50 protein-coding genes and 1 pseudogene are annotated in these 56,529 nt (G+C 72.7%); 37 read left to right on the top strand and 14 right to left on the bottom strand.

Going from position 1 to position 56,529, the window contains the following annotated elements:
• Positions 1-179: 179 nt before the first annotated feature.
• Positions 180-1,763, top strand: coding sequence for a glycosyltransferase family 87 protein (locus tag ACFV1W_RS27200; protein WP_380419868.1), 1,584 nt, complete (start codon positions 180-182; stop codon positions 1,761-1,763).
• A 58-nt stretch (positions 1,764-1,821) separates the two neighbouring features.
• On the opposite strand, the gene ACFV1W_RS27205 is transcribed toward ACFV1W_RS27200, so the two are convergent.
• From ACFV1W_RS27205 to ACFV1W_RS27215, 3 genes are all read right to left on the bottom strand, one after another.
• Positions 1,822-2,856: an alanine racemase gene (locus ACFV1W_RS27205; protein ID WP_380419869.1), complete on the bottom strand. Its 1,035-nt coding sequence runs from the start codon at positions 2,854-2,856 to the stop codon at positions 1,822-1,824.
• Between the two features lie 13 nt (positions 2,857-2,869).
• Positions 2,870-3,988, bottom strand: coding sequence for a lipid II:glycine glycyltransferase FemX (locus tag ACFV1W_RS27210; protein ID WP_380419870.1), 1,119 nt, complete (start codon positions 3,986-3,988; stop codon positions 2,870-2,872).
• Between the two features lie 167 nt (positions 3,989-4,155).
• Positions 4,156-4,455, bottom strand: coding sequence for a hypothetical protein (locus ACFV1W_RS27215; protein ID WP_380419871.1), 300 nt, complete (start codon positions 4,453-4,455; stop codon positions 4,156-4,158).
• A 321-nt stretch (positions 4,456-4,776) separates the two neighbouring features.
• On the opposite strand from ACFV1W_RS27215, the gene rpsF reads away from it, so the two are divergent.
• The 4 genes from rpsF to rplI all read left to right on the top strand — a co-directional run bounded on the left by rpsF (position 4,777) and on the right by rplI (position 6,545).
• The gene (gene rpsF, locus ACFV1W_RS27220) at positions 4,777-5,067 is read left to right on the top strand and encodes a 30S ribosomal protein S6 (protein ID WP_030278276.1); all 291 of its coding nucleotides are present in this window, start codon (positions 4,777-4,779) and stop codon (positions 5,065-5,067) included.
• Positions 5,068-5,163: 96 nt separating this feature from the next.
• Complete coding sequence (locus ACFV1W_RS27225) at positions 5,164-5,766, top strand: single-stranded DNA-binding protein (protein WP_380419872.1); 603 nt, start codon at positions 5,164-5,166, stop codon at positions 5,764-5,766.
• Positions 5,767-5,844: 78 nt separating this feature from the next.
• Positions 5,845-6,081 (top strand): 30S ribosomal protein S18, encoded by a 237-nt coding sequence (gene rpsR / locus ACFV1W_RS27230; protein WP_030059640.1) that lies wholly within the window; start codon positions 5,845-5,847, stop codon positions 6,079-6,081.
• 17 nt (positions 6,082-6,098) lie between these two features.
• Positions 6,099-6,545 (top strand): 50S ribosomal protein L9, encoded by a 447-nt coding sequence (gene rplI, locus ACFV1W_RS27235; RefSeq protein ID WP_380419873.1) that lies wholly within the window; start codon positions 6,099-6,101, stop codon positions 6,543-6,545.
• An 81-nt stretch (positions 6,546-6,626) separates the two neighbouring features.
• On the opposite strand, the gene ACFV1W_RS27240 is transcribed toward rplI, so the two are convergent.
• Positions 6,627-7,961: an MATE family efflux transporter gene (locus ACFV1W_RS27240; protein ID WP_380419874.1), complete on the bottom strand. Its 1,335-nt coding sequence runs from the start codon at positions 7,959-7,961 to the stop codon at positions 6,627-6,629.
• A gap of 452 nt (positions 7,962-8,413) precedes the next feature.
• Here ACFV1W_RS27240 and dnaB point away from each other — a divergent pair, with 452 nt between their 5' ends.
• The 7 genes from dnaB (at position 8,414) to ACFV1W_RS27275 (ending at position 17,998) form a co-directional block, all read left to right on the top strand.
• Positions 8,414-10,012, top strand: a complete 1,599-nt coding sequence (gene dnaB, locus ACFV1W_RS27245) for a replicative DNA helicase (RefSeq protein WP_380419875.1) — start codon at positions 8,414-8,416, stop codon at positions 10,010-10,012.
• Positions 10,013-10,214: 202 nt separating this feature from the next.
• Positions 10,215-10,946 carry a TnsA-like heteromeric transposase endonuclease subunit gene (locus ACFV1W_RS27250; RefSeq protein WP_380419876.1) on the top strand — a complete coding sequence of 244 codons (732 nt, stop codon included), beginning with the start codon at positions 10,215-10,217 and terminating at the stop codon, positions 10,944-10,946.
• Complete coding sequence (locus tag ACFV1W_RS27255) at positions 10,943-13,063, top strand: helix-turn-helix domain-containing protein (RefSeq protein WP_380419877.1); 2,121 nt, start codon at positions 10,943-10,945, stop codon at positions 13,061-13,063. Before ACFV1W_RS27250 ends, ACFV1W_RS27255 begins: the two co-directional genes overlap by 4 nt.
• A complete protein-coding gene (locus ACFV1W_RS27260) occupies positions 13,060-14,181 on the top strand; it encodes an ATP-binding protein (RefSeq protein WP_380419878.1) in 1,122 nt (373 codons plus the stop codon). Before ACFV1W_RS27255 ends, ACFV1W_RS27260 begins: the two co-directional genes overlap by 4 nt.
• Complete coding sequence (locus ACFV1W_RS27265; protein ID WP_380419879.1) at positions 14,178-16,829, top strand: TniQ family protein; 2,652 nt, start codon at positions 14,178-14,180, stop codon at positions 16,827-16,829. Before ACFV1W_RS27260 ends, ACFV1W_RS27265 begins: the two co-directional genes overlap by 4 nt.
• A gap of 77 nt (positions 16,830-16,906) precedes the next feature.
• Complete coding sequence (locus ACFV1W_RS27270; RefSeq protein WP_380419880.1) at positions 16,907-17,338, top strand: DUF4259 domain-containing protein; 432 nt, start codon at positions 16,907-16,909, stop codon at positions 17,336-17,338.
• 51 nt (positions 17,339-17,389) lie between these two features.
• Positions 17,390-17,998, top strand: coding sequence for an SMI1/KNR4 family protein (locus tag ACFV1W_RS27275; protein ID WP_380419881.1), 609 nt, complete (start codon positions 17,390-17,392; stop codon positions 17,996-17,998).
• A gap of 127 nt (positions 17,999-18,125) precedes the next feature.
• Here the strand turns inward: ACFV1W_RS27275 and ACFV1W_RS27280 are convergent, their stop codons facing one another.
• Both ACFV1W_RS27280 and manA read right to left on the bottom strand, forming a co-directional pair.
• Positions 18,126-19,334 (bottom strand): GNAT family N-acetyltransferase, encoded by a 1,209-nt coding sequence (locus ACFV1W_RS27280; protein WP_380419882.1) that lies wholly within the window; start codon positions 19,332-19,334, stop codon positions 18,126-18,128.
• Between the two features lie 131 nt (positions 19,335-19,465).
• Positions 19,466-20,674 carry a mannose-6-phosphate isomerase, class I gene (manA, locus tag ACFV1W_RS27285; RefSeq protein WP_380419883.1) on the bottom strand — a complete coding sequence of 403 codons (1,209 nt, stop codon included), beginning with the start codon at positions 20,672-20,674 and terminating at the stop codon, positions 19,466-19,468.
• Positions 20,675-21,016: 342 nt separating this feature from the next.
• Between manA and ACFV1W_RS27290 the strand changes: the two genes are divergently transcribed.
• Complete coding sequence (locus ACFV1W_RS27290) at positions 21,017-21,784, top strand: polyprenol monophosphomannose synthase (RefSeq protein ID WP_380419884.1); 768 nt, start codon at positions 21,017-21,019, stop codon at positions 21,782-21,784.
• 152 nt (positions 21,785-21,936) lie between these two features.
• On the opposite strand, the gene ACFV1W_RS27295 is transcribed toward ACFV1W_RS27290, so the two are convergent.
• A complete protein-coding gene (locus ACFV1W_RS27295; RefSeq protein ID WP_380419885.1) occupies positions 21,937-22,347 on the bottom strand; it encodes a winged helix-turn-helix transcriptional regulator in 411 nt (136 codons plus the stop codon).
• Between the two features lie 107 nt (positions 22,348-22,454).
• Here ACFV1W_RS27295 and ACFV1W_RS27300 point away from each other — a divergent pair, with 107 nt between their 5' ends.
• The 11 genes and pseudogenes from ACFV1W_RS27300 (at position 22,455) to ACFV1W_RS27350 (ending at position 33,196) form a co-directional block, all read left to right on the top strand.
• Positions 22,455-23,102, top strand: a complete 648-nt coding sequence (locus ACFV1W_RS27300; RefSeq protein ID WP_380419886.1) for an FMN-dependent NADH-azoreductase — start codon at positions 22,455-22,457, stop codon at positions 23,100-23,102.
• Between the two features lie 158 nt (positions 23,103-23,260).
• Entirely contained in the window at positions 23,261-24,223 is a 963-nt protein-coding gene (locus tag ACFV1W_RS27305) for an MBL fold metallo-hydrolase (RefSeq protein WP_380419887.1), read from the top strand.
• A 17-nt stretch (positions 24,224-24,240) separates the two neighbouring features.
• Positions 24,241-24,825 carry a molybdenum cofactor guanylyltransferase gene (locus ACFV1W_RS27310; RefSeq protein WP_380419888.1) on the top strand — a complete coding sequence of 195 codons (585 nt, stop codon included), beginning with the start codon at positions 24,241-24,243 and terminating at the stop codon, positions 24,823-24,825.
• 215 nt (positions 24,826-25,040) lie between these two features.
• A pseudogene (locus ACFV1W_RS27315) lies at positions 25,041-25,322 on the top strand (DUF6457 domain-containing protein); the annotation flags it as partial.
• Positions 25,319-26,527 carry a molybdopterin molybdotransferase MoeA gene (locus ACFV1W_RS27320; protein WP_380419889.1) on the top strand — a complete coding sequence of 403 codons (1,209 nt, stop codon included), beginning with the start codon at positions 25,319-25,321 and terminating at the stop codon, positions 26,525-26,527. The pseudogene ACFV1W_RS27315 and the gene ACFV1W_RS27320, both read left to right, overlap by 4 nt.
• Positions 26,524-26,844 carry a hypothetical protein gene (locus ACFV1W_RS27325; RefSeq protein ID WP_380419890.1) on the top strand — a complete coding sequence of 107 codons (321 nt, stop codon included), beginning with the start codon at positions 26,524-26,526 and terminating at the stop codon, positions 26,842-26,844. The genes ACFV1W_RS27320 and ACFV1W_RS27325 overlap by 4 nt, the downstream gene beginning before the upstream one ends.
• A 47-nt stretch (positions 26,845-26,891) precedes the next feature.
• Entirely contained in the window at positions 26,892-27,869 is a 978-nt protein-coding gene (locus ACFV1W_RS27330; RefSeq protein WP_380419891.1) for an NAD(P)H-quinone oxidoreductase, read from the top strand.
• A gap of 118 nt (positions 27,870-27,987) precedes the next feature.
• Positions 27,988-28,758 carry a hypothetical protein gene (locus tag ACFV1W_RS27335; protein ID WP_380419892.1) on the top strand — a complete coding sequence of 257 codons (771 nt, stop codon included), beginning with the start codon at positions 27,988-27,990 and terminating at the stop codon, positions 28,756-28,758.
• A 266-nt stretch (positions 28,759-29,024) separates the two neighbouring features.
• Positions 29,025-29,639, top strand: a complete 615-nt coding sequence (locus ACFV1W_RS27340; protein ID WP_380419893.1) for a bacterial proteasome activator family protein — start codon at positions 29,025-29,027, stop codon at positions 29,637-29,639.
• Between the two features lie 268 nt (positions 29,640-29,907).
• Entirely contained in the window at positions 29,908-31,362 is a 1,455-nt protein-coding gene (locus ACFV1W_RS27345) for a protein kinase (RefSeq protein WP_380419894.1), read from the top strand.
• Between the two features lie 112 nt (positions 31,363-31,474).
• The gene (locus ACFV1W_RS27350; protein ID WP_380419895.1) at positions 31,475-33,196 is read left to right on the top strand and encodes a protein kinase; all 1,722 of its coding nucleotides are present in this window, start codon (positions 31,475-31,477) and stop codon (positions 33,194-33,196) included.
• 4 nt (positions 33,197-33,200) lie between these two features.
• Here ACFV1W_RS27350 and ACFV1W_RS27355 read toward each other — a convergent pair whose 3' ends face one another.
• Together ACFV1W_RS27355 and ACFV1W_RS27360 are read right to left on the bottom strand one after the other, a co-directional pair.
• A complete protein-coding gene (locus ACFV1W_RS27355) occupies positions 33,201-34,301 on the bottom strand; it encodes a phosphotransferase enzyme family protein (protein WP_380419896.1) in 1,101 nt (366 codons plus the stop codon).
• 66 nt (positions 34,302-34,367) lie between these two features.
• Positions 34,368-35,027 (bottom strand): response regulator, encoded by a 660-nt coding sequence (locus ACFV1W_RS27360; protein WP_380419897.1) that lies wholly within the window; start codon positions 35,025-35,027, stop codon positions 34,368-34,370.
• A 425-nt stretch (positions 35,028-35,452) separates the two neighbouring features.
• On the opposite strand from ACFV1W_RS27360, the gene pdhA reads away from it, so the two are divergent.
• From pdhA to ACFV1W_RS27375, 3 genes are read left to right on the top strand one after another with little or no spacing between them, the layout of a single operon-like run.
• Positions 35,453-36,607: a pyruvate dehydrogenase (acetyl-transferring) E1 component subunit alpha gene (gene pdhA / locus ACFV1W_RS27365; protein ID WP_380419898.1), complete on the top strand. Its 1,155-nt coding sequence runs from the start codon at positions 35,453-35,455 to the stop codon at positions 36,605-36,607.
• Positions 36,607-37,581 (top strand): alpha-ketoacid dehydrogenase subunit beta, encoded by a 975-nt coding sequence (locus tag ACFV1W_RS27370; RefSeq protein ID WP_380419899.1) that lies wholly within the window; start codon positions 36,607-36,609, stop codon positions 37,579-37,581. The genes pdhA and ACFV1W_RS27370 overlap by 1 nt, the downstream gene beginning before the upstream one ends.
• Positions 37,582-37,596: 15 nt before the next feature.
• A complete protein-coding gene (locus tag ACFV1W_RS27375; protein ID WP_380419900.1) occupies positions 37,597-39,033 on the top strand; it encodes a dihydrolipoamide acetyltransferase family protein in 1,437 nt (478 codons plus the stop codon).
• 116 nt (positions 39,034-39,149) lie between these two features.
• On the opposite strand, the gene ACFV1W_RS27380 is transcribed toward ACFV1W_RS27375, so the two are convergent.
• Positions 39,150-40,067, bottom strand: a complete 918-nt coding sequence (locus ACFV1W_RS27380; RefSeq protein WP_380419901.1) for a hypothetical protein — start codon at positions 40,065-40,067, stop codon at positions 39,150-39,152.
• A gap of 204 nt (positions 40,068-40,271) precedes the next feature.
• Here ACFV1W_RS27380 and ACFV1W_RS27385 point away from each other — a divergent pair, with 204 nt between their 5' ends.
• The 3 genes from ACFV1W_RS27385 to ACFV1W_RS27395 all read left to right on the top strand — a co-directional run bounded on the left by ACFV1W_RS27385 (position 40,272) and on the right by ACFV1W_RS27395 (position 44,319).
• Positions 40,272-41,504 (top strand): benzoate/H(+) symporter BenE family transporter, encoded by a 1,233-nt coding sequence (locus tag ACFV1W_RS27385; RefSeq protein ID WP_380419902.1) that lies wholly within the window; start codon positions 40,272-40,274, stop codon positions 41,502-41,504.
• Between the two features lie 211 nt (positions 41,505-41,715).
• A complete protein-coding gene (locus tag ACFV1W_RS27390) occupies positions 41,716-42,894 on the top strand; it encodes a M64 family metallopeptidase (protein WP_380419903.1) in 1,179 nt (392 codons plus the stop codon).
• A gap of 60 nt (positions 42,895-42,954) precedes the next feature.
• On the top strand, positions 42,955-44,319 hold the full coding sequence (locus tag ACFV1W_RS27395; protein ID WP_380419904.1) for a nitrate/nitrite transporter: 1,365 nt from the start codon (positions 42,955-42,957) through the stop codon (positions 44,317-44,319).
• 91 nt (positions 44,320-44,410) lie between these two features.
• Here the strand turns inward: ACFV1W_RS27395 and ACFV1W_RS27400 are convergent, their stop codons facing one another.
• The 3 genes from ACFV1W_RS27400 to ACFV1W_RS27410 form a co-directional block, all read right to left on the bottom strand.
• The gene (locus ACFV1W_RS27400) at positions 44,411-44,572 is read right to left on the bottom strand and encodes a hypothetical protein (RefSeq protein WP_380419905.1); all 162 of its coding nucleotides are present in this window, start codon (positions 44,570-44,572) and stop codon (positions 44,411-44,413) included.
• 55 nt (positions 44,573-44,627) lie between these two features.
• A complete protein-coding gene (locus ACFV1W_RS27405; protein ID WP_380419906.1) occupies positions 44,628-44,948 on the bottom strand; it encodes a Bro-N domain-containing protein in 321 nt (106 codons plus the stop codon).
• Between the two features lie 164 nt (positions 44,949-45,112).
• Positions 45,113-45,934 carry a maleylpyruvate isomerase family mycothiol-dependent enzyme gene (locus ACFV1W_RS27410; protein ID WP_380419907.1) on the bottom strand — a complete coding sequence of 274 codons (822 nt, stop codon included), beginning with the start codon at positions 45,932-45,934 and terminating at the stop codon, positions 45,113-45,115.
• Positions 45,935-46,107: 173 nt separating this feature from the next.
• Here ACFV1W_RS27410 and ACFV1W_RS27415 point away from each other — a divergent pair, with 173 nt between their 5' ends.
• The 3 genes from ACFV1W_RS27415 to ACFV1W_RS27425 all read left to right on the top strand — a co-directional run bounded on the left by ACFV1W_RS27415 (position 46,108) and on the right by ACFV1W_RS27425 (position 48,953).
• Positions 46,108-46,905: a carbon-nitrogen family hydrolase gene (locus ACFV1W_RS27415; protein ID WP_380419908.1), complete on the top strand. Its 798-nt coding sequence runs from the start codon at positions 46,108-46,110 to the stop codon at positions 46,903-46,905.
• Positions 46,906-47,102: 197 nt separating this feature from the next.
• Positions 47,103-48,191 (top strand): GntR family transcriptional regulator, encoded by a 1,089-nt coding sequence (locus ACFV1W_RS27420; protein ID WP_380419909.1) that lies wholly within the window; start codon positions 47,103-47,105, stop codon positions 48,189-48,191.
• Positions 48,192-48,305: 114 nt separating this feature from the next.
• Positions 48,306-48,953 carry a hypothetical protein gene (locus ACFV1W_RS27425; protein ID WP_380419910.1) on the top strand — a complete coding sequence of 216 codons (648 nt, stop codon included), beginning with the start codon at positions 48,306-48,308 and terminating at the stop codon, positions 48,951-48,953.
• Between the two features lie 15 nt (positions 48,954-48,968).
• Here the strand turns inward: ACFV1W_RS27425 and ACFV1W_RS27430 are convergent, their stop codons facing one another.
• Positions 48,969-49,754: an SLATT domain-containing protein gene (locus ACFV1W_RS27430; protein WP_380419911.1), complete on the bottom strand. Its 786-nt coding sequence runs from the start codon at positions 49,752-49,754 to the stop codon at positions 48,969-48,971.
• Between the two features lie 378 nt (positions 49,755-50,132).
• On the opposite strand from ACFV1W_RS27430, the gene purD reads away from it, so the two are divergent.
• The 4 genes from purD to ACFV1W_RS27450 all read left to right on the top strand — a co-directional run bounded on the left by purD (position 50,133) and on the right by ACFV1W_RS27450 (position 56,353).
• Entirely contained in the window at positions 50,133-51,380 is a 1,248-nt protein-coding gene (gene purD / locus ACFV1W_RS27435) for a phosphoribosylamine--glycine ligase (RefSeq protein ID WP_380419912.1), read from the top strand.
• A gap of 615 nt (positions 51,381-51,995) precedes the next feature.
• Complete coding sequence (locus tag ACFV1W_RS27440) at positions 51,996-53,576, top strand: hypothetical protein (protein ID WP_380419913.1); 1,581 nt, start codon at positions 51,996-51,998, stop codon at positions 53,574-53,576.
• Positions 53,577-53,810: 234 nt separating this feature from the next.
• Entirely contained in the window at positions 53,811-55,349 is a 1,539-nt protein-coding gene (locus ACFV1W_RS27445; protein ID WP_380419914.1) for a N,N-dimethylformamidase beta subunit family domain-containing protein, read from the top strand.
• A 104-nt stretch (positions 55,350-55,453) separates the two neighbouring features.
• Positions 55,454-56,353, top strand: coding sequence for a phosphoribosylaminoimidazolesuccinocarboxamide synthase (locus tag ACFV1W_RS27450; RefSeq protein ID WP_380419915.1), 900 nt, complete (start codon positions 55,454-55,456; stop codon positions 56,351-56,353).
• Positions 56,354-56,529: the final 176 nt, after the last annotated feature.

A 56,529-nucleotide genomic window follows, 5' to 3' on the forward strand; every position in this document is an offset into this window, starting at 1 on the left:
GCGGGTGGGGGGCGCGGGGGGGGCCGCCGCGCGCGGCTGGGTTGGGGGGGGGGCCGGGCACCCGGGGGGCCCCCCCCACCGCCGTTTCGTCACGATTCGCCGCTCGCGCCCCGCCCGTACCGCCGGACCACGCGGGGTCCTCCTCGTCCCGGTGCACCCGGTGCGGCAGGATGTCCGGCATGACGTCGAGCGATCGTGACGAAACCGCCGGCCCGCACGGGCCCGGCGCCGCCGCAGGGCCCACCCCGGCAGCCGTCGCCACGGCCGCGCCACCGGCCAACACCGTGGTCGTCCCGGCCGACGAGGACCGGGTGGCGGCGGCCGGCAGCGAGGTGTTCGGCGGACCGCCCGGCCGACGGGCGCTGCTCGGCGTCTCCTGGTGGATCCCGGTGCGGGTCCTGGCGCTGGTGGTGATCGCGGTCTCGGCGCTCGGGATGGTGCACGACCTGCCCTGCTACGACCAGGCCTGGTTCCAGCCTGGGTCCCCGCAGTACATCCACGCCTGCTACAGCGACATCCCGCACCTGTTCTCCGGCCGCGGCTTCTCCGCCGGGCTGCACCCGTACGTGGACCGCATCCCCGGCACCACGGGGGACCTGCAGTACCTGGAGTACCCGGTGCTGACCGGCCTGTTCATGCAGGTCGCGGCCTGGCTGACGCCCGGCGGCGGCACCGAGCAGGCCCAGGAGCAGTGGTTCTGGGCGATCAACGCCGGGCTGCTGATGGCCTGCGCGGTGGTCGCCGCGGTCGCGCTCTCGCGCACCCACCGCCGCCGCCCCTGGGACGCGATGCTGTTCGCGCTCTCGCCGGTCGTGCTGCTCAACGGCACCGTCAACTGGGACCTTCTCGCGGTCGCCCTGGCCGCCGTGGCGATGGCCTGGTGGGCCCACTCCCGGCCGGCCTGGGCCGGCGTCTTCATCGGCCTGGCCACCGCGGCCAAGCTCTACCCGCTGCTGCTGCTCGGCCCGCTGCTGGTGCTCTGCTGGCGGGCCGGGAAGTGGCGCGAGTTCCGGGCGGCGCTCGGCGGCGCCGTGGGCGCCTGGCTGCTGGTCAACCTGCCGATCATGCTGGCCAACTGGCGGGGCTGGTCGACGTTCTACGTCTTCAGCGAGCACCGCGGCGAGGACTACGGCTCGTTCTGGCTGATCCTGATGCAGAACCGCGGGGTGGGGCTGGCCGACCTCGACCTCTACATCGGCGTACTGATGGTGCTGGGCTGCTCGGCCATAGCGTGGCTCGGCCTCTCGGCGCCCCGCCGGCCGCGGTTCGCACAGCTGGCCTTCCTGGTGGTCGCGCTGTTCGTGCTGGTCAACAAGGTGTACTCGCCGCAGTACGCGCTCTGGCTGCTGCCGCTCGCGGCGCTGGCCCGGCCGCGCTGGCGCGACATCCTGATCTGGCAGGCCTGCGAGGTGCTGTACACCCTCGGCATCTGGTCCCACCTGGGCTTCGTGACCGGGCCCAAGCAGCACGGGATCGGCGAGCCCTGGTACCACTTCGCGATCGTGCTGCACCTGCTCGGCACGCTCTACCTGGTCGTGCTGGTGGTCCGCGACGCCCTCCACCCGGACCGCGACCCGGTCCGCTGGGACGGCAGCGACGACCCCTCCGGCGGAGTGCTCGACGGGGCCCCGGACGCGTTCACCCTCGGCACCGCCCGGCACCTCCACGAGGACGAGAGCTACGCCGGATACGCGCCGGCCGGCTCCTTCGAGCAGTGGCTGGAGGAGCCACGGCTGTCGGAGCCGGCCGAGGAGCAGGCCTAGCGCGACCGGCCCGGAGGCGAGCCGAGCGCCACGGGGGCGTCCCTGCGGGTCAGTACGCCTAGCGGTCCACCACGCGGTCGAAGTGGGTGGTGGTGTGCCGCACCTGGAGGCCGAGCTCCTCGCCGATCGCGGGGGGCGCGGTCTCCCCGTCCAGGAACAGCAGCGAGACCTGCATGTGCGGCGGCTCGGCGAACCAGAGCTGCTTGCCCGCCCAGTGGAACGGCGACTTCGTCTTGTTGACGGTCGCCAGGCCCGCCCGGGCGATGCCCTTGGCCCGGGCGCCCATGCTCGCCACGTACTTGGGCGCCTCCAGGCCGATGCCGTGCGCGGTGCCGCCGGCGACCACCAGGATGTGGCCGTCGGAGGGCGCCGGGTGCTGGCGGTAGCCGTAGCGGTCGCCCTTCTTCACCGGGGTGACGTCCAGCACCGTGGCGCGGACCTCCAGGGCGCCGTGGTCGCCCAGCCAGAGGCGGGTGCCGATCCGGGCCCGGAAGACGGTGTCCGGGTAGCGCTGGGCCAGCTGGTCCATGCCGGCCGCACCCAGGTGGCTGACGAAGACGGTGTGCACCGGGATGCCGGCCGCCTTCGCGGTGTCCACCCAGTACACGACCTCCTCGACCGGGCTGGAGCCGTCCGGTCGGTCCATCGGCAGGTGCAGCGCGAGGCCCTCGAAGGCGACGCCGTCCAGCTCGGCGGCGACGGTGCTCAGGTCGGCCGCGCTGACGCCGTGCCGGCGCATGGTGGTCATGCACTCCAGCACCACCCGGGCGCCGTGCAGCGCGCGCAGCGCGTCCACACTGGCCACGGTCCGGATCACCCGGGCGTGCGGCAGCGGGAGCACCTCCTCGCCGACCCGGTAGGGGGTGAGCACCAGCAGCTCGCCGCCGTACCACTCGGCGGCGTCGGCCGCCTCGTAGGCGGTGCCGACGGCCAGCACACCGGTGCCCAGCAGCGTCGCCTCCTCGGCCAGCCGGTGGTTGCCCAGGCCGTAGCCGTTCCCCTTGGCGACCGGCACCAGGCCGGGGAACTCGGCGAGGACGGAGCGCTGGTGGGTGCGCCAGCGTTCGGTGTCGAGGTAGAGCGACAGCGTCATCGGGTCAGCCTCCTCAGCGGCGGGACATGTAGAGGTCGAGGGCCTTGTGCAGCAGCTTGTTGAGCGGGAAGTCCCACTCGCCGAGGTACTCGGCCGCCTGGCCGCCGGTGCCGACCTTGAACTGGATCAGACCGAACAGGTGGTCGTTCTCGTCCAGGGTGTCGCTGATGCCGCGCAGGTCGTACACGCCGCCGCCGAGGGCGTAGGCGTCGCGCATCATCCGCCACTGGATCGCGTTGGAGGGCTTGACCTCGCGCTTGTGGTTGGCCGAGGCCCCGTAGGAGTACCAGACGTGCTCGCCGACCACCAGCATCGTGGTCGAGGCCAGCGGCTCGCCCTCGTGGTAGGCGATGTAGAGCCGCATCCGGTTCGGGTCCTCGGAGTTGAGGGCGGTCCACATGCGCTGGAAGTAGGACAGCGGGCGCGGGGTGAACCTGTCGCGCTCGGCGGTGACCAGGTAGAGCTGGTGGAAGATCGGCAGCTCGTCGTAGCCGCCCTGGACGACCTCGACACCGCTCTTCTCGGCCTTCTTGATGTTGCGGCGCCAGAGCTGGTTGAAGCCCTTCTGGATGTCGTCCAGCGAGCGGTTGGCCAGCGGCACCTGGTACACGTAGCGCGGCTGGACGTCGCCGAAGCCGGCCCCGCCGTCCTCGCCCTGCAGCCAGCCGGCCTTGCGCAGCCGGTCGGCCACCTCGAAGGCGCGCGCCTCGTACCAGTCGGCCTCGACGTCGCGCAGCCGCTTGGCCTGCTTGGCGGCGATGGCCTCCTTGATGGTGGCGGCGTTCCAGCGGCGGATGACCACCGGCGGGCCCATCTTCACCGAGAAGGCGCCCTGCGACTTCAGGTGCGCCAGCATCGGGGAGAGCCAGCGGTCGAGGTCGCGGTCGAACCAGTCGATCACCGGGCCCTCGGGCAGGTAGGCGAGGTAGCGCTTGACCTTCGGCAGCTGGCGGTAGAGCACCAGGCCGGCGCCGACCAGCTGGTTGTGCTCGTCGAACCAGCCGATCGACTCGGAGCGCCACTCGGCCTTCACGTCACCCCAGGCCGGCACCTGCATGTGGCTGGCCGAGGCGCGGCTCCTGATGAAGGCGAGGTGCTCCTCGCGGGTGATCGTCCTCAGGCGCAGGCTCATTGCTCGGTGCTCCTCGTCGGTCGGGCTGCGGTGGCCCCAGGTTCTCGGGCTGACCTTATCGTCCGGGGCCCGGGCGTCCGCCGCTGCGGGCACGACGGCGCCCCCGTCGGGTACCTGTCCTCTGCAGATACGCGACGGGGGCGCCGAGGGTTCCTGGAGCGGTGCGGTCAGCCCCAGAGGCCGCCGCGGGCGATGCCGAGGTAGAAGCCGATCGCGGCGGCGCCGAGCGTGATCATCAGGACGAAGCGCTCGGCGGTCGTCACCGAGATGAACATGCCCCACAGGCCCGTGACGATCCCGGCCAGGCCGGTCCACGAGGTCAGCAGGTGCAGGTTGTGGAAGAACGAGGTGGTGAAGGCGATCACGCCCAGCACGGCGGTCAGTGCCACCAGGGTGTTCTCGCGGGGGTGCGGGTGGCCGTCGGTGTTCAGCGTGAGCGCGGGCATGCGGTGGACGGACTGGGCCATGAGTCCCACCTCCTGGCATCGAGACGAACGGGCAGGAATCCCGTTCCGTCCAGATTGCGGCGGTTGGGTCCGTCTCACAACCCCTATGCGTTTTGTTCGGCCGTCCGGGTGCAGGTAGGCTGTGCCGTCTGCACTGGTGTAGTTGTGCCCCCTTGCGCCCTCTTCCGGGTGACACCCCCTTCCGGGTGTGGTCGGGGCCCGACTGTCCGACCCGGCCGCTACGGTGGCCCGGAGTCGTCACCGCACCGGTGCCGACGCTACGCACAACCCTCCTGCCACGGAGAGACCGTGGCCGCTGAGTCCAAAGGAGGTGGGTTACTCATGCGTCACTACGAGCTGATGGTCATCCTCGACCCCTCGGTCGAGGAGCGCGCTGTCTCCCCCCTGATCGAGTCCTTCCTCGCCGTCGTCCGCAACGGCGGTGGCAAGGTCGAGAAGGTCGACACCTGGGGTCGTCGCCGTCTGGCTTACGAGATCAACAAGCAGTCCGAGGGCATCTACTCGGTCATCGACCTCAAGGCCACGCCTGAGGTCGTCAAGGAGCTCGACCGCCAGCTGGGCCTGAGCGAGTCGGTTCTGCGGACCAAGGTCCTGCGCCCGGACACCCACTGAGCCACCTCTGAGGCCTTCGGGTCTCGGGTAGCTCGCGTCCGCTGTTTCACGTGAAACAGCGGTGAACGGACATCTTCCCGAGAGGTCATCACCACCATGGCAGGCGAGACCGTCATCACCCTCGTCGGCAATCTCGTCGACGACCCCGAGCTGCGCTTCACCCCGTCGGGTGCGGCGGTCGCGAAGTTCCGCATCGCGTCCACCCCCCGCACCTTCGACCGTCAGACGAACGAGTGGAAGGACGGCGAGAGCCTCTTCCTCACGTGCAACGTCTGGCGTCAGCCGGCGGAGAACGTGGCCGAGTCGCTGCAGCGAGGCATGCGCGTCATCGTGCAGGGCCGACTGCGCCAGCGGTCTTACGAGACCAAGGAAGGCGAGAAGCGCACGGTCTTCGAGGTCGAGGTCGACGAGGTCGGCCCGAGCCTGCGGTCGGCGACCGCGAAGGTCACCCGGGCCAACCGGTCCGGCGGCCCCGGTGGCGGCTTCGGCGGCCAGCAGGGCGGCGGCCAGGGCGGTTGGGGCGGCGGTGGCGGCCAGCAGGGCGGCGGCGGCTGGGGTGGAAACTCCGGCGGCGGCCAGTCCGGCCCCTCCGACGACCCGTGGGCGTCCAGCGCCCCGTCCGGTGGTGGCAACCAGGGTGGCGGCGGCTGGGGCGGTGCCCCGTCCGGCGGCGGCTACTCGGAAGAGCCCCCGTTCTAGAGCTGACAGATTTCGTGCGGCCCGGCCGCAGGCGTCCCCGGACGCCGGTCGGGCCGTGAACCCCAAATGGAGCACACCATGGCGAAGCCGCCTGCTCGCAAGCCGAAGAAGAAGGTTTGCGTCTTCTGCAAGGACAAGGTCAACTACGTTGACTACAAGGACACGAACCTGCTGCGGAAGTACATCTCCGACCGCGGCAAGATCCGTGCCCGCCGGGTCACCGGCAACTGCACCCAGCACCAGCGTGACGTCGCCACGGCCGTGAAGAACAGCCGTGAGATGGCGCTGCTGCCCTACACCAGCACCGCGCGCTAAGAGAGGGTGACCGAGTAATGAAGATCATCCTCACGCACGAGGTGCCGGGTCTCGGCTCCGCCGGCGAGGTCGTCGAGGTCAAGGACGGCTACGCCCGCAACTTCCTGGTCCCGCGTGGCTTCGCCATCCGCTGGACCAAGGGCGGCCAGAAGGACGTCGACGCGATCCGTCGCGCCCGCAAGATCCACGCGATCCAGACCCTGGACGCCGCCAACGAGGTCAAGGGCAAGCTGGAGGGCGTCCAGGTCAAGCTGGCCGTTCGCTCCGGCGACGCCGGCCGTCTGTTCGGCTCGGTGACCCAGGCCGACGTCGTCGAGGCCATCAAGGCCGCCGGCGGCCCGGCCGTGGACAAGCGCGCCGTCGCGATCGGCTCGCCGATCAAGACCGTGGGCACCCACAAGGTCTCGGTCAAGCTGCACTCGGACGTCGTGGCCAACCTCGACGTCGCCGTCGTGGCTGCCTGAGTTCCGTAGCAGTGGCCTGAGGGCCGGACTCCGCGAGGAGTCCGGCCCTCGGTCGTTCCCGGGGCCTGCCGGGTGCGCGGTTCAGCTCCGGACGGCCCCGGTGACCAGCCAGCGGCCGCCGCGGGCGCGGGCGGCCAGGAAGACCGCGCGGACCAGCATGAACAGGTTCATCGCCCACCACAGCCCGGCCAGCCCGGTGCCGGTGGCCGGGACCGCGAGGGCCGTGGGGGCGAACACCGCCAGGGTCGCGATCGCCGCCCAGGCCAGGTACGGGCCGTCCCCGGCGCCCATCAGCACGCCGTCCAGCACGAAGACCAGGCCGGCCACCGGCTGGCTGAGCGCGAGCAGCAGCAGGGCGGTGTGCAGCTGCCCCTGGACGACCGGATCGGGCGTGAACAGCGGGACGTACAGCGGGCGGGCGAGGACCACCAGCAGGCCGAGCACGACCCCGGAGCCGATGCCCCACTCGACCATCCGCCGGGTGGCCGCGCGGGCCCCCGGGACGTCCGAGCCGCCCAGGTGGCGGCCGATGATGGCCTGCCCGGCGATCGCGATGGCGTCCAGCGTGAAGGCCAGGAAGCTGAACAGCGTCATGGTGATCTGGTGCGCGGCCACCTGGTCGTCGCCGAGCCGGGCGGCCACCGCGGTGGCGGTCATCAGCACCGCGCGCAGGCTGACCGTCCGGACCAGCAGCGGGCCGCCCGCCCTGGCACCGGCCCGGATGCCGGCCGGGTCGGGCCGCAGCGAGGCCTGCTCCCGGCGGGCGCCGCGGACCACCACGACGAGGTAGACGGCGGCCATCCCGGTCTGGGCCAGCACGGTGCCCCAGGCCGAGCCGGCCACCCCGAGCCCGGCGCCGTACACCAGGCCGGCGTTCAGGCCGATGTTGGCGGTGAAGCCCGCGACGGCCACCACCAGCGGCGTGCGGGTGTCCTGGAGGCCGCGGAGCACGCCGGTGGCGGCCAGCACCAGGAGCATCGCCGGGATGCCCAGCGAGCTGATCCGCAGGTACGTCACGGCGTACGGCGCCGCGGTCGGCGAGGCGCCCAGCACCCCGGCGGCCCGGGGTGCCAGCAGCAGGGTGAGCAGGACCACCGGGACGGCCAGGCCGAGGGCGAGCCAGAGGCCGTCGATGCCCTGCTGGACGGCGCCCCGGCGGTCCCCGGCGCCGATCCGGCGGGCCACCGCGGCGGTGGTGGCGTAGGCGAGGAAGACGAACACCCCGGTCGCGGTGGTGAGGGCGGCGGAGGCCACTCCGACCCCGGCGAGCTGCGGGGTGCCGAGGTGGCCGACGATCGCGGAGTCGGCCATCAGGAACAGCGGCTCGGCGACCAGCGCACCGAAGGCGGGCACCGCCAGGGCGAGGATCTCGCGGTCCTGGCTGCGTCTGGAGGGATCGGAGGGGGCGGCGCTCATGCGCTCCAGGGTACTCATCCACAGGTAACGGGCCAAAGGTAATTTAGGTCATTACGCGCGAGAGCGGACGACCCGGTCCGCCCGCTCCGTGCCCACAGCCGTTCGGCTGTGTGTGAAGAATTTCTCATGCACAGGCCCAGGAGGGGGTAATCGCAGGTCAGCAGGTTGACGGTGGATCGATCGTCCGGTTATCCACAGGAGCTTCCACAGGGGTGTCCACAGCTTTGCGGCAGTTCTCCACAGCCCCGGGCCACTCGTCCACACCCCCTGTGGATAACCATCTTGGCGCGAGGGCGTCCGGCGCCTTAGCGTGGGCCCTCCACCCGACACTCCCACCGGCCCCGGCGTCCGATTTGTCGGGGCCGTGGCGTACAACAGGAGCGGCTCCGCTCCACCCAGCCACCGGCAAGGCCCGCTCCAACTTCGCACCACTCGCTGATCGGGGAACACGCGTGACCGGCCCCCAGTACGACGACCACGACGCCCCGCCGCCGGAGGAGGACTGGCAGAACACCGAGGACCCCTTCCCGGTCGGCGCCTTCGACGACGCCCCCTTCCCGGACGGGCCCGGCGACCGGCTCCCGGTCTCCCGCAACCGTGGCAACGGCCAGGGCGGCGGCGGTCAGGGCGGCGGCCGGGGCGAGGGCTTCCGCAAGGGCGGCGCCGGGTTCGGTCCGAGCGGCAAGAAGGGCGACCGCCGGGACGAGGGCCAGGGCGGCGTCGACGGCTTCGAGCGCGTCCCCCCGCAGGACCTCGCCGCCGAGCAGTCCGTCCTGGGCGGCATGCTGCTGTCCAAGGACGCCATCGCCGACGTGGTCGAGGTGCTCAAGCCCGCCGACTACTACCGGCCCGCGCACGAGATGATCCACGGCGCGATCCTCGACCTGTACGCCCGCGGGGAGCCGGCCGACCCGATCACCGTGGCCGGCGAGCTCACCAAACGCGGTGAGCTGCAGCGCGTCGGCGGCGCCTCCTACCTGCACACCCTGGTCAACTCCGTCCCGACCGCGGCCAACGCGGAGTACTACGCCCAGATCGTCCACGAGCGCGCCGTACTGCGCCGCCTGGTCGAGGCGGGCACCCGGATCGCCGGCATGGGCTACGCGGCCGAGGGCGACGTGGACGAGATCGTCAACGCCGCCCAGGCGGAGATCTACGCCGTCACCGAGCAGCGCACCAACGAGGACTACGCGCCGCTGGCCGACATCATGGAGGGCGCCCTCGACGAGATCGAGGCGATCGGCTCCCGCAACGGCCAGATGTCCGGCGTGCCGACCGGCTTCGCCGACTTCGACCAGCTCACCAACGGCCTGCACCCCGGTCAGATGATCGTCATCGCGGCCCGCCCCGCCATGGGCAAGTCCACCCTCGCGCTGGACTTCGCCCGTGCCTGCTCGATCCACCACAAGCTGCCGAGCGTGATCTTCTCGCTCGAAATGGGCCGCAACGAGATCGCCATGCGCCTGCTCTCCGCCGAGGCCCGGGTCGCGCTGCACCACATGCGCTCGGGCAGCATGACGGACGACGACTGGACGCGCGTCGCCCGCCGGATGCCCGACGTCAGCGAGGCGCCGCTGTTCATCGACGACTCGCCGAACCTGTCGATGATGGAGATCCGGGCCAAGTGCCGTCGGCTCAAGCAGCGCAACGACATCAAGCTGATCGTCATCGACTACCTCCAGCTGATGCAGTCCGGCGGCTCCCGCCGGGCCGAGAACCGCCAGCAGGAGGTTTCGGACATGTCGCGAAACCTGAAGCTGCTGGCCAAGGAGCTGGAAGTCCCGGTCATCGCGCTGTCCCAGCTGAACCGTGGCCCCGAACAGCGAACCGACAAGCGGCCGATGGTCTCCGACCTGCGAGAGTCCGGCTCGATCGAGCAGGACGCCGACATGGTCATCCTGCTGCACCGCGAGGACGCCTACGAGAAGGAGTCCCCGCGCGCGGGCGAGGCCGACCTGATCGTCGCCAAGCACCGTAACGGCCCGACCGCCACCATCACGGTCGCCTTCCAGGGCCACTACTCGCGCTTCGTCGACATGACCAGGGACTGATCCCGCCGTGTAGGTTCTCAAATCCCGTGTCATTTTCTCAGTCGCGATGTCATGTGACTGGCCGATCTGACACGGGATTGAGAATCGCAGGCCACCGCCATCACTCGTCCGGGTGACCTTGCCTCAGGTCCGGCGTGGGCGCCTCGCGCGGATGCGAACGTAGCGCTCGCAGAGGAGGCTGCCGACGATCCGGGGGTGACTCATGGCGGCAGGGCTGAGCGCGACATCGATCACCGTGAGCCTGCGGGGCTTGAACGGCAGCCTGGTTGAGAACCGGGAATGGACCGCGTCCTCGATCGACCTGCTTGCGGCGGCGGCACCCTGGCGGACCTTCCGCTGGTACAGGGGCCAGCGGCACTACTCGGGCACCTATTGGTCCGCCACAGTGCGCGACCACGTCATCTACGAGTCTCGTCTCGAACTGGCGCGGCTCCTCTTCGCTGATTTCGATCCGTCCGTACGTTCCATCGTGGCTCAGCCCTTTCTGCTCAAGGCCGAGGTGGACGGGGCTGTGCGCAAGCACATCCCGGACTATCTCCTGGTCACCGACGAGGGACCACTGGTCGTGGATGTGAAGCCACTGCACCGGTTGTCCAAGCCAGAGGTGGCCTTCACTTTCGGCTGGACCCGTGAGGCGGTGGAGATCCGCGGGTGGAAGTACGAGGTCTGGAGCGAGCCACCTTCGGTTGAGCTGGAGAACGTCCGTTTCTTGTCGGGCTACCGCAGGGACTGGCTGTTCGATCGTGGGCTCGTCGACGGGCTTCGGGGCGCTGAGCTCGACGGAGTCTCCTTGCGTCGCGCGGCGGTTAGCTTGCCCGGTCACCCGGAGGAGCAAGTTCGGTCTGCGATCTATCACTTGCTGTGGACAGGAGAGCTCACGGTTGATCTCGACCGGCCGCTTAGCCCGGTGCACGTGCTGAGGAAGACGGCGTGAGCAGGGCTGGGGCGCGGGTTGGCGTCGGTACGCACTTCCGCTACGACGGGGAGACCGTCGAGGTGGTCGAGATGGCCGCCACCACCGCCGGCAACGAGGTCGTCCTCAAGGACAGCCACGGCAGGCTCCTGCGGCTGTCCTTGCGGGAACTGCTCTTCTCCGACCGGGCCACCCTCATCCCCGAAGGGCCGGGACCGTCCTCGGATGACGCCGAGGAGATCGCCTCGGTGGTGCTGGGACAGCTGGACGAGCACGACAGACGGCAGATCCTGGAGCGGGCCGAGCACGTTCGGGAACTTCTCACGGGATACCGGTCCGGCAGCGCTGAACTCGCGCGTGAAGGCGAACCGCGAGTTCCGTACACGCCGACGCTGCCGCTGGAGGCACGCTATGCGGCGAAGGCTTCGGAACTCGGGGTCACCGATCGCACCCTTCGACGGTGGGTCGCCGACTACCGCCGACACGGCGAGGCAGGGCTGGTCCAGCGGACAAGTTCCCAGGCACGGCCCTTCGGCAGGGCCGATGACCGATGGGTGGAGACGGCGCTGGAAGTTATGGTCGAGCACACCGGAGAGTCGAAGCCGTCACGCAAGATGGTCATCGACCGGACCCAGGCCCGGCTGATCGCACGGTTCGGTCCCGACGTCGTACCTCAGCCCAGCCAAGCCACGGCCTACCGGGTGCTCACGGAGCTGGAGCGGCGGCACCCACTGTTCCGGCTCAGCACCAAGCGGAACCGGGACATCGCCGACCGGCCGGACGGCGCTTATGGCAAGCTGCGGCCGACCAGACCAGGCGAGTACCTGCTGATGGACTCCACCCGGCTGGACGTGTTCGCATTCGATCCGCTGACGTTGCGATGGGTCCAGGCCGAGCTCTCGATCGGTATGGACTGGTACACCCGCTGCATCACCGGGATCCGGCTCACGCCGGTGTCGACGAAGGCAGTGGACGTCAGCGCGGTGCTCTACCAGTCGTTCCGGCCCCGGCCGGCGGGGAAGGACTGGCCGAGGCATGCGGTCTGGCCCGAGCACGGGATCCCCAGGACGGTGCTGGTCGACGTCGACGCGGCCGAGGGTCCGGGGCTCGCGTCCCCGCCGCTGGTCCCGGAGACGCTGGTGGTTGACCACGGCAAGGTCTACGTCTCGGAGCACTTGACCAGCGTCTGCCGCCGGATGGGGATCTCGATCCAGCCCGCGCGGCTGCGGACGGGCCGGGACAAGGGCCCGGTCGAGCGGTTCTTCCGAACCCTCCGGGAGGACCTCCTGCAGGCCCTGCCCGGCTACAAGGGCCCCGACATCCACTCCCGTGGCGAGAGGCCGGAGGACGACGCGTTCTTCTTCCTGGACGAGCTGGAGGCGATCATCCGCGAGTGGACCGCGGTGGTCTATCACTCCCGGCCCCATTCCGGCCTCATCGATCCGGGCCTGCCCGGGCTGCGGATGTCCCCGGCGAAGATGTTCGAGCACGGCATGGCGCGGGCCGGCTACATCGAGGCGCCCCGGGACTCGGACCTCGCCTTCGAGTTCCTGCAGACCAAGTGGCGCACGATCCAGCACTACGGCGTCGAGATCGACCGGCGCCGCTACAACGGACCGGCGCTCGACGCCTACCGCACCGCCAAGAGCCCCTACGGCGGGCCGGTCAAGAACGGCTGGCCGTTCCAGGTGGACCCCGACGACATTACCCGCATCTACTTCCGGGACCCCGACAGCCGGCTCTGGCACTCCCTCGTCTGGGAGCACGCCCCCTCAGCGGACATGCCGCTGAGCGAGGACGCCCTGGCCTTCGCGCGGAAGCTGGCCGCCTCGAAATACCGCTACCCGGACGACCGGCTCGCTGTCGCTGACCTGCTGGAACGGTGGAATCTCGGGCTGGGCACGACGGTGGCCGAACGGCGCATGGCGCTGCGGCTCTCCCGTGAACAGGCGGCCATCGAACTGCCGGAGACCGAGGCGGAGACGGTCGTCTCGCTTCCGTCCGTACGCAAGGCCCTCGGGACCGCGCCGGACACGGCAGAACCCGAGCCGGCGGAGGTCGGCGATGACGACGAAGCCGACCTGGACGACCTCGCCGACGAGGACGACTTCTACGCGGACGCACTGGAGGACGTGTGACCGGCACGAACCGCCTGCCCAGTCCGGCCAACCTGGCACTGTCCCGGAAGGAGGACTTCAAGGCGTTCGCCGACGGCCCGCGCCGCACCCGGCCCGAGCTGCTGACCATGGCCCAGCTCGCGGCGCTGAGCTCAGGCGCGAAGGCCGAGTACAACCGGCTGCGGCGTGAATGGCACGCCAACCTCGGGCCGATCAGGACGCCGCAACTGTCCGAACTCCACGAGGACTTGTGGGACATCATCGACAGCAACCTCCAGGACGGCGACAAAGCCAAAGGTGCCGTTGCGGTCGATGCCTTTCCCGGCCTGGGCAAGACCACCTCCGTGCTGGCGTTCGCCCAGGAATTCCACCGCAGGGAGATCGCTGAGCAGGGCGAGTTCACCGCGCAAGGACACGAACGCCTGCCGGTCTGCCGGGTCGGCCTGACCGGCAATACCGGTATGAAGGACCTCAACCGGGCCATGCTGGAGTTCTTCGGCCACCCCGGACGCAACCGTGGGACCACCGCGCAACTCGGCCAGCGGGCACTGGACTGCGTGCTTTCCTGCGAGGTCCGGCTTCTCGCCCTGGATGATCTGCACTTCCTGAAGTGGCGCAACACGAACGGCATCGAGGTCAGCAACCACCTCAAGTGGATCGCCAACGAGTTCCCGGTGACTCTGCTGATGATCGGCGTCGGACTCGCCGACAAGGGTCTGTTCAGCGAGGGCGGCACCAAGGGCGACGCGGCGATGGCCCAGACCGGCCGCCGCACCACCCGACTGGGCATGAGGCCGTTCACGATCGAGACCGAGAAGAACCGCCGGGAATGGCGGCAGATGCTGCTGGCCCTCGAACAGCGTGTGGTCCTGGCCGACAAGCACCCCGGCATGCTCGCGGACGACTTGTCGGACTACCTCTTCGCCCGCAGCACCGGCCACATCGGCTCGCTGATGACGTTGATCAACCGCGGCTGCCAGCGGGCGGTCCGAAGCGGTGAGGAATCACTCAGCCAAGACCTGCTGGACGGCGTGAAGAACGATGAGGCGTCCGAGCGAGCCCGCAAGGAACTCGAAGCCGCCCTGGAGAAGCGGCGGTTGACCAGTCGTCCTCGGACCGCCCGCAAGAAGGCGGCGTGACGGCTGTTCCGAGGACGTTCCCGATCCGGCTGGACCCGCTTCCCGGTGAGGCTCTCGACTCGTGGCTGGACGCCCTGTCAGCGCGACTGAGCACCCCGTCCGGGGAGGTGATGGCCCACTTGGGATTTCCGGTGAGGGGCCGCTCCGGGAACCAGCTGCGGGACATCCCTCCGGACTGGACGATCGCGCTGCGAGAGCAGGAGACCGCCGCTGTCGCCCATGCGAGCGGGCTTGCCCCGGCAGTGATCACGGCCATGACGCTGGCCCACTACGACCAGCGGGCCCTTCGCATCGACCCCGAGCGCCGGCACGTCAATCGCCGGGTGCTCTGGGGCAGGGCCCGCGGGTCGCGGTTCTGCCCGGACTGCCTGGCCGACTCCGGGGGCCGTTGGAAGCTGACCTGGCGCCTCGGCTGGTCCTTCGCCTGCCCCACCCACCGACGCCTGCTGGCGGACTGCTGCCCGCGCTGCGAGCGGGTTCAGCGCGAGCGTCCCCGCTCCGGTTGGGCCATCCCCCAGCCGGGGACCTGCGGCAATCCCCCCTCGCGCCCGAGCGCTGAGCCGTCAGGCGGCTGCGGCTTCGACCTGACCAAGACCCGAACTCTCCAGCTGCCCTCAGGCCATCCGGTATTGACGGCCCAAGACCGGCTGCTGGAGATCATCGAGTCCGGGACAGCCGCCTTCGGCACCTACAGTGCGAGCCCGCAGTCGGCACAGAACGCCCTCGCGGACATCCGGGCGATCGGCGGACGCGTTCTGGCCGACCTTCCGGCCGGCGCCCTCGCGAGCCTCGTGCCATCTGACATCGCCGAAGAACACCTCACGCCCGCTCCTGGCTCCCGACTCGCTTCCCGAGCTGTCGAACGGCCCGGCTTCATGGCCCCACCGCGGGCCGTGAGCACCGCTGCCGCGGCGACCATCGCGTTGCGAGTCCTCGAACACCGCAATGTCCACGCGGCAGGCGAGGTGATGCGGGGCCTGCTGGAGGCAATGCGCGAGGAGCTCTGGCAGGTCAGCCCCACCAGCATCGACAGCTGGGGACGCGGCCTGAGCCCCGTCCTCAACGCAGTGCACCTGGCAGCCCTCGAACCGTCCCTCCGCCCCAGCGAGCAGCTTCGCTTCCGCACGGCCTCCGCCATGCCCAGCAGGCCCACCCTCACGGACACCGAGGTGACGCGGCGGGCCCAGAAGGTCCCCAGCATGTTCTGGCCGTCCTGGGTGGTGCGGCTCGCCCCTCCCGACGGTGCCTACCCCCGGCTTCTCGCGCCCGTCCTGGCCAGCTCACTCCTGCTCATCGGCAGCCGGACCAGCCTCGCCGCAGCTGCCCGGCGCCTCGGCGAGGTCACCGACGGCATCAACATCTCTCGCATCCTGCAGATGCTGGACGATCGGCCACACTGGCCGGACACGACGACTGCTCTGGTCCGACTGGCCGACTACCTCGATGCCCACGATGTTCCCATCGACTACCAGCGGCGCCGACTCCTCGACTACACCGACCTGCTGCCGCACGAGCGTTGGTCGGAGATCTGTCAGCGCACCGGCTCACCGCCTGGCCACGGCCGACGCGAGCAGATCGTCCGATGCTGGCTGTTCCAGCGCATCAGCGGACTTCCCGCCGAAGTCGCCCAAGGATTCGGGAGCGGTGGCGAAGCAGCCTTCAGGGCTGAGGCCGCCCGCATCGCCGTCCTTCAGACCCCCCAGCTGGCTGGCGAGCTTGACCGAGCGGCACGCGACTTTCTGGCTGGCCACGGCATCCGCGACGAGCCGGTGACCTGGCAGCCCCCAACCGCCCTGCTTGACGGGCTGGATCTACCGGGTCCCGACCCCGCTCGGATCGACCTCCCCCGCCTGCACCGCCTCGTCCGCCAGCGCAAGAACCCGGTCCAGTACGCGGCTGAGGCCCTCGGCACCACCGTCGAGGCAATCCGGCACGTCCTGGACGAACACCCCGCCCCCGCGCCACCGCCGACGAAGTCCGCCGCAAGGGCGACGGGCCAGCTCCGTCTCAAGGCCCGCCAGGACGTGCCGAAGGAGCGTTTCGTCCGTCTCTACCTGGACGAGCACCAATCCCTGAACCAGATGGCCGCCCTCACCGGTTACTCCCGCAGCGTGCTGACCGCTCTGGCGCATGAGTATGAAGTCCCGCTCCGTGAAGGCCCGCAGGACTACAAGCGCCGCGGGATGGTCGAACGGGACTGGCTGATCGAGCAGTACGTCCACCGCCGCCGCACTCTGAGCGACCTCGCAGCGGAGAAAGGAATGAGCACCGCGAACATGGCCAGATGGGCGAAGGCCCACAGCGTCCCCCTGCGATCACGCGGAGGCGCCAGCCACAGCCAGGCACTTCGGGCCGTCGACCAAGCCAGCCGAGCGCCACGCATCCTCCGGCCGGCACTCGGCGGCCAGGGTGCCAGCGAACGCCTGAGCCGATTCGCGGCCGCATCTGGCTACCCGAGCCTCGGTGCCGCAGCCAGCGGCCTCGGCCTCAACACGTTCACCCTTGTCGCGCAGATCAACCGGATCGAGCGAGAACTCGGCGGACCACTGCTGGTGAGAGCCGAACGGGGACGGCCGATGACACTGACCCCTCTCGGGAAGAAGGTGCTCGGGGCGATCCGCACAGTTCAACGCGATGCGCAGTCATGACATCAGAGCTCACTCGTCGCACCCTGCTGTCGGTGACCAATGCAAGGATGCCCCGACGCTGACGCGAGGAGATCATCATGGGCACCTGGGACATCGGCCCCTTCGAGAACGACACGGCCGCGGACTTCGCCTACACCCTGGATGAGACACCTATTGATGAACGAGAAGAGCTGGTCCGCAAAACGCTGGCCCGCACCGTCCAGACCAGGGACTATCTCGACAGTTCAGACGCAGTGGAGGCCGTCGCTGCTGCCGCCCTCATCGCAGCACAGTGTCCAGGCGGCGAGCCAATCAGCACAAGCTACGGCCCCGACGAAGCCCTACCGGTCTTCGCCGCCGATCTCCGGCCGCTCGCTGCGGATGCCCTCGACCGGGTGGTTGCCGAATCGTCCGAGCTTGCTGAACTCTGGGACGAGACCGCTGACGGCCCGCGATGGCGGCAGAGCATCAGCCGCCTTCGAGCAGTGCTCGATCCCAAGCCCAAGCTTCAAGAAGACGCTTTGTTCTAGATCCATCACCGTTGGGCAGGTAGTTTGCGGGGGACAGAGAGAAGAGTTCGCATGGACTCCCGGATCGCCCGCATCCGACGCAAGCTCGCCAACGTGCCCTATGCCGCGCTGCGAAGCCACTCCTTCGGTGAAGAGAAGCATGGGTTCCGCCTCGAACCCCCGTTGCCGGACGCGAAAGTCGCCGAGTTCGAGGCCGACCACCACATCGAACTGCCCGATTCCTATCGCAGCTTCCTGGCCACACTGGGCGGGGGCGGAGCATCGCCTTTCTACGGCCTGCTGCCGCTGCAGTCATGTCGGCTGTTCACGATGGACCCCCGAGGCGAGCCCGGCCGCCCTCGGGGGTTCACGTTCGCCGGCGGCCCGCCTCACCGACGTGACCTTTTCCTGCACATCATCGAGGCAGGGTGCACCGACCTGGTGCTTCTCGGCATCACAGGTCCCCTGGCCGGCCGCGTCGTCACCGGAAACGCCGACGGCTTCTGGGGCCCCAACGTCTCGTCGGCCACCGACTTCCTGGCCTGGTACGAACGCTGGCTCGACCACATGCTCGACGGCCGCGACAACCGCGACCTGGAACTGACCTCACCCGCCCTGCGAGCGCCGGTCGACCGCATCCTGAGGCAGCACCGCGATCGCGAGGATCTGTCACGGCCCTGAGAATCCGGAGCTATGCCATCCGTTTGAGAACGGCTCCAAGCGGCTGGTCACATGGTCACTCGCATGACACCGCAGCTGAGAACCTACAGGTGGTCACCCGACGGGCGACCACCGCGGTCCGCGCCGGTCAGAACCAGTGCAGGCAGTGCGGGGCACGCTCGGCGCGGAACAGGGCGTCGGCCAGGGCGGCCGCCTCCGGGTGGTGGGCCCGGATGTGCCCGGCCCGTACCAACGTGCTCGGGGCGGTGCCGCCGAGGTAGACCGAGCCGAGGTCCCGGACGTCCAGCGAGAGGTCGGGTTCCCGGTCGGTCGGGACGCACTCGGCCTTGCCGTCCCGGACGGTCAGCAGGTGGCGGGCGCGCTCGCCGAGGAACGGGTCGTCGACGTCGAGGACGAGCTCGCCGTCGGTGAGCCAGCCGCGGGCGGCCAGGGCGCCCGGGACGTCCAGCAGCCGTACCCAGAGCCAGTCGCTGCTGTTGCCCACCTGGGCGGCGCGGAAGTCCGCGAGCTGCCAGCGCAGCGGGTGCTCGGCCGGGAAGTGCTTGAACACGACCTGACCGACCAGGTCGTGGCCGAGCAGGAACCGGGTCAGTGCCGCGGTGACGGCGTCGTCGACGGCGATGGTCTCGTCGACCGTCAGGGTGTCCCCGTCGAGCGCGTAACTGGCGTACCCGTCCGGAGCGCCGTCGGCGTCCCGGTGAACGGCGACGTAGCGCGGCGCCGCGGAGACCGGGGGCTGCCCCGCGCTCAGCGCCCACCAGCGGTGCGGCCGGGACAGCGCACCCGGCCGGGTGCGGCGGTACCGGTCGTAGAGCTCCTCCAGGATCTCGCCGCACCGGGCGCGCCGGAGCACCTCGACCGGACCGGTCTCCGTGCCGCCGGCCCGCGGGGTGGCGAGGGCGGCCTGGTGGCGCGGCACGGTCAGCCGCCCGGTGTACGTCGCCGGACCGTAGCCGAACCTGCCGTAGATCAGGGCCTCGGAGGCCAGCAGCACGGAGAGGACCTCCCCGCGGGCCCGCAGCTCGGCGATCTGGTGCCGCATCATCGCGGTGAGCACGCCCTGGCGGCGGTGCGTGGGCAGGACGCCGACGTTGCTCACCCCGGAGACCGGGACGATGACCTGACCGGGCAGGGTGAGCTCGAAGGAGTACGCGCTGGCGGTGCCGACCGGTCGCCCGTCGGCCGCCACGGCGAGCAGGCTGCGGTCCAGCTCGGTCGCCGACCACCAGAGCCCGCCGCCGTCCTCGGCGGGGGTCTCCGGGAAGCGGCCGAACGCGGCGTGGAGCGTGTCGACGAAGACCTCTCGGTCCTGATCGGTCGTGGAACGGATGTCCATGGCTGTCGCTGCCTCCCCTGGGTACCGGCCCCACGGTGCGTGGCGCCCGCGACAGTCCAATCCCGTTCGGCGTTCCGATCAACAGGATTTCGGACCGGTCCGGCGGCGCCGTACCGGCCGGGCGGCGGCCGTCAGACGGTGACGGTGGCGCGGAAGAGGGTGCCGGGGGTGCCGGCGAGGCGGGTCGCGGTGCCGGTGGCCGGGATGAATGCGGACTGGCCGCGGGCGAGGTCGAGCACGCCGCCGTCGGCGGAGGTGAGGCGGACGGCGCCCTCGGTGCAGAGCAGGATCTGCGGGGTGCGGCCGTCGATCTCGCGCTCGACGCCGTCCAACTCGAAGCGGGAGAGCCGGAATTCGTCGATCGGGACGGGGTAGAGCTGCTCACCGGGGGTGGCCTCGACCCGGACGGGGTGCACCACCTCGGGGGTGCCGGGCTCGAAGAGCACGACCTTCATCAGCTCCGGCACGTCGATGTGCTTGGGGGTGAGCCCGGCCCGCAGCACGTTGTCCGAGTTGGCCTGGAGCTCCACGCAGACGCCGGACAGGTAGGCGTGCGGCACCCCGGCGCCCAGGTAGAGCGCCTCGCCGGCCCGCAGCCGGAAGTGGTTGAGCAGCATGGCGACGATCACGCCCCGGTCGTCCGGGAAGTCCCCGGCGATCCGGGCGTACGGGGCGTGCTCGCCGTCCGGGTCCGTCCCGGCGAGCGCGGCGACGGTCTCCCGGACGGTCCGCCCGGCGGTCGCGTCGTCCATGGTGAGCACGGCGGCCAGGGCGGCGCGCAGCGCCTCGGCCTCGGCCTTGTCGTCGGCGGTGTCCCCGACCGACAGCAGCTCGATCAGCGGCTTCAGGCCGGGCACCGCGAGAGCGGCCATCAGTGCGGCCGCCTCGACGGGCCGGCGGAAACCGCACAGGCCCTCGAACTCGCCCAGGGCGCAGACCATTTCGGGCTTGTGGTTGGCGTCGCGATAGCTGCGCTCGGGGGCGTCCAGCGGGAGGCCGAGGGCGTTCTCGGCGGCGAAGCCGGCCCGAGCCTGGTCCAGCGTGGGGTGGGCCTGGATGGACAGTGGCAGGCCCGCGGCGAGGACCTTGAACAGGAACGGCAGGCTCGGGCCGAAGCGGGCCGTGCTGGCCGTGCCGAGTTCGCCCTCGGGGTCGGCCGCGATCAGCTCGTCCAGCCGGCGCGGGCCCTCGCCGCGGTCGGCGCGGGACGGGTCACCGGGGTGGGCGCCCATCCACAGCTCGGCCTGCGGTTCCCCGGTGGGCTCCTGCCCCAGCAGCTCGGGCAGGGCCGTGAGCGACCCCCAGGCGTACGGGCGGACGGTGTTGACGAGCCTGTCCATGCGCGCGGTCCTACTCCTTCGCTGACGGGGCGGCCCCCGGACGTCCCGAGTCCGGATCGCCGGGGCGGGCCCGGCGGTACGGGCGGGTCCCGGCACGAGCAAGGGCATCGACCCTAGCCGACCCTGGTCGCCCGCGCGGAAACGGTGGGCACCAGGTGGGAGTGCCGTGCTCCGACCAGCGGTTCCCGGGCGCGGTAGTAGGATGCCAGGACGCAGTAGTCTCCGCCCTCCGCAGCATTCCCCACCGTGGTCATCCCGTCGGCGGGCTGTCGGCGGGGCCGCGTTCCAGAGTGCGGGCGACGGTGTTCTGACACTCCCCGCCATCGGCCGAGAGGTTTGTACGTGACCGTGAACCAGCAGAGTTTTGCTGATCTCGGCAGGGTCCTGGTGATCATCCCGACCTACAACGAGGCGGAGAACGTCGAGCGGATCGTCGGCCGGGTCCGCGCCTCGGTGCCCGAGGCGCACGTGCTGGTCGCCGACGACAACAGCCCCGACGGCACCGGCGAGCTGGCCGACAAGCTGGCCGCCGAGGACCGGAACGTGCACGTCATGCACCGCAAGGGCAAGGAGGGGCTGGGCGCCGCCTACCTCGCGGGCTTCCGCTGGGGCATCGACAACGGCTACGACGTCCTGGTCGAGATGGACGCGGACGGCTCGCACCAGCCCGAGGAACTGGACCGGCTGCTGAACGCGCTGCGCGGAGCCGACCTGGTGCTGGGTTCGCGCTGGGTGCCGGGCGGCCGGGTGGTGAACTGGCCGAAGTCGCGCCTGCTGCTCTCCCGCGGCGGCTCCACGTACTCGCGGCTGATGCTGGGCGTGCCGATCCGGGACGTCACCGGCGGCTACCGGGCCTTCCGCAAGGAGACCCTGCTGGGCCTGGGCATGGACGAGGTGGCCTCGGCCGGGTACTGCTTCCAGGTCGACCTGGCCTGGCGCACGGTGAAGGCGGGCTTCAAGGTCGCCGAGGTGCCGATCACCTTCGTCGAGCGGGAGCTCGGCGCGTCCAAGATGAGCCGCCACATCGTGGTCGAGGCGCTCTGGCGGGTGACCACCTGGGGCATCGCCGACCGGGTGGCCCGCGTGCGCGGTGGCGCCGCCGAGCGCTGAGTTCGTCGTGCCGAAGGGCCCGTCCGGTCCTCGCGGATCTCGAAGTCCGATGCATCCCCTGAACCGGGGTGGTGCAACGACTCCCAGAACCCGGGGAACGCGGACGGGCCCTTCGGCGTGTCCGGAGCCGGCCGAGACCGGCCGCGGGCCGGTCAGCAGCCGCCCCGGAGGGCGCTCTCCGGCAGGTAGCGGTCGGCCCAGAGGGCCAGTTCGGTGAGGGCCGGCTTCAGCGCGACACCGCCCTCGGTGAGCCGGTAGCTGACCCGCAGCGGGGGGCCGGGGTCGACCTCGCGGACCACCAGTCCGGCCTCGGCCAGTTCGGTCAGCCGGTCGGAGAGCATGCGCTCGCTGATGCCGGGGACGGCGCGGCGCAGCTCGGAGAAGTAGGCCGGGCCGCCGTTGTTGAGCACGCCCAGCAGCATGCCGGTCCAGCGCTTGCCGAGCAGGGTGAACACCCGGTTGAGGGCCAGGTCGACGTTGGCGCAGGCGCCCTGGCCCGCGGCGGCGGTGCACGGGTCGACGCCGGTCGGGAGTGCGTCGCTGACTACCTCGTGCTCGGCCATGGGTCCAGCGTACTCGACCCGTCACTAGTGACTGCAGAAAAGTAAGCTGCTACCGTACTTATAGCTGCAGCGGAAACAGCAGTTGCTTATTCTCTGGAGGTCCCGCCATGCCCACGCTCCTGCACATCGACTCCTCGGCGCTCAGCGACGGCTCCGTCTCCCGCGAGGTCACGGCCGCCTTCCGCGCCGCCTGGGAGGCCGAGCACCCCGGCGGCACGGTGATCCACCGCGACCTCGCCGCCGACCCGGTCCCGCACCTGGACGCCGCCGGGATCACCGCCGGGTTCCTCCCGGCCGAGGCGCGGGACGCCGAGCAGGCCGCCGCCTTCGCGCTGCGCGAGCGGCTGATGGTCGAGCTGGAGTCCGCCGACGCGGTGCTGATCGGCGCCCCGATGTACAACTTCACGATCCCGTCGACCCTCAAGGCCTGGCTGGACCACGTGATCCTGATGGGCCGCACCGCCGGCGACCAGCCCTCCGCCAAGGGGACCCCGGTCACCGTCGTCGCCTCCCGCGGCGGCTCGTACGTACCCGGCGCCCCGCGCGAGCCGTTCGAGTTCGTCACCACCTACCTGGAGAAGGTGCTGGGCGGCGGGCTCGGGCTGGAGGTCGACTTCATCGTTCCGGAGTTCACCCTCGCGGCCTCCGTCCCGGCGCTGGCCGAGTTCGTTCCGGCGGCCGTCGAGTCCAAGGCGCGGGCCCTGGAGCTGGCCGCCCGCCGGGGCAAGGAGCTGGCCGCCCGCGCCGCGGTGTGACGTGCGCGAGGGCGTGTCCGACGGGCCCCGCCGGGCGCGCGGCCCGTCGGACTCGCCCGAGGCGCGCCCCGCTGGGCGCGCCTCCCGCGCAACCGGCCGCCGGTGCTCCCATGCTGTAGGGCGCAGGAAGTCCGACCGCCGAGCAGAGGGAGCAGCCCGTGACGTCGTCCCCGCCCGAGGAGAGCTCCGGCGCGGAACGGGCGGACGTTGAGCCCGTCGCGGCCGCCGCCGCCGACGCCGGGCGGACGGCCCGGCCGCTGGAGGTCGCCGTCTTCACCGGGCCCGAATCGGCCTTCTTCACCACCTCCACGCTGATCCTCGGCGAGCGGACCGCGATCCTGGTGGACGCCCAGCTCACCCGCAGCGCCGGGCGCGAGCTGGCCGAGTGGGTCGCGGGCAAGGGCCGCCGACTGCTCGCCGTCGTGATCACCCACCAGCACCCCGACCACTACTTCGGCGCCGAGGAGGTCCTGAGGCTCTTCCCGGACGCCCAGTTGCTGGCCGCCCCGGCGGTGGTCGAGGGCATCCGGCGCACCGTCGCGGCCAAGGTCGCCCAGTGGAAGCCGGTCTACGGGGACGACATCCCGGACCGCCCGCTGGTCCCGGCCCCGCTGCTGCCCCAGCCGCTGATGCTCGACCGCCAGGTGATCCCGGTGCTGCTGCTCGGCCAGGCCGACTGCGGGGAGTCCACGGTCGTCCACGTGCCCGGCATCCGGACCGTGATCGCCGGGGACTTCGTGTGCAACGGCACCCATCTGTGGACCGCCGACACCACCCCGGCCCAGCGCACCACCTGGGGCCACAACCTCGACCGGATCGCCGACCTCGGCGTCGACCGGGTCATCGCCGGGCACCGGGCCCCCGAGCAGGGCGACGACGCCGCACGCGTGCTCGCCTTCACCGCGGAGTACCTGAAGGACTTCGACCGGCTGCTGGCCGAGCACCCGGACGACCCGGAGGCGCTGATCAGCGCGATGAACGAGCGGTACGGGGAACTGACCCTGCCCTCCTTCCTGCAACTGGGCGCGGCCGCCAACACCGCCCGGGCCGCCTCTCCGGAGGCCGGAGCCGAAGAAGGGGCCGGGGAGCCCGCGGAGGACGGGGACGGGGACGGCGAGTAGGGCGGGATACTGGCCGCATGACGACGCCGTACGACGTGATCGTTCCGGCGGGCGGTGCGGCCCGGAGGCTCGACGGGGCCGACAAACCCGGCTTGACCGTGGGGGAGACCAGCCTGCTCGACCGGGTGCTCGCCGCCTGCGCGGGCTCCCGGACCACCGTCGTGGTCGGCCCGGCCCGACCGACCGCCCGCGAGGGCGTCCGCTGGACCAGGGAACGGCCGCCCGGCGGCGGGCCGGTCGCCGCCGTCGCGGCCGGACTCGACCTGGTCACCGCGGACACCGTGCTGCTGCTCGCCGCCGACCTGCCCTTCCTCGACCGCCGGACGGTGGACCGGCTGGCGTCCGCCCTCGACGGGGCCGGACCGCACGCGGACGCCGCCGTCCTGGTCGACGCGGGCGGACGCGACCAGCCGCTCACCGCCGCCTACCGCACCGCCGCGCTGCGCGCCGCCCTGGCCGCCCTCGGCGACCCGGCCGGACAGCCGCTGCGCCGCCTCGTCGGCGGGCTGAACCGGTTGCGGGTGGCCGACACGGACAACGTCGCGTACGACTGCGACACCTGGGAGGACCTGGAACAGGCGAGGGAGCGCGACCGGTCCTGAGCGCGCCCCCGGCGAGCGGGGCGCGCGGGGCACCGCGGCCGTCGTGGACGGGGCGGGTCGCGCCCGGTGGTCGCACCGCGGTCGGCGGCCGCCTCCGGGCGGGGGAAGGCGGCGGTGACCGGGCACCGGGGCGGGAACCTCACCGCGGCCGCCGCCGGGCCGTGAGGGAAACGACGCGCGCCGCACACGGGGCGAAGACCCCGGGGAAACCGCTGATCGGGCAGCATGGGCGCATGGAGCGCACGCTGGAAGACTGGATCGCCGAGGTCAAGGCCGACCTGGGCATCGACCTGGACGTGGACGTCCGGGGACTGCTCGACACGGCCCGGGTGGTCGCGCACGGAGTGGCCCGGCCCGCCGCACCGCTGACCGCCTTCCTGATCGGCTACGCGGCCGCGCAGAAGGGCGGCGGACCGGAGGCCGTCGCCGAGGCGTCCCGGCGGACCACCGCGCTCGCCGAGCGGTGGAAGCCCGCCGACGGCCCGGAGGAGCCGTGAGCACGGTCGGAGGGACGACCGTGGCCGTTCCGTCCAGCCGTCCCGGCGTGCTGAGCTGGTCGCACGCCCGGGAGGCCGCGCGCCGGGCCGGGCTGCGCCCGCTGCCGGTGGTCGGACTGCCGCTGGCCGGGGCGCTCGGGCACGTCCTCGCCGAGCCGCTCGGCGCTCTGACCGACCTGCCCGCCTTCGACACCTCCGCGATGGACGGCTGGGCGGTCGCCGGGCCCGGGCCCTGGCGGGTCGCCGGGCGGGTGCTGGCCGGCCGTACCGAAGTGGCGCCGCTGGCCGACGGCAGTGCGGTCGAGATCGCCACCGGCGCCCAACTTCCGCCCGGAGCCACCGCCGTGCTGCGCCGCGAACACGGCGGGACGGAGGGCTCGCTGCTGTACGACCGGGGGCCGCAGCAGCTGACCACCGGCCAGGACGTCCGCCCGCGCGGCCAGGAGTGCCGCCGGGGTGAGGAGTTGCTGCCCGCCGGGACGGTGGTCGGGCCGGCCGTGCTCGGTCTGGCCGCCGCCTGCGGGCACGACCGGCTCGCCGTGCGCCGCCGTCCGGTGGTCCAACTGCTGCTGTTGGGTGACGAGTTGCTCGACAGCGGGATCCCCGGTCCGGGGCTGGTCCGGGACGCGCTCGGTCCGCTGCTGCCGCCCTGGCTGCGGGCGGCCGGTGCGGAGGTGGCCGAAGTCCGCTGCGTCCGCGACGACTTCGGACTGCTGCGGGACGCCTTGCGGCACTCCACCGCCGACGTCGTGGTGACCACCGGCGGGACGGCCGCCGGACCGGTGGACTTCCTGCACCGGGCGCTCGCCGACGTCGGTGCCCGGCTGCTGGTGGACGGCGTGGCCGTCCGGCCCGGACACCCCATGCTGCTGGCCGAACTCCCCGGCGGGCGCCACCTGGTGGGCCTGCCCGGAAACCCGCTGGCCGCCGTCGCCGGGACGGTCACGCTCGCCCTGCCGCTGCTGCACGCCCGCGGCGGCCGGGTCGGCGTCGGCCCCGCGCTCGCCCCGGCGGCCGTCCTGCTACCCGGGCACCCGGTGGACACCCGGCTCCAGCCGGTGCGGCGCACCGCCGAGGGGCTCGTACCGCTCGCCTTCGACGGGCCCGCGATGCTGCGCGGCCTCGCCCGGGCCGAGGCCCTGGCGGTGATCCCGCCCGGCGGGGCGGCCGCGGGGGAGGCCGTCGAGCTGGTGGAAACGCCGTGAGCGAGCGGAGCGAGGTCACCGTCGGGAGGTGGGTGTGGGCGAGTGCGACGTGGTGGTACTCCAGTTCGGCGGGGCGGTTGCTCGGTATGTCGGTGCTCAGCCCGCACGCCGGGGCGGTGATGGAGGACCTGCTGACGTACGGGAACGGGCTGGACGCGGTCGAACGCCCGGTCACCCAGGCGGGGCACGGACCGCGCGAGTGCGAGGACCTGGTGGCGGCGGTGGTGCGGGGTCGGCGGGTGCTCAACTACGACGAGCCGGAGGCCGCGGTGCTGAAGCTCACCGACCGGGTGATCGCCATCAGGACGACGGCGTAGGGCGGGGCCCGGGCCCGAACCACCGTGCGGCGCAGTAGGTTCGGGGCATGCATGCGATGACGATTCCCGTACCCGGCGGCCCCGAGGCACTGGTGTGGGCCGAGGTGCCCGATCCGGTGCCCGGCGAGGGCGAGGTCCTGGTCGAGGTGGCGGCCACCGCCGTCAACCGTGCCGACCTGCTCCAGCGGCAGGGCTTCTACAACCCGCCGCCCGGCGCCTCGCCCTACCCGGGGCTGGAGTGCGCGGGGCGGATCGTCGCGCTCGGGCCGGGGGTGGCCGGCTGGGCGGTCGGCGACGAGGTGTGCGCGCTGCTGGCCGGCGGCGGCTACGCCCAGCGGGTCGCGGTGCCGAGCGGGCAGCTGCTGCCGCTGCCGAAGGGACTGAGCCCGGAGCAGGCCGCGGCGCTGCCGGAGGTGGCCTGCACGGTGTGGTCCAACGTCTTCCTCACGGCCCACCTGCGGCCGGGGGAGACGGTGCTGCTGCACGGTGGCGCGAGCGGGATCGGCACGATGGCGATCCAGCTGGCCAAGGCGGTCGGCGCGCGGGTGGCAGTGACGGCGGGCAGCCCGGAGAAGCTGGCCCGGTGCACCGAGCTGGGCGCGGACGTCGCGATCGACTACCGCGAGCAGGACTTCGTCGAGGCGCTCCGGGAGGCCACCGACGGGGCCGGGGCGGACGTGATCCTGGACATCATGGGCGCCAGGTACCTGCAGCGGAACGTGGACGCGCTGGCGGTCAACGGGCGGCTGGTGATCATCGGGCTGCAGGGCGGGGTGAAGGGCGAGCTCGACCTCAACACGCTGCTGCGCAAGCGGGCGGCCGTGATCGCCACCAACCTGCGCGGGCGGCCGCTGGCGGAGAAGGCGGCGATCGTGGCGGCGGTGCGGGAGCACGTGTGGCCGCTGGTCGAGTCCGGGGTGGTGAAGCCGGTGGTGGACCGGGTGCTGCCGCTGACCGACGCCGCCGACGGGCACCGGGTGCTGGAGGCGGGCGAGCAGGTCGGGAAGGTCGTGCTGACGGCCTGAGCACTGCGGCGCAGTGGCCCGAAATGCCGCGATTGTCGGATTGTGTGAGGCTGGTCCGGAGCTGTCCCGCCGCCGATCCCGCCGCCGGGCGAGATCGGCCGTCGGAAGGACTCCGACCGTGGCCGCAACTCCGCACGACGTCCTCGGGCCGCTGCCGACCGCGCCGCTGCCCACCGCGCCGCACCACCGTCGTACCCGCCGTTCCAGCCAGCTGCTCGCCGTGGCCGTGCTGGGACTGACGCTCCCGCTGGCCGCCGTGGCCACCGCGGTGGCGGAGCCGTCGCCGGGCGCCCCGGCCCCGGCGGCGGACTCCCCGGCTCCGCTCTCCCCCGTGCCGGACTCCTCGGGCCCGGACGCATCGGGGCCGGACTCCTCGCCGTGGGCTGCCGACGAGCAGGCCGGTCCGACCGGGGCCTCCCGGCCGTCACCCAACGCGGCGCCGCCGCAGCACGCGGTGCCGGGCCGGGCCCGCCCGGACTTCTCCGAACTGTGGGCGCACCACCATCACCACCACCCGGACTCGGTGCCGGAGCGCCCGGACGCGGCCTTGGAGCAGGTGCCGGACCAGGCGCCCGTCCAAGCGCCCGGGCAGGCGCCGGACCGGGGACGGAGCCAGGCCGTCGAGCAGTCGCCCGAACAGGCCCAGGAGGGCACGGCCGACCAGCCGGGCTCGGACTCCGACGCGGACGCCCCGGACGCCGCGGCCCCCGCCGCCGACCAGGGCGTCGGCGCGGCGGCCTCCGGCCGGCCCGTGGCGGTCGCGTCCGTCCCGGCCGTCATCCCCGCCCACTGGCAGGACCCCTCCACCCTCCAGCTGCCGCTGGGCGTGGGCCTGGGGCTGATCGGCTGCGGCCTGGGGCTGATCGGCGTGCGCCTTCGGAAGGGCTGAGCCCGGCCGACGGGCCCCCGGCCGACGGGCGGCGTGGAGATTCGGTGCGGGTTCCGGGGCCGGGTGAGCCGGGCCCGGTGCGGGTTCCGCGCCGCGGTGGCGGCAGGTCCCGCACCGGGCGGCCGGCTCGGAGCGGCCCGGGAACTGAGTATCCGTACGGATTCCCGGGCCGCCCGCGGAGGCGTACCGTCGTCACGGGTGGCGCAGGACGGCGGGGCGAACGGGGGCTTCCGCCCTACCAACCCCAGTGAGAGAGAATGTTGTTCATGACGAATCCGATGAACGAGCGCTCGTCGCAGGAGCCCTTCCGGGCCGGCGGCGGGCAGTCGCAGGACGGCCAGAAGGTGCTGATCGTCGGACCGGACGGGCTGCCCGTGGGCCAGGGGTTCGCCGGGGCAACGATGGAGGGGGACGACGAGGCGGACATGCCCCGCGAGCTCCCGGTGACCGAGATGGTCGAGCAGCCCGCGAAGGTCATGCGCATCGGCAGCATGATCAAGCAGCTGCTGGAGGAGGTCCGGGCGGCGCCCCTCGACGAGGCCAGCCGGGCCCGGCTGAAGGACATCCACGCCAGTTCGATCAAGGAGCTGGAGCTCGGGCTGGCCCCGGAGCTGGTCGCCGAGCTGGAGCGGCTCTCGCTGCCGTTCACCGAGGACAGCATCCCGACCGAGGCCGAGCTGCGGATCGCCCAGGCCCAGCTGGTGGGCTGGCTGGAGGGCCTGTTCCACGGCATCCAGACCGCCCTGTTCGCCCAGCAGATGGCCGCACGGGCGCAGCTGGAGCAGATGCGGCGCGCGCTGCCGCCCGGTCCGCACGGCGGCGACCCGGACGAGGAGGACCCGGGCCAGGGCCGTGGGATCCGTTCCGGTCCGTACCTGTAGACCCGCCGGACCCGCCGCCGGGGCCGGACGTACCACGACGATCCGCCCCGGACCGCACCGCCGCAGGACGGCGCCGACGGTCCGGGGCCAGGATCGGCCCTGGACCGATCACCGTCGGCGGGAGCCGATACCCTGACCCCTGTCGCCGGCCGGGTCGAGCCGCCGCGGCAGGGGATCGCCGGGCCAGCGGGCCGGGCCCACCACGTACGGACGAGACCGAACGTCACGGTCGCGGCAGCACCACCGCGCCGAGGGGGAGCAGAGGACCATGAGCGAGCACGGCAACGCGGTCGAGGGCTTCTCCCTGGGCAACGGCCGCTATGTGCTGCAGCGGCTGCTGGGCGAGGGCGGCATGGCCTCCGTCCACCTCGCGTACGACAGCGTGCTGGACCGGCAGGTCGCGCTGAAGAGCATGCACAGCGAGCTGGGCCGGGACGACTCGTTCAAGGAGCGGTTCCGCCGCGAGGCCCAGGCCGTGGCCCGGCTGGAGCATCCCAACATCGTCACGGTGTACGACAGCGGCGAGGACGTCGCCCCGGACGGCTCCAGCACGCCGTACATCGTCATGCAGCTGATCGACGGCAAGGGCCTGCGCGAGACGATCAACGAGGCGGTCGTCCAGTACGGCGCGGTGCCCACCGAGGAGGCCCTGAAGGTCACCGTCGGAGTGCTGAACGCACTGGAGGCCTCGCACGACATGGGCCTGGTGCACCGCGACATCAAGCCCGGCAACGTCATGTTCGACCGCAAGGGCAATGTCAAGGTCATGGACTTCGGCATCGCCCGGGCACTGGAATCCGGGGTCACCTCGATGACCCAGACCGGCATGGTGGTCGGCACGCCGCAGTACCTGTCGCCCGAGCAGGCCCTCGGCAAGCCGGTGGACGCCCGCTCCGACCTGTACTCGGTCGGCGTGATGCTCTTCGAGATGCTCACCGGCCAGCTGGTCTTCGACGGCGACTCGGCCTTCTCGATCGCCTACAAGCACGTCCAGGAGGAGCCGCCGGCCCCCTCCAGCCTCAACCGCTCGATCACCCCGGCCGTGGACGCCTACGTCGCCCAGGCGCTGCGCAAGGACCCGGCGCACCGCTTCCAGAGCGCGGCCGCGATGCGGGACGAGGCGGAGCGGCTGATCGCGGAGCTGAAGGGCGGCGGTGGCGGGCACGCGCTGCAGGCCAGCTCCCCGCTGGTGATCAAGGAGGGGCCGCGCTCGGTGCACGCCGGTCCGCAGGCGCCGCAGACCCCGCACCCCCAGTACCCGCAGCAAGGCGGGCAGCAGCAGCCGCAGTACCGGACCCCGCCGCCCGCCTACCAGACGCCGCACCCGCAGGCCCCGCACACGCCGCAGCCGCAGTACCTCCAGCAAGGCGGGCAGCAGCAGCCGCAGTACCGGACCCCGCCGCCCGCCTACCAGACGCCGCACCCGCAGGCCCCGCACACGCCGCAGCCGCAGTTCCTCCAGCAAGGAGGGCAGCGGCCACCGATGCACACCCCGGGCCCGCAGTCGATGCCGCCGTACCAGCAGCCGAAGCCCTCCAGCGGCGGCTGCTCCACGGCCTTCGTGGTGATCGCGATCATCGTCGGCGTGCTGGTGCTGGCCGGCATCATCATCGCGATCGTGGTCAACAAGGCGGAGAAGAACACCAACGGCAAGTTCCACTCCGAGCGGCCCGCCGCGGTCGTGGTGGTGGGCCCCCAGGCCGACCGGAACGGTCTGCTCTGACCGTTTCCCGCCGTTCCGCGCGTGTCACGGGTGCGCGCCGGAAGCGGTAGCGTTCGGGGATACGTAAGCGACAGGGCACCGCGATCCGAGCGAACGCCCGGGGCGAGGAGCGATGGCACAGACGCAGCAGCCGGACGACGAGGCGGGTGCCCGAGCGGTCGGACGGACCGGCGGCACGCCGAGGAACCCCGAGCCGGGCAGCGAAGCCGCGACCTCCGCGCTGCCGCCGTTCGGCGGGACCGGCGGACCGCAGACGCCGGGCCGTGGAGTGCCGCTGGGCACGGTCGGCGACGGCCGTTACCGGCTGACCCACCGGCTCGGCCGCGGTGGCATGGCCGAGGTGTTCGCCGCCGAGGACGTGCGGCTGGGCCGCACCGTCGCGATCAAGCTGCTGCGCGGCGAGCTGGCGCAGGACGACGTCGCCCGGCTGCGCTTCACCCGCGAGGCACACGCCGTCGCGGCGCTGAACCACCACGCGATCGTCTCGGTCTACGACACCGGCGAGGAGTACGTCGGGGACGAGTCCACGCCGTACATCGTGATGGAGCTGGTCGAGGGCCGGACCGTCCGCGAGCTGCTGGTGGACGAGGAGGCGCCGCCGGTCGACCAGGCGCTGATCATCATCGCCGGGGTGCTGGAGGCGCTGGCCTACAGCCACCGCAACGGCATCGTGCACCGCGACATCAAGCCCGCCAACGTGAGCATCACCACCACCGGCGCGGTCAAGGTGATGGACTTCGGCATCGCCCGGGCGCTGACCGGTGGGGCCACCACGATGACCCAGACCGGCATGGTCATGGGCACCCCGCAGTACCTGTCGCCCGAGCAGGCGCTCGGCAAGCCGGTCGACCACCGCTCCGACCTGTACGCGGCCGGCTGCATGCTCTACGAGCTGCTCACGCTGCGCCCGCCGTTCACCGGCGACACCCCGCTCTCGGTGGTCTACCAGCACGTCCAGGACCCGCCGGTGCCGCCCTCGCAGGCCAACAGCCGGGTGCCGGTCGGCCTGGACGGACTGGTGCTGCGCTCGCTAGCCAAGAACCCGGACGACCGCTTCCAGGACGCCGACGAGTTCCGCGCCCACGTGCAGCACGCGCTGCGCGAGATGCACGGCGCGGCCGGGGCGGGCTGGGTCGGAGCCGCGACCGGGATGCCCGGCGACACCGGGGCCACCCAGGTGCTCCGGCCGGACCAGACGGCGGCCACCCAGGCCTTCGGCGCGGTCGCGGCGGGTGACCAGACCTCCGTCCTGCCGTACTCGGCGGGCGGCCAGCACACTCCCTCGCCCTACCAGGGGGCCGGCGGGTCGTACGGCGGTGGCGGCGAGGACGGCCACGGCGGGGACGGCGGCCGGCGGCGCGGGCCGTGGGGCTGGGTGGCCGGCGGGGTCGCCGTGCTGGTCGCGGCCGGGGCCGGGATCGCCTTCGCGCTCAGCGGCGGTGGCGGCACCGTGGACCACACGACGCCCACGACGCCCGCTCCGGTGGTCAGCACCAACGAGTCGACCGCGCCCAGCCAGAACGGGCAGCCGACCCCGCCGCCGTCCTCGTCGGGCTCCGGCAGTCGGCGGCCGTCGCAGCCGACGGACAACGGGTCGTACGGGTGGAGCGGCGGCGGGAGCGGCGGCAACAACATGTCGCCGTCGCCGAGTTCGGGCCGGCACAACACCGCCACCCCGACGCCGACGCCGACCGCCACCCACACCGCGACGGCGAGCTCGTCGGCGACCAGTGGGTCGAGTTCGGCACCGACTCAGGGCAGCACGCCCACGAGCCCGCCGCAGCCGACCACGAAGCCGACCGGCGGCAGTACGCTGCCGCCGCCCGTCGGCTGACGGGTCAGTTGGCGAAGGCGTCCAGGACCTGCTCGTACTCCTGGCACCACCACGTCAACTGCCCCGCCGATGCGGGGTACAGCGGGTCGGCCCGGTGGTCGGCCCGCTGGTAGCGCCACTGCAGCATCCAGAAGTCGTTCAGCCGCTCCCACCAGACCCGGTGGACGGCGGCGGCCAGGTGCTCGGCGGTGGCGGCGCCGGAGGCCCGGTAGGCCTGTGAGTAGCGGCGCACCCGGACCAGGTCGAGGGTGCCGGTGGCCCGGTCGTTGAAGAGCAGGGTGGCGGCCCGGACGGCCTCCTCGGCACGCGGCTGCGGGCCGAGCTTGTCCCAGTCGAGCACGGCGGTGACCAGCTCGCCGTCCGGGCCCCCGTGGTACAGCAGGTTGAGGCCGTGGAAGTCGCCGTGGGTCCAGCCGGTGGGCGGGGCGTCCTGCGGGTCGGGACGGCGGTGGGCGTGTTCGGCGAGCAGTTCCAGCCGTTCGTCGAGCCGTTGTTCGACCAGGGCGTCCAGGTCGTCGTGCGGGCGGTGCTCCCGGGCGCGGCGCCGCAGCTCGCGGGCCAGTTCGGCGCTGTCGAGGGGGTCGGCGCTGCGGTAGCCGGAAGGCTGGTCGAGGGGAGCGCACACGTCGTCGAGCGCGCCGTGCAGCCGACCGAGCAGCGTGCCGAGCGCGTCGCACCGCGACGGATCGAGCTCCGTACCGTGTCGGTGTCGGCCATCCACCCAGGGGAACAGCGCGAACATCCGGCCTTTCAGGGCCGCCACCGTCCCGCCGCGTTCGGCGCAGCTCAGCGGGGGTGCCACGGGCAGTCCCAGGGCGTCCAGGTCGGTCATGGCGCGGTGGTGGGCGAGGATCTTCGGGCGGCTGGCGGTGGCGGCGTCGACGTAGCACTTCAGGAAGTACGCGCCGGCCTCGGTGGTGACCCGGTAACCCCGGTTGAGCAGGCCTTCGGCGACGGGTTCGGCGGTCAGCAGCCGCCCCACCCGGAAGCGGGCCAGGACCTCGACGAGTGCGCTGCGCGGGACGGGTGGGCTGAGGGTCCCTATCGGCGGGGCGGAGAGGTCGGGGCGGGCCGGGGCGCAGGCGAGGGTCTGGCTGAAAGTCACGTGCAGAGGTTATGGCCCCTTGGTGGGGGCCCTTGACAGGCCGTCATGAGTGTGGCAGGGCTCCGGTCAGTGCTGGTGGTCGGCCTGGCGCCGCGCCACGTACGCCGCCGCCTGGGTCCGTCGCTCCATGCCCATCTTGGAGAGCAAGCTGGAGACGTAGTTCTTCACCGTCTTCTCGGCGAGGTGCAACTCGTTGCCGATCTGACGGTTGGTCATCCCCTCGCCGATCAGATCGAGGATCCGCCGCTCCTGCTTGGTGAGCTGGGCCAGGCGTTCGTCCTCCTTCTCGCCGCCGTCGCGCAGCCGGGCGAGCACCCGGCTGGTGGCGACCGGGTCGAGCAGCGAGCGGCCGGCCGCGACGTCCCGGACGGCGGTGATCAGGTCGGTGCCGCGGATCGCCTTCAGCACGTAGCCGGAGGCGCCCGCCATGATCGAGTCGAACAGGGCCTCGTCGTCCGAGAACGAGGTCAGCATCAGGCACTTGAGCTCCGGCTGCCGGGAGCGGATCTCCCGGCAGACCTCGACCCCGTTGCCGTCGGGCAGCCGGACGTCGAGCACCGCGACGTCGGGGTGGACCGCGGGGATCCGGGTGAGCGCCTCGGCGGCCGTGCCGGCCTCGCCGACGATCTCGATGTCGTCCTCGACCGAGAGCAGATCGTGCACGCCCCGGCGGACGACCTCATGGTCATCGAGCAGGAACACCCTGATTTGCCCGTTATCAGTCATGCCCAAAGCCTCCCATATCACCGCGCACAAGGCTTATCGTTCGCAGCGGCGGAAAGGCGTGATCCGGCCACAGTCACCGAAACCGATACCGAGAACCCCCTTACGTACGGGCTTCCGCCCGGATAACGTGCGCTGGTGTCCTGAAGGCGCTCGAATTGAGAGCTGCGTCACGCCGACCGTCACCCCCACCCTTCCGACGGCGAGCCGGGCGCGGCACCCTCGGGGTTGTAGGCCCTGAACAAGTAGGACGTCCTAGCGCAAGCGCGCCAAGGGCGGACGCTGGGTAACGTTCTCGTGAGGGACGCCGTCGGAACAGGATCACCACCTGCCACGCAGTAGGTGCGCACACCCACGCGCGCCCCGCGAGGCGGTGACCGGACCGGTCACCGGCGACCCCGGGCGGCCGGACAGACCGAGGAGTGAACGTGACCGTCAAAAGCACGGCGAGGGCTCGCAAGAAGGCGGCCCCCGCTGTCCCTGACACCCTCCGCGCCACGGGGACGGACGCCCAGCCGGAGCTCGTACAGCTGCTCACGCCGGAAGGCGAGCGGGTCGAGCACCCGGACTACCCCCTGACCACCACTCCGGAGGAGCTGCGCTCGCTCTACCGCGACCTGGTGCTGGTGCGCCGGTTCGACGGCGAGGCGACCGCCCTCCAGCGCCAGGGCGAGCTGGGCCTGTGGGCCTCGCTGCTCGGCCAGGAGGCCGCCCAGGTTGGCTCCGGCCGGGCCATGCGCACCGGCGACTACGCCTTCCCGACCTACCGCGAGCACGGCGTGGCCTGGTGCCGCGACGTCGACCCGCTGAACCTGCTCGGCATGTTCCGCGGTGTGAACCACGGCGGCTGGGACCCGAACGAGAAGAACTTCCACCTGTACACCATCGTGATCGGCGCGCAGACCCTGCACGCCACCGGCTACGCGATGGGCATCACCAAGGACGGCGCCGACGACGCGGTGATCGCGTACTTCGGCGACGGCGCCTCCAGCCAGGGCGACGTCAACGAGGCCTTCACCTTCGCCTCGGTCTACAACGCCCCGGTGGTGTTCTTCTGCCAGAACAACCAGTGGGCGATCTCCGAGCCCACCACCACCCAGACCAAGATCCCGCTGTACCGCCGAGCCTCCGGCTTCGGCTTCCCGGGCGTCCGGGTCGACGGCAACGACGTGCTGGCCTGCCTCGCGGTCACCCGCTGGGCGCTCGACCACGCCCGCAGCGGCAACGGTCCGGTGCTGATCGAGGCCTTCACCTACCGGATGGGCGCGCACACCACCTCCGACGACCCGACCCGCTACCGGCTCGCCGAGGAGACCGAGGCCTGGAAGGCCAAGGACCCGATCCTGCGGCTGCGCACCCTCCTGGAGAAGGAGGGCCTGGCGGACGAGGAGTTCTTCGCCGCCGTCGACGCCGAGAGCGAGCAGCTGGGGCTCCGGGTGCGCGAGGGCGTGCGCAGCATGCCGGACCCGGACCCGACGCTGATCTTCGACCACGTGTACAGCGAGCCGCACGCGCTGGTCGATGAGGAACGGGCCGGGTACGTCGAGTACGCGGCCTCCTTCGAGGCGGGGGAGAACCACTGATGGCCGGTCAGCTGAGCATCGCCAAGGCGCTCAACGACGCGCTGCGCAAGTCGCTGGAGAACGACCCGAAGACCGTCCTGATGGGCGAGGACATCGGCAAGCTCGGCGGCGTCTTCCGGATCACCGACGGCCTGCAGAAGGACTTCGGCGAGGACCGGGTGATCGACAGCCCGCTGGCCGAGTCCGGCATCATGGGCACCGCGATCGGCCTCGCGCTGCGCGGCTACCGCCCGGTGGTGGAGATCCAGTTCGACGGTTTCGTCTACCCCGCCTTCGACCAGATCGTCTCCCAGCTGGCCAAGATGCACGCCCGTGCGCTGGGCCACGTCAAGATGCCGGTCACCGTGCGCATCCCCTACGCGGGCGGGATCGGCGCGGTCGAGCACCACAGCGAGTCGCACGAGGCCTACTTCGCCCACACCGCCGGTCTGCGGGTGGTCACGCCGTCCAGCGCGCACGACGCGCACTGGATGCTGCGCCAGGCCATCGAGTCCGACGACCCGGTCATCTTCCTGGAGCCCAAGCGGCGTTACTGGGACAAGGGCGAGGTCGGCGCCGCCGCCGACCTGGCGCTGCACGACGCCCGGATCGTCCGCCCCGGCACCGACGCGACGCTGATCGCCTACGGCCCGATGGTCAAGGTCTGCCTGGAGGCCGCCGCGGCCGCGGAGGAGGACGGCCGCCGGCTGGAGGTCGTCGACCTGCGTTCGCTCTCCCCGGTGGACTTCACCACCCTGGAGGAGTCGGTCAAGCGCACCGGTCGGGCCGTCGTGGTGCACGAGGCGCCGGTCTTCCTGGGCATGGGCGCCGAGCTGGCCGCCCGGCTCACGGAGCGGTGCTTCTACCACCTGGAGGCACCGGTCCTTCGGGTCGGCGGCTACTACGCCCCGTACCCGCCGTCCCGCGTCGAGGAGGCCTTCCTCCCCGACCTGGACCGCGTGCTCGACGCCGTCGACCGCGCGCTCGCGTACTGATCCCGGGGAGCGCAGATGACCACCGAAGTTCGCTCGCTCCGCGAGTTCAAGATGCCCGACGTGGGCGAGGGCCTCACCGAGGCCGAGATCCTCAGCTGGTACGTCAAGCCCGGTGACACCGTCACCGACGGGCAGGTCGTGTGCGAGGTGGAGACCGCCAAGGCGGCGGTGGAGCTGCCGATCCCGTTCAACGGGGTCGTCGAGCAGCTCTTCTTCCCCGAGGGCGCGACGGTCGACGTCGGCACCGTGATCATCTCGGTCGCGGTGGCCGGGGAGGCGGTGGCCGCTCCGGCCGCCGCGCCCGCGCCCGCCGCTGCTGCCGCGGCGCCGGCCGGCGAGGCCGAGCCGGAGCGCCGGGAGGTGCTGGTGGGCTACGGCCCGCGCACCGGCACCGCCCAGCGCCGGGCCCGGCGGACGACCACCACGGCCACGGCGAAGGCCGCGGCGCCGCAGCCGGCCCCGGTCGCACCCGCGGTTCCGGCCGCCCCGGTGGCTCCGGCGGCGCCCGCCCCGGTCGCCGGAGTCCCGGCCGGTGAGCGTCCGTTGGCCAAGCCGCCGGTTCGAAAGCTGGCCAAGGACCTCGGCATCGACCTGTGGGCCGTCACCCCGACCGGCCGGGACGGCGTGATCACCCGTGAGGACGTGCACGCCCACGCCGCGGCCCGGTCCGCTCCGGCGGCCCCGACCGTCGAGGCGGTCGTGGTCGAGGCGGCCGAGGCCGTCGTGGCCCCGGTGCCGGTGTCCGGCTCGGGCGACGTCCGGGTGCCGATCAAGGGCGTCCGGAAGGCGACCGCGCAGGCGATGGTGGCCTCGGCCTTCACCGCTCCGCACGTCACCGAGTTCGTGCAGGTCGACGTGACCCGCACGATGAAGTTCGTCCGCAAGCTGAAGGAGAGCGGCGAGCTGGGCCGGGACGTCCGGGTCAGCCCGCTGCTGCTGGTCGCCAAGGCGCTGCTGGTGGCGATCAAGCGCCACCCGGAGATCAACGCCCAGTGGGACGAGGCGGCCCAGGAGATCGTGGTCAAGGGCCAGGTGAACCTCGGCATCGCCGCGGCCACCCCGCGCGGCCTGATCGTCCCCAACATCAAGGACGCCGGGTCCAAGACCCTCGCGGGCCTGGCCACTTCGCTCGGCGAGCTGGTCGAGACCGCGCGCCAGGGCAAGACCTCGCCGGCCGACATGCAGGGCGGCACGGTCACCATCACCAACGTCGGCGTCTTCGGCGTCGACACCGGCACCCCGATCCTCAACCCGGGCGAGGCGGCCATCCTGGCCTTCGGCGCGGTCCGGGAGATGCCGTGGGTGCACAAGGGCAAGGTGGTCCCGCGCCAGGTGACCACGCTGGCGCTCTCCTTCGACCACCGGCTGGTGGACGGGGAGTTGGGTTCCAAGGTGCTGGCCGACATCGCCGGCCTGCTGGAGTTCCCGAAGCGCCTGATCACCTGGGGCTGACGGCTCACCGGAGTTGACGAAGGGGCCCTGCTCCGCACCGCCGTGCGGAGCAGGGCCCCTTCCGTCGCTCCCGACCGGTGACCGGCGACCGGTGTCGGCGCCCACCCGCCGGGCGACTACCGCCGGCGGAGGCGGCGGACGGCGAGCAGCACGCCGGCGCCGAGGGCGAACAGGGCGGCGGCCGAGGTGGCGAGGAAGGCGTCGGTGCCGGAGGCGCCGGTGTGCGCGAGCTGGGCGGTGTCGGCCGGGGCGGCGACGGCCGGGGACGAAGTGGGCCGCGCGGCCGGGGACTTCGGAGCCTCGGCGGCGGATGCGGCCGGGGCCTTCTCGGCGGCGGGCGCGGCCGGGGTCTTCTCGGTGGCGGGCTTCACCGGCGCGGGCTTGGCGGCCGGCGCCTGCTTCACGGCGGCGGGAGCGGTCCTGGGGTGGGTGACCTTCACGGTGCGGAGGTCCCAGGACTCCAGCTTGGCCTTGTCGTTGCCGGCGTCCGTCGCCAGGTTCAGCGCGGTCAGGTCCTTCGGCGAATCGGGCGAGAGCGAGACCCTGAACATGAAGTCGGCGGCGCGGCCGTTGGCCAGCGGCTGCGCCAGCGAGTCGGTGTCGGCGTCGATCCCGATGCAGCCCCGGTTGAGCTTCAGCGGCTTCCAGGCGCCGTGCTGCATGACCTCGACCCGGAGGTCCCCGGTGCGCAGGGGGGTGCCCGGCACGGCGGTCGACAGGCTGAAGGACGGAGCGGTCCTGGCGACGTCGGCCCCGGTGAAGTTGGTGATCGAGAGGCCGAATTCGCTCCAGCTGCCGTCGGCCGCGACGCTGTTGGAGTCGAAGACCCGGAACTCCGCGGACGGGACGGTCGGCTTGTCGACCGCGTGCGGGGCGTCGAACCGCCCGTCGCCGCAGGCCCAGGCGGTGTCGCTCATCGCGAGGACCTGGACGCCGCCCGCGAGGACGGCGGTGGCGGCGAGGGCGGCGATGCGTCGGCGGCCGGAGAAGGCGCGGTCGTTCTTCGCGAAACGGGTGATAACGGGCTTGCGCATGACGTGACTCCCCAAGGTCATGATGATGACGGTGTGCTGATGAAGACGACCGGCCCCGCTCCTCGCGAGCGGAAGCGCCCCCCGGCTCCGCCGGTCTCGCTCTCCGTGCCTTCACCCTGATGGACGTCCATCCCCGCCGGGGGTTGCAGGTGGATCGAAAAGTTTTTTCGGGAGTCTTCGGCGGGGCTCCGGGATACTGCCGGAATGACGGATGAGCTGACGGTCCGACCGCAGAAGACGGTGGCCGAGGGTGGGGAACGTCGGTCGCTGCGGCGGGACGTGTCGGCGCCGGCGCTGCTGGCCGGGCTGGTCTGCGTCGCGGTGTCCTTCTCCGGCCCACTGGTGGTGGTGCTCGCGGCGGCCGCCGCCGGGCGGCTGGATCCGGCGCACACCGCGTCCTGGATCTGGGCGGTGGCGATCGGCAGCGGGGTGAGCGGCTTCGTGCTCAGCTGGTGGACCAGAACGCCGGTGGTCACCGCCTGGTCCACCCCCGGGGCGGCGCTGCTGGTGACCAGCCTGGGCGGCTACCCGTACCGGGAGGCGGTCGGGGCGTTCCTGGTGAGCGCGGTGGTGGTGACGCTGTTCGGGGTGACCGGCTGGTTCGGCAGGCTGATCGCCGCCGTGCCCGTGGGGATCGTGAACGCGATGCTGGCGGGCATCCTGTTCTCCTTCGGCGCCGGGATCTTCGGCGCGGTGCACAGCGCGCCGGTGCTGGTGGTGGGCAGCTTCGCCGCCTTCCTGCTGGCCAAGCGGTTCGCGCCCCGGTACGCCGTACCGGTCGCGCTGCTGGTCGGCGGGGTGCTGGCGGCGCTCACCGTCGGACTGCCGCTGCACCTCGGCCCGGGCGGGCCGACCGTGCCGGTGCTGACGGCGCCGGCCTTCTCCTGGTCCGCCGCGGTGGGGCTGGCGCTGCCGCTCACCATCGTCGTGCTGGCCTCGCAGAACGCCCCGGGCCTCGGGGTGATGCGGGCCTTCGGCTACCGGGCCGACGACCGGCTGCTGATCGGCTCCACCGGCCTGATGTCGCTGCTGATGGCGCCGTTCGGCTCGCCGGGGGTGAACCTGGCGGCGATCACCGCGGCGATCTGCTCGGGCCCGGAGGCCCACCCCGATCCGCGCCGCCGGTACGTCGCGGGGATGTCCTCGGGTGCCGGGTACGTGCTGGTGGGCAGTTTCGGCGGGGTGCTGGTCAGCCTGTTCACCGGGCTGCCGAAGGAACTGATCGCGGTGATCGCCGGGGTCGCGCTGCTGGCCTCGCTGCAGGGCAGCCTGGCGGCGGCGGTCGCCGAGGAGCGCGGGCGGGACGCGGCGGTGGTGACCTTCCTGGCGAGCGCCTCGGGGATGAGCCTGTTCGGCATCGGCTCGGCCTTCTGGGGGCTGCTCTTCGGGCTCGGCACCCACCTCCTGCTGGACCTGGGGAGGCGTTCCCGTGACTGATCGACGGAATTGATTGGTATGACCGGGATGGTGCTAGTCGTTCGGCCAGGTCGGTGACTTTTTCGTCCGCCGGTGGGGGCGACACGCCGGTCCGGGTACGTCTCCGCTCCACCACCCGGGCGACACCGGGTGACCGGAGCACCGAGGACGCACCCGTATGCCTGCTGGCAATCCTGGCCGTCTCGTCCGGAGTCTGGCCGCCCTCGTACTGGTGTCCACCGCAGTACTCCCCGCCGCCCTGGAACTGGTCGGCCCCTCGCCGTTCGGCGTGATCGGGCCGGGCGCCGCCCTCGACCGGGCCGTGCCCCCGCACACCGCGCTCCGCGCCGACCAACGGATACCCGGGGCCGCCCCGACCTTCGACATACGCCGGACCGGGGACCCGTCCAACCGGATCACCCTGGTCCTGCTCGGCGACGGCTACACCGCGGACGAACAGGAACTGTTCCGGCAGCAGGCCGACAGGACCTGGCACGCCCTGATGGACATCGAACCGTTCCGCACCTACCAGGGGTTCTTCAACATACGGAGGGTCGAGGTGGTCTCCCCGGTCTCCGGGATAGCCGAGACCGAGAGCCGCGGCCGGAACCCCGCGACCCCGCTGGGCATGCACTTCTGGTGCGAGGGGACCGCCCGGCTGCTCTGCGCCGACGAGGGCGCCGCCGCCCGCTACGCCGGGGACGGAGCCGGGCCGCAGTACCTGATCGCGCTGGCCAACTCGACCGAGTACGGCGGCGCCGGGGGCACCGGGGTGACGACCCTGGCCGGGGGCAGCCCGGACGCCGGGCGGATCATCCAGCACGAGATCGGGCACACCGTGGGGGACCTCGGCGACGAGTACGACAGCGCCCCCGACGACGCGGACTACCCGAACCTCTCCGCCCTCAACGCCGACGACATGAAGAAGAAGCAGACCAAGTGGTGGCGCTGGCTGGGCGCGGTGTCCCCGGACGGCGCCGGCACCGTCGGGGCGTACCGCAGCGCCAACGGCCTCTACCGCCCAACCCCCGACTCGGTGATGCGCACCCTGGGCAGTGCCTACAACCTGCCCTCCCGCGAGGCGATCATCGAGGAGCTGTACCGCAGGGTCCGGCCGACCGACCCCCCCTCCCCGCCGCCCGGCGAGGTCACCGGGCTGCCCCGGCTGGACGTCCGGCCGCTGTCGCTGACCGGCTCCCGGCAGCTGGAGGTGGACTGGAAGGTGGACGGCGCCCCGGCGCCCCCGCAGGCCGCGGACGGCGGCTCGCTGGACACCGCGAAGCTGAACCTGGCCCCGGGCCGGGCCGCGACCGTCACCGCGACCGTCCGGGACACCACGGACTGGGTGCGGGACGAGGCCTTCCGGGACCGCTACATGACCAGGTCGGTGTCCTGGACGGTCACCGGCTGAGCAGGCCGCTCTCACCCCAGGCTGGGCGCCCAATCATGGGATGACTAATCTGGACGAACTATGACCGTGGAGCCAGCTGGTTCAGCCCCGTCCCTGTCCGTACCCGCTCCCCGAGCCACCGCCGAGACCCCGGCCGCCGTCGCGTCCCCGGCCGTCCCCGTCGTTCATCCCGCGCCGCCCGGCGGCCGTGCGGCCTGGGCGGCCTGGTCCATCGGCGTCAGCGTCTACGTCCTGGCCGTCATCCACCGCACCAGCCTCGGAGTCGCCGGACTGGACGCCGCCGAGCGCTTCGGCATCGGCGCCTCCGCGCTGTCCACCTTCTCGATCCTCCAGGTGCTGGTCTACGCGGCCATGCAGGTCCCGGTCGGCCTGCTGGTCGACCGCTTCGGACCGCGCCGGGTCCTGCTGCTCGGCGTACTGCTGCTGAGCACCGGCCAGTTGGCCTTCGCCTTCAGCTCCTCCTTCGCCCCCGCCCTGGCCTCCCGGGCGGTGCTCGGCTGCGGCGACGCGATGACCTTCATCAGCGTGCTGCGCATAGCCGCCCGGTGGTTCCCGGCGGCGAAGAACCCGTTCGTCGCCCAACTGACCGGCCTGGCCGGGATGGGCGGCAACCTGGTCACCACCGTGGTGCTCGCCCAGGCGCTGCACAACGAGGGCTGGACGCCCACCTTCACCGCGATCGCGCTGCTCGGCGTCGCGGTGTTCGCGCTGGTCGCGCTGTTCCTCAAGAACGGCCCGGCGGTAGCCGTCCGACCGGTGGACCCTCCGGCCGTCCGCCCGAAGGTCCGGCGGCAGGTCCTGGACTGCTGGCGGGAGCCGGGCACCCGGCTGGGCCTGTGGGTCCACTTCACCACCCAGTTCCCCGGCAACGCCTTCGGCCTGCTCTGGGGCATGCCCTACCTGGTCGAGGCCCGGGGCATGTCCCGGGGCGAGGCGGGCGGGCTGCTGACCCTGCTGGTGCTCTCCAACATGAGCTTCGGCTTCCTCTTCGGCCGGCTGCTCTCCCGCTCGGCGCGGGCCCGGATGCCGATCGTGCTCACCGTCATCATTACTACCGGCCTCGGCTGGGCCCTGGTCCTGGCCTGGCCCGGCGGGCACCCCCCGATGTGGCTGCTGGTCGGGATCATCCTGGTCATGGGCAGCAACGGCCCGGCCTCGCTGGTCGGCCTGGACTACGCCCGCACCCGCAACCCGGCCGAACGGCTCGGCACCGCCTCCGGGATCGTCAACATGGGCGGCTTCATCGGCACGATGATCACCCTGTTCGGCATCGGCGTCCTGCTGGACGCCCTCTCCCCGGCGGGCGCCGAGGCCCACTCGGCGACGGCCTTCCGCTGGGCGTTCTGCTGGCAGTACGTGCCGCTGGCGGTGGGGACGGCGATGATCCTCCGGCTGCGGCGGAGGGTTGTGGCCTCGGGCGCGTGACGTTTCCGACCTGCGGAAACACGCTGACCCTCACTTCGGGTGAGGGGCAGCGCGGGCCATGAGCACGTTGAACTCACGCACGGCGGCGGCATCAGCGCCTGTACTCCCGCACGAACTCGGCCATCTGCGGGGCCGTCCCGTAGATGCGGCCGATCCGGCCGACGTTCACCTCCGCGTACACGAGTCCAGGACCGGGTGCGGGTGGGTGGCACGCCTTCGGCTGCGCCTCGCGCCGAAGGCGGATCAGGTCCACCAGCTTCAGCTTCGGGCACCCCGGGGCGACCCGGCTGCCCCGGATCCCGACCCGCTCACCGCCCGGGCAGGCGAAGTACGCGCCGAACGGCGGTCCGGATGTCGGTGTCCCCTCGGCGGACGGAGGGGAGCGACTCCTCGGTGACCCAGTCCCTGAACGGCTTGGGAGCCGACTTGTTGGACCTCATCAGCAGTGAGTAGAGGCCCGTTTCACTCACCACACGCAGGAATGGATTCCCGCGGCCGTACACTTTCTGACCTGCGGAATCGTCGTAAGCATCGCTTTTGGCGATGGTTACGAACCGCATGTCGACGGTGCGGTGCTGGCGGTTCTCCAGCCTCTTCAGCGCGTCGGCCGGGTTCCCTCGTCCCAGCACACGACCTCCTTCTTCCGGGTGACGGCATGACTGCCCGGAGTAACGAGGCCAGACAGGTGAGGTGGCTGGTGCGAGGTTGACGCATGAATGCACGAGTGGTGCCGACCCGGCGTGCGGTCGTGCGTGTACGCCGGGTGGTGCGCGCCGATGAACCCCAGACGCCGTCAGATGGTGACGGAGAAGTTGGCCAGCACCCGCTCGGCCAGTTCCTTGTCCCCCTCGACGGACACCGGTCCGGGCCGGCCGCGGCCGCAGGCGAGCCGGACGTAGGTCTCCCAGTCCATGGTGAGCTGGACGTCGGGGGCCAGGCTGATCGACTCGTCCACGCTGCCGCGGCCGGCGGAGTCCACCCGCACGGTGCGCAGGAACTCCACCGGGCCGGTCACGTCGATGACCAGGGCCGTCCCGGCCGGGGCGCCGGCGGTGTGGGCGACGGCCTTGGGCAACCGCTCCAGCAGGAAGTCCCGGGCGACCAGCGCGCCGGGGGAGTCCAGGTTGCCCGGGGCGTCCAGGGCCCGGCGCAGGTCCTGCTCGTGCACCCAGACGTCGAAGGCCCGCAGCCGCAGCAGCTCGTGGTACGGCACGTCCCCGGCCAGCGGCCCGGCCGGCCAGCGGACCAGCTCGCCGGGCGTCTGCTTGGCGTTCCGCAGCGCGCGGGACCGGCGGATGATCGTGTACTCCAGCTCGCTGGTCATCTCCAGCGCGGTGTGGCAGCGGCGCTTGTCGACCGGGAGCTCGATGTAGCGGGCGAACTCGGTGGTCACGTGGCGGAGGTCACGCGGCAGCGAGTGGATCGGGCGAGGGTCGCCGAGCAGCTCGGACTCCACCGCGATCACGTGCGAGACGACGTCCCGGACCGACCAGCCGGGGCACTCGGTGGCCCGGTTCCAGGAGCCTTCGGGGAGGGGGGCGACCAGCTCCGATATGGACTCGATGCTCTGCGTCCACGCCTCGGTGTAAGCCTGCACGGTCTGGTTGTCCGTCACGGGAATCTCCGGCCCTCCGTCAGCTTTCCTACGCTCGGCGCCCGGCCGTCGCGGTCGGCCGGGATGGTCCGGCTTCCGGGCGCACACGCTAACCGCACGTTACGCTGCCGGGAGACAGCTGGGCAGCGCTTTCGGGTGACGATCGTAGGTCTCTTGCCGTGGACGGTGGTACTGTGCGCGCTTCATTGATCCAACTCGCGGTCTCGGACGCCGAGCCGCCCGCCGAACGGCGGGCCCGGGCGGCGTCGTTGGTACGGGCGCAGCGGGGCGCCGACCTGGTGGTGCTGCCGGAGCTGTGGCCGCTCGGCGGCTTCGCCCACGACCTCTGGTCGGAGGGTGCCGAGACACTGGACGGGCCCACCTCGGACGCCATGGCGTCAGCCGCCCGGGCGGCCGGGGTCTGGCTGCACGCGGGATCGATCGTCGAACGCGACCCCGACGGTCCGATCTACAACACCTCGATGGTGTTCGCCCCGGACGGCGAGCTGGTGCACACCTACCGCAAGATCCACCGCTTCGGCTTCGACAGCGGCGAGGCGGTGGTGATGGGCGCCGGGCAGGAGATCGTCACGGCGTCCACCGAGTTCGGCACCCTGGGCCTGGCCACCTGCTACGACCTGCGCTTCCCGGAGCTGTTCCGGGCGCTGCTGGACGCCGGCGCCCAGCTGCTGGTGGTCCCGGCGGCCTGGCCCGCCAAGCGGCGCGAGCACTGGACGCTGCTGGCCCGGGCCCGGGCGCTGGAGGAGCAGGCCTTCGTGCTGGCCTGCAACACCGCCGGGACGCACGCGGGGGTCGAGCAGGCCGGGTACAGCGTGGTGGTGGACCCGTGGGGCCGGGTGCTGGCCGAGGCGGGGGCGGAGGAGGAGGTGCTGACCGTGGAGTTCGACCCGGCCGAGGTGGGCCGGGCGCGCGAGGACTTCCCGGTGCTGCGGGACCGCCTGCTCGGCATTCCGGCACCCGTCCAGCGTTAGGGCGTGTCCGACGACTCCCGCCGGGCGCGAACCGTCGGACACGCCTAGGGGCCCGTCCGGCGACTCCGGCTTCCGGAGGGTTGGTTCGGACCTGCTCCGGGCCGGTTTGAGAAGATGAGCACTCGTCGTGTTCCCTGCCGCCGGTCGGCCGGTCCGTCGCGGGCCGGCACGGGGGCCTGCCCGAGGAGGTCGCGCGCATGTCCGGCACCGGCGCCGGCGACACCCCCCGCCCGGTCATCCACCGCAACAGCCTGCGCGAGCAGATCGCCGGCGCGCTGCGCGAGGAGATGATGGCCGGCCGGCTGGAGGCGGGCCGCAACTTCACCGTCAAGGAGATCGCCGAGCTGTACGGCGTCTCCGCGACCCCGGCCCGCGAGGCGCTGGTCGACCTCGGCGCGCAGGGGCTGCTGCGGGCCGAGCACCACCGGGGCTTCACCGTGCCGGAGCTGTGCTGGGAGGACTTCCTGGAGATCTTCGAGTCCCGGGTGCTCCTCACCGACAGCTTCTACCGCCAGTTCTCCGCCCGCCGGGCGCTGCCCGACCTCACCCGGCTGCCCTCGCTGCGCCGCCGGGCCGACGCGGCGGTGCGGGCCGCCCGGGCCGGGAACCTCGACGTGATGGTGGGCTGCGACCGCCGGTTCTGGCAGGAGGTGTCCGCCCTGCTCGGCAACCGCCGGATCGGGGACTACCTGGACTGGCTGCGGGTGCAGTCCTGGATGTTCGCCGCGCCCTACCTGCGCGCGATGCCCGCCCTGGCCGGGGTCTGCTGGGACCGCCACCTGGACCTGGTCGACGCGATCGGGGCCCACGACCTGGTCGGTGCGCACCGGATCGTCTGCGAGTACAACCTGTTCACCGCCCGGCTGCTGGCCGGGCTGGCCGGGCGGCCGCTGGAGTCGGTGACGGTGCTCGGGCTGCTCACCGAGGGGGCCGGCGGTGAGCCGCTGCCCGGCCCGGTCGAGACGTCGTCGGCGCCGCAGTCGTCGGCCCGGACGGCGTCCGGGGCCGGGGCCGACCCCGGGTCCACGTCCGGCCCCGGGCCCACGTTCGCTCCCGACCCCGACCTCGGGCCCGCGTTCCGGCCCGAGCTCGGCGGGCCCCGGTCCGAACGGCCCCGCCGGGGCGACGAGGCCGCCCGGGAGCTGGGCCGCGAACTGGGCCTGGGCCTCGGCCTGGTGCCGCAACCGCGCTGGGTGCCGCACACCCGGTTCGGCCGGCGGCTGTCCGATCCGCCCCCCGAGGCTCCGCAGGGACGGCCCGATCCGCACGCGGCCCCGGGCCGGTAGGGTGGGCGGTCGTCGAACCGGGTGTCCCGCACGGGCCCTCCGGGTGCCGACTCCGCCCCCGTCGTCGCCCCGCCCCCGCGGGCGATCCCGCCGTCCGGAGAGGAACTGCCGGCCATGGCCTGCGACCTCTGGCTCGTCCCCCTGGTGGACGTGCTGAGCCACAGCCCCGACAACCCCTTCCGGGACGACCTCGCGCTCTACAACGCGGTGCTGACCTCGCGCGGGCTGCCCGAGGTGCCGGTCTACCAGTTCGTTCCCGGGCTGAGCGGAGCGGTCGAGCCGATAGCCGCCTTCGACTACGACTCGCTGCACTTCCTGCGCCGTGCCTACCTGTTGGGCCTGACCGGCCTGGACATCACCCCGGTCGACTCGCTCGGCGGCGACTACGAGCAGCTGCTGGAGATGTTCGAGAGCAGCGCCGAACAGTCCCACCTGGTCTGGCACTTCGACCACGCCGGCGCGTACGTGCCGATCGAGTTCCAGACCCCGCTGGTGGACGAGGTGCTGCTGGCCTCCGGCGGTCCGCTCGGCTCCAGCCACGGGCTGCTGCGCGAACTGCAGGCCGTGGCACCGGCGCTGGGCATCGACCCGCTCAACCCGCCGACTCCGACCCGGCCGCTCGGCCCGACCGGCCTGGAGCAGCCGTTCGGGCCGCCGATCGACGACCTGCACCCCTTCGCCCGGGAGCGGCACGCCTGGTCGGGCCTGTACGCGGCGGCGACCAGGAGCGTCAGCCAGGGTTCGATGATCGTCTTCGCGTAGCGCCGTCCCGGCCGCCTACCGCAGCGGCCCCTCCGGCGGCCGCTGGCGCGGCATGGTGGGCCTGGTCCCCGGCGGCGGCAGCACCCGCACCTGGGCGCCCACCCCGGGCTCGGTGCGTCCGCCCCACGCCCCCGCGGACTGGGTGGGCAGCCGGGTCATCGACGCGCGGAACTCCAGCATCCACTCCGAGGTCTCGGTGCGGACCATGTCCGAGACGTCCTCGCAGAACCGGCGCAGCACGCCCAGACAGCGCTCGGCGGCCTCGCCCGCGGTGCCCTCGGTCGGGCCGAGCACCTCGCGCACGCACTCCGAGGCCCAGTCGAACTGGAAGGCCTCCAGTCGCCGTTGCAGCGCCTGGGCGGTGGAGATGTCCCGCATCCAGCCGGAGGTGAGCCCGAAGACCCGGTCCGCGCCGTAGCAGGCGGCGGAGAGCGCGAGGCCGACGTAGCCCCAGCCGGCGCCGTGGGTGACGGCGCCGGTCAGGTCCACCAGCGGGGCGGTCACCCCGCCCACCGCGAAGCCGGCCGACCCGAAGCGCAGCAGGCGCGCCCAGCGGCGCTTCCAGACCCGGTCCCGGCGGTACCACTCGATCGCCTCGACCGCCCGCTCCTCGGACCAGCGGTAGAGCTCCTCCAGCCGTTCGGCGGGCTCGCCCCAGTCCCCGAGCGGGAACTGGCGGGTGCTCAGATCGGTCCGACGGCGGGTGGAGGCCCGCCGGGCCACGGCTGCGGCGGGCTGGTCCTCCTCGCCGATCTCCTTGCCCCAGGCACTCTCCTCGGGCTGCATTTCCGGCTGGCTCACCTGTGGGGCTCCCTGTGGCGGGCGGGCGGCTTGGTCTGTCGGCGCATCGGCTGACATGACGTCTGCCGGTGGTTCTCCAACAGCACTTCTTACCGCCAAATGGCTGACCGTGGGGACGCTTCCCTGCTGATCGTTACCGGTTTCGGCCACCGGAACCCGAGGTGGGAGGGTTGCGGGGGGCGGCGAGATTTCACCCGTCCGAGCGAGGCCCCGGTGACCCGCCGTCCTGACCCGGGCACCCGCCGCGCATGTGGGCCCGCCGTTCTTGGAGGATCCTCCGAGGTCGTCGGCGTACGGACCGCTTCTCCTGGAGGATCGGACGATGGTTCGGCGGGACCGGAGAGCGGCCGGAACGGGCCACCGACTACGCTGCCTGGCGTGAAGGTCCTCGTCATCGGCGGCGGCGCCCGCGAACACGCCCTGTGCCGCTCCCTGTCCCAAGATCCCTCCGTGACCGAGTTGCACTGCGCCCCGGGCAACGCCGGGATCGCCCGGGTGGCGACCGTCCACCCGGTCGACCAGCTGGACGGCGCCCAGGTCACCGGGCTGGCCGCGAAGCTCGGCGCCGACCTGGTGGTGGTCGGCCCCGAGGCCCCGCTGGTGGCCGGCGTCGCGGACGCCGTGCGCGCGGCCGGCATCCCGGTCTTCGGCCCCTCCGGCGCGGCCGCGCAGCTGGAGGGCTCGAAGGCCTTCGCCAAGGACGTGATGGCCGGCGCCGGCGTGCCCACCGCCCGCTCCTACGTCTGCACCACCCCGGAGGAGGCAGCCGAGGCGCTGGACGCCTTCGGCGCCCCCTACGTGGTCAAGGACGACGGTCTGGCGGCCGGGAAGGGCGTCGTGGTCACCTCCGACCGCGCGGCCGCGTTGGCGCACGCCGCCTCCTGCGAGCGCGTGGTCATCGAGGAGTTCCTGGACGGCCCCGAGGTCTCGCTGTTCGCGATCACCGACGGCACCACCGTGCTGCCGCTGCAGCCCGCGCAGGACTTCAAGCGCGCGCTGGACGGCGACGAGGGCCCCAACACCGGCGGCATGGGCGCCTACTCGCCGCTGCCGTGGGCGCCGGCCGGGCTGGTCCAGGAGGTCCTGGACACCGTCCTGCAGCCGACCGTGGACGAGCTGCGCCGCCGCGGCACCGAGTTCTCCGGCCTGCTGTACGCGGGCCTGGCGCTCACCAGCCGCGGCACCCGGGTGATCGAGTTCAACGCCCGCTTCGGCGACCCGGAGACCCAGGTCGTGCTGGCCCGGCTGCGCACCCCGCTGGCCGGCGTCCTGCTAGCCTCCGCGACCGGCACCCTGGACCAGCTGGAGCCGCTGCGCTGGGACGAGGGGGCGGCCGTCACCGTGGTCGTCGCCTCCGAGGGCTACCCGGCCGCGCCGCGCACCGGCGACCCGATCGAGGGCCTGGCCGAGGCCGAGGCGGACGGCACCGCGTACGTGCTGCACGCCGGAACGAAGGCGGACGAGGACGGCCGGGTGCTCAGCGCCGGCGGCCGCGTCCTGTCGGTGACCGCGACCGGCGCCGACCTGGCCGAGGCGCGCGACCGCGCGTACGCGGCCGTGGAGCGGATCTCGCTCAAGGGCGGCCAGCACCGCACCGACATCGCGCTGAAGGCTGCCACCGCCTGAGGCACCGACGCCCCCGCGGCCCCCGTGCGAACCGCTCGCACGGGGGCCGCCGCGTCTTCCCGGGCGAGCGGTCCCCCTCCCGGGAGAGGCGGGCGGGCCTCCGAGAACGGCGGAACAACCCGCAGGGCGCAGCGCCCCCGGCGTTTCCGGGGCCGGAGCGGTTCCGGGGGCCGACGCACCGTTCGGCGGCCGGATTCCAGCCCATCGGGTGACAGCAACCGCATCCGGCTGACGCAACCGGGCGCCCGGCCTTATGGTGCGCTGGATCGCAGTGTGACGCGGCCGTGCGCCGGGGTCGCCGCCGGGTAGCGGCGTGCCCGCGGGGGGATGCTGGACGGCGATCGGCCGGGCGGTCGCCCGGTGCTTCGCACCGGACCGGTCCCGGGAGTCCGGGCGGCGTCACCGGAGCGATCCGGCGGCGTCACCGGGACGAGTGGAAACCGGGGCGATCCGGAACACCCGCCCGGACCGGGGCGTCGAAAATGTCAGTAGCGCCACACAGCATGCACTGCCGGGGATCGGATGCCTCCGCTTCCCGGTCGGAACTGATCGTTTCGAGTCGGCTCAGGGCCCGTAGGCGGGCGCCCGAGGGCTCCGAAGGGGGTGCCGCACCGTATGGCCGTCGACACCGCGCGCGCTCACGCCCAAGCGGTCCTGCGGGTCCGGGGCCTCGCCCTGGCCGCCGCAGTGCTGCCCGCCGCCGTCGCGGCGGTCCTGCTGGCCGGCCGGCTCACCGGCCGGATCGGGGCCGCCGGATCCTCCGACGCCGCCGGGTGGGACACCGCCCGCTGGGTGGTCTGCGTGATCGCCGCGCTCACCCTGCTGGTGGCCGGGCTGACCACCCGCGCCCTGCGCCGGGCCGTCCCGCCGCAGACCCCCGCCGTGCCGGTCGAGCGCGCCGCCGCCCCCGAGCTGTACCGGCTGATCGACGAACTGGCCGACCGGCTGGACGTCCCCGCGCCCTCCGCCGTGGCCCTCACCCCGGACTGCGACAGCTGGCTGGAGGACGTCCCCCTGCCGCGGCGCGCCCGCGCCCTGCGGCCGCACCCCGCGGGGCCCGCGCCGGTGCTCGTGATCGGCTCGCCCTTCCTCTGGTGGATGCGGGCCGGCGAACTGCGCGCCCTGCTCGCCCCCGTGGTGGCCGGCACCGCCGCCTCCGCCGACCCGGAGATCGCCGCCGCCCGCCGCTTCCTGCGCGGCCTGGACGCCTGTCTGGACTCCGGACCCGGCGCCACCGCCGGGCTCGGCGGCGCCACCCCGGCCGCCCCGCCCGCCCCGCCGCGCCGCGGCCCGGCCGGGCTGGCCGACCGGATCACCCGGCGGATCACCCGCCGGCTGCTGGGCGCCTGCCGCGGCCACTCCGCCGAACTGGAGCGGTCCGTCGCGAGCTGGGCCTCCGAGCAGGCCAGGACGGTCGACTACGGCCTGCGGATCGCCGCCCAGGAGCAGGTCGGCCTGGCGTACGCCGGCTGGGACCGGCTGCTCACCCGGGTCGCGCTGCCCGCCTGGCGGCTCGGTCGCCACCCCGCGCACCTGAACGCCGGTGTGGTCTCCGCGCTCACCGAGCTGTCCCGCCGCGACCGGCTGGCCGACGGCTACGGCACCCGGCTCGGCGACCGCCCCGCCTGCGACCTGCTGGAGGAGCCCGGCGCGGTCGACCGGGCGGTCTCCCGGCTCGCCGCCGACCTGTTCTTCGGCCGTCCGGCGGCCGGCACCTGGCACGAGCTGGAGTGGGCCGACTACCCGGCCGCGGCGGTGGACGCCGGCTGGCGGGCCAGGGCCGCCGCCCTGCAGGCCGCCCTGGACCGGCTGGCCCCGCAGGCCCGCCCGGGCGCCCCGACCCTGACCAGGCTGCTGGCCCGGCTCGCCGAGGGCGGCGGAGAGCAGCTGGCCGCCGCCCTGGCCGCGCAGCTCGCCCGCACCACCACCCCTGCCCCGCTGCTCGAACCGGACCGCACCGGCCGTGACCTGCTGGTCGACCACGTCACCGCGATGGTCTGCTGCGCCGCCGTGGACACCGCCGGCGGCGCCCCCGGCCTGGACTGGCTGGACGGCCCGGTGCTGCTGCTCGGCGGGGTCCGTCGCACCGACCTCGCCGCCCCGGTGGCCCAGGCCGTGGAGCAGGGCCAGGACGGCCCGCTGCGCGCCTGGCTGGACGCCGCGGAAGTCCGGCTGGAGAAACCCGTACGTCTCTGACGCCCCGTGCGTCCCTGGGCTCCGGGCGGCGCTCGGCGGTCCGGCACGCGCCCCCGGGGGCCCCGGCAGCCGGTCGTCTCCGCAGGCCGGAGGCCCTGTCCCGGAGGCGTGCGAGATTCCCGACACCAATTGCTACCGTGGGGTGACGGAGCGCCAGCACTGTGTGGTGTATTAGACCGCACGCACATCCGGGGGCACGTGCCAACCGGCCGGAAGTGCACCTGGGAGGGGCGCGTGGGGACCGAACTCAACCGCCGCTGGGAGTCGGGCACGCACGCTTACAGCGTCTCCGACCCCTTCGGCCAGGGCCCGCTGCCCTGGCTGCGCAGCCCCGACCAGTACCTGGCCGGGGCCGAGGGCACCGTGCCCTGGTACGTCTCGGTGGACGCGCCGGGCCAGCAGCCGCTGTCGGCGGGCGCGCGGCCCAAGCCGCCGGTCGGCACCCCGCAGAGCTCCAACGACGTGGACCAGCAGATCAAGGGCTTCGCCTCGGCCGGGGTGATCCGCCCCGGCGGCTCGGTGGACTTCAGGGTCACCGTCAACCCGCCCCGCGAGTTCACCGTGGACGTCTACCGGATCGGCCACTACGGCGGCGACGGCGCCCGCCACATGACGTCCAGTCCGCTGATCGCCGGGCTGGCCCAGCCCGCCCCGCTGGTGGTCGAGCGGACGGTCTCCTGCCACCACTGGTGGCACTCCTGGCGACTTCAGGTCCCGCTGCACTGGAAGCCCGGCGCGTACGTCGCGGTGCTGACCACCGCGGACATGCTGCACCGCAGCCACATCCCCTTCACCGTGAGGGACTTCGCCGATCACGGGCACACCGCCGAGCTGCTCCTGGTGCTCCCGGACGTGACCTGGCAGGCGTACAACCTGTTCCCCGAGGACGGCCGCACCGGCGCCAGCCTCTACCACGCCTGGGACGGACTGGGCGGCCTGGTCGGCGAGTCCGAGGCGGCCGTCACGGTCTCCTTCGACCGCCCGCACGCCACCGCGGGGCTGCCGCTGCACGTCGGTCACGCCTACGACTTCATCCGCTGGGCCGAGCGCTACGGCTACGACCTCTCCTACGCCACGGCCACCGACCTGCACGCCGGCCAGGTGGACCCGTCCGAGCACCGGGCGCTGGTCTTCCCCGGCCACGACGAGTACTGGTCCGAGCCGATGCGCCGGGCCGTCGAGCGGGCCCGGGACGGCGGCACCTCGCTGGTCTTCCTGTCCGCCAACACCATGTACTGGCGGGTCGAGCTGAGCGCCGCCGCCTCCGGCGAGCCCAACCGGCTGCTGAACTGCCGCAAGCGGCAGAAGCCCGGCCCCGGCAGCCCGGCGGCCGGGGTGCCCGGCGCGGCCAGCGCGCTGTGGCGCGACGCCGGCGAGCCCGAGCAGCACCTGCTCGGGGTGCAGTACTCGGGCCGGGTCGCCGCGCCCGTCCCGCTGGTCGCCCGGCACACCGCGCACTGGCTCTGGGACGGCACCGGCCTGCAGGAGGGCGACGAACTGCCCGGCCTGGTCGCGGGGGAGGCCGACCGGTACTACCCGAAGGTCGCGCTGCCCGAGCACACCGAGCGGGTGCTGCTGGCCCACTCGCCGTACCGGGACCTGGCCGGCCGCACCCGCTACCAGGAGACCTCGCTCTACCGGGCGCCCAGCGGTGCGTACGTCTTCGCGGCCGGCACCTTCGCCTGGTCACCCGCGCTCGGCCGCCCCGGCCTCACCGACGAACGGGTCCAGCGGGCCACCGCCAACCTGCTGGACCGGCTCTGCAAGAACTAGGGCCGGGCCCTCGGGCCCGGGCGGGCGTGAAAGACTGCGGGGGCAGTGACCTCCCCTTTCGCGGTGCCCCACGCCCGTGAACGACCCCTGAGGACTGAGACACCTTGAGCGGATTTGTCACCAAGCCCGAGCCGGTTCAGGTACCCGGCCTGGTCCACCTGCACACCGGCAAGGTGCGCGACCTGTACCGCACCGGATCGGGCGAGCTGGTGATGGTCGCCAGCGACCGGATGTCCGCCCACGACTGGGTGCTGCCGAACGAGATCCCGGACAAGGGGCGGGTGCTCACCCAGCTCTCGCTGTGGTGGTTCGAGCGGATCGCCGACATCGTCCCCAACCACGTGATCTCCACCGAGGTCCCGGTCGGCGCCCCCGCCGACTGGAAGGGCCGCACGCTGATCTGCAAGAGCCTGGACATGATCCCGGTCGAGGCGGTCGCCCGCGGCTACCTGGCGGGCTCCGGCCTGACCGAGTACCGGGAGAGCCGCACGGTCTGCGGCGTCGCCCTGCCGGAGGGCCTGGAGAACAGCTCCGAGCTGCCCGCCCCGATCTACACCCCGGCCCTCAAGGCCGAGGTCGGCGAGCACGACGAGAACGTCCCCTACGAGGAGACGGCCCGCCGGATCGGCGCCGAGCTGGCCGCCCAGGTGCGGCGCACCACCCTGGACGTCTACGCCCGGGCCCGGGACATCGCCCGCGACCGCGGCATCATCCTGGCCGACACCAAGTTCGAGTTCGGCCTGCTGGACGGCGAGCTGGTGATCGGCGACGAGGTGCTCACCCCGGACTCCTCCCGCTACTGGCCGGCCGACGAGTACCGGCCGGGCCGCTCGCAGGCCTCCTTCGACAAGCAGCTGATCCGCGACTGGCTGGTCTCCCCGGCCTCCGGCTGGGACCGCCACAGCGAGCAGCCGCCGCCGGAGCTCCCGGCCGAGCTGGTCGAGCGGACCCGCGCCAAGTACATCGAGGTGTACGAGCGGCTGACCGGCACCAGCTGGGTCTGAGCCGAACGCGAGGCCAGGGCCTGTCCGGCGGATCCCGCGGGCGCGCGGCGCCGGACAGGCCCTAGATCCAATGCCGGTGACTTAGGTCGCGTCCGCTCTGGTGATCGTGGTGACTGCGGGGGTTGGTGGCGGCCAGTCGCGGTGTTGGGCGCGTTTGAGGGGCCAGTTGGACATCT

This window comes from Kitasatospora sp. NPDC059648 (assembly GCF_042734825.1).
Classification (GTDB): Bacteria; Actinomycetota; Actinomycetes; order Streptomycetales; family Streptomycetaceae; genus Kitasatospora.

What these genes read in the sequence shown, in the direction of transcription:
- ACFV1W_RS27200 (WP_380419868.1), top strand. Translation starts at nt 180, where the DNA reads ATGACGTCGAGCGATCGTGACGAAACCGCCGGCCCGCACGGGCCCGGC.
- ACFV1W_RS27205 (WP_380419869.1), bottom strand. Translation starts at nt 2,856, where the DNA reads ATGACGCTGTCGCTCTACCTCGACACCGAACGCTGGCGCACCCACCAG.
- ACFV1W_RS27210 (WP_380419870.1), bottom strand. Translation starts at nt 3,988, where the DNA reads ATGAGCCTGCGCCTGAGGACGATCACCCGCGAGGAGCACCTCGCCTTC.
- ACFV1W_RS27215 (WP_380419871.1), bottom strand. Translation starts at nt 4,455, where the DNA reads ATGGCCCAGTCCGTCCACCGCATGCCCGCGCTCACGCTGAACACCGAC.
- rpsF (WP_030278276.1), top strand. Translation starts at nt 4,777, where the DNA reads ATGCGTCACTACGAGCTGATGGTCATCCTCGACCCCTCGGTCGAGGAG.
- ACFV1W_RS27225 (WP_380419872.1), top strand. Translation starts at nt 5,164, where the DNA reads ATGGCAGGCGAGACCGTCATCACCCTCGTCGGCAATCTCGTCGACGAC.
- rpsR (WP_030059640.1), top strand. Translation starts at nt 5,845, where the DNA reads ATGGCGAAGCCGCCTGCTCGCAAGCCGAAGAAGAAGGTTTGCGTCTTC.
- rplI (WP_380419873.1), top strand. Translation starts at nt 6,099, where the DNA reads ATGAAGATCATCCTCACGCACGAGGTGCCGGGTCTCGGCTCCGCCGGC.
- ACFV1W_RS27240 (WP_380419874.1), bottom strand. Translation starts at nt 7,961, where the DNA reads ATGAGCGCCGCCCCCTCCGATCCCTCCAGACGCAGCCAGGACCGCGAG.
- ACFV1W_RS27250 (WP_380419876.1), top strand. Translation starts at nt 10,215, where the DNA reads ATGGCGGCAGGGCTGAGCGCGACATCGATCACCGTGAGCCTGCGGGGC.
- ACFV1W_RS27270 (WP_380419880.1), top strand. Translation starts at nt 16,907, where the DNA reads ATGGGCACCTGGGACATCGGCCCCTTCGAGAACGACACGGCCGCGGAC.
- ACFV1W_RS27275 (WP_380419881.1), top strand. Translation starts at nt 17,390, where the DNA reads ATGGACTCCCGGATCGCCCGCATCCGACGCAAGCTCGCCAACGTGCCC.
- ACFV1W_RS27280 (WP_380419882.1), bottom strand. Translation starts at nt 19,334, where the DNA reads ATGGACATCCGTTCCACGACCGATCAGGACCGAGAGGTCTTCGTCGAC.
- manA (WP_380419883.1), bottom strand. Translation starts at nt 20,674, where the DNA reads ATGGACAGGCTCGTCAACACCGTCCGCCCGTACGCCTGGGGGTCGCTC.
- ACFV1W_RS27295 (WP_380419885.1), bottom strand. Translation starts at nt 22,347, where the DNA reads ATGGCCGAGCACGAGGTAGTCAGCGACGCACTCCCGACCGGCGTCGAC.
- ACFV1W_RS27300 (WP_380419886.1), top strand. Translation starts at nt 22,455, where the DNA reads ATGCCCACGCTCCTGCACATCGACTCCTCGGCGCTCAGCGACGGCTCC.
- ACFV1W_RS27310 (WP_380419888.1), top strand. Translation starts at nt 24,241, where the DNA reads ATGACGACGCCGTACGACGTGATCGTTCCGGCGGGCGGTGCGGCCCGG.
- ACFV1W_RS27330 (WP_380419891.1), top strand. Translation starts at nt 26,892, where the DNA reads ATGCATGCGATGACGATTCCCGTACCCGGCGGCCCCGAGGCACTGGTG.
- ACFV1W_RS27340 (WP_380419893.1), top strand. Translation starts at nt 29,025, where the DNA reads ATGACGAATCCGATGAACGAGCGCTCGTCGCAGGAGCCCTTCCGGGCC.
- ACFV1W_RS27345 (WP_380419894.1), top strand. Translation starts at nt 29,908, where the DNA reads ATGAGCGAGCACGGCAACGCGGTCGAGGGCTTCTCCCTGGGCAACGGC.
- ACFV1W_RS27350 (WP_380419895.1), top strand. Translation starts at nt 31,475, where the DNA reads ATGGCACAGACGCAGCAGCCGGACGACGAGGCGGGTGCCCGAGCGGTC.
- ACFV1W_RS27360 (WP_380419897.1), bottom strand. Translation starts at nt 35,027, where the DNA reads ATGACTGATAACGGGCAAATCAGGGTGTTCCTGCTCGATGACCATGAG.
- ACFV1W_RS27370 (WP_380419899.1), top strand. Translation starts at nt 36,607, where the DNA reads ATGGCCGGTCAGCTGAGCATCGCCAAGGCGCTCAACGACGCGCTGCGC.
- ACFV1W_RS27375 (WP_380419900.1), top strand. Translation starts at nt 37,597, where the DNA reads ATGACCACCGAAGTTCGCTCGCTCCGCGAGTTCAAGATGCCCGACGTG.
- ACFV1W_RS27380 (WP_380419901.1), bottom strand. Translation starts at nt 40,067, where the DNA reads ATGCGCAAGCCCGTTATCACCCGTTTCGCGAAGAACGACCGCGCCTTC.
- ACFV1W_RS27385 (WP_380419902.1), top strand. Translation starts at nt 40,272, where the DNA reads ATGACGGATGAGCTGACGGTCCGACCGCAGAAGACGGTGGCCGAGGGT.
- ACFV1W_RS27395 (WP_380419904.1), top strand. Translation starts at nt 42,955, where the DNA reads ATGACCGTGGAGCCAGCTGGTTCAGCCCCGTCCCTGTCCGTACCCGCT.
- ACFV1W_RS27420 (WP_380419909.1), top strand. Translation starts at nt 47,103, where the DNA reads ATGTCCGGCACCGGCGCCGGCGACACCCCCCGCCCGGTCATCCACCGC.
- ACFV1W_RS27425 (WP_380419910.1), top strand. Translation starts at nt 48,306, where the DNA reads ATGGCCTGCGACCTCTGGCTCGTCCCCCTGGTGGACGTGCTGAGCCAC.
- ACFV1W_RS27440 (WP_380419913.1), top strand. Translation starts at nt 51,996, where the DNA reads ATGGCCGTCGACACCGCGCGCGCTCACGCCCAAGCGGTCCTGCGGGTC.